Origin of the sequence: Arthrobacter bussei (genome assembly GCF_009377195.2) — a bacterium.
GTDB lineage: Bacteria > Actinomycetota > Actinomycetes > Actinomycetales > Micrococcaceae > Arthrobacter_D > Arthrobacter_D bussei.
Genome location: NZ_VJXX01000002.1, coordinates 171,599 through 226,720 on the forward strand (window position 1 = coordinate 171,599; position 55,122 = coordinate 226,720).

At 68.9% G+C, this 55,122-nt stretch carries 59 protein-coding genes and 1 tRNA gene (2 of these 60 only partly in view); 18 read left to right on the forward strand and 42 right to left on the reverse strand.

The window, feature by feature from the left end:
• The 9 genes from pafA to FNH21_RS09065 form a co-directional block, all read right to left on the reverse strand.
• Positions 1-74, reverse strand: the start of a protein-coding gene (gene pafA, locus FNH21_RS09025; RefSeq protein WP_152814482.1) for a Pup--protein ligase. 1,288 nt of this gene lie to the left of the window's left edge; only the first 74 of its 1,362 coding nucleotides appear in the window; the start codon lies at positions 72-74; the stop codon falls past the left edge of the window.
• On the reverse strand, positions 74-814 hold the full coding sequence (prcA, locus tag FNH21_RS09030) for a proteasome subunit alpha (protein WP_152814484.1): 741 nt from the start codon (positions 812-814) through the stop codon (positions 74-76). Before prcA ends, pafA begins: the two co-directional genes overlap by 1 nt.
• Positions 815-816: 2 nt before the next feature.
• The gene (prcB, locus tag FNH21_RS09035; RefSeq protein WP_152814486.1) at positions 817-1,644 is read right to left on the reverse strand and encodes a proteasome subunit beta; all 828 of its coding nucleotides are present in this window, start codon (positions 1,642-1,644) and stop codon (positions 817-819) included.
• Positions 1,645-1,647: 3 nt separating this feature from the next.
• Positions 1,648-1,869: a ubiquitin-like protein Pup gene (locus FNH21_RS09040; protein WP_152814488.1), complete on the reverse strand. Its 222-nt coding sequence runs from the start codon at positions 1,867-1,869 to the stop codon at positions 1,648-1,650.
• 45 nt (positions 1,870-1,914) lie between these two features.
• A complete protein-coding gene (gene dop / locus FNH21_RS09045) occupies positions 1,915-3,567 on the reverse strand; it encodes a depupylase/deamidase Dop (protein ID WP_422108763.1) in 1,653 nt (550 codons plus the stop codon).
• Complete coding sequence (gene arc / locus FNH21_RS09050; RefSeq protein ID WP_152814490.1) at positions 3,567-5,321, reverse strand: proteasome ATPase; 1,755 nt, start codon at positions 5,319-5,321, stop codon at positions 3,567-3,569. Before arc ends, dop begins: the two co-directional genes overlap by 1 nt.
• A gap of 375 nt (positions 5,322-5,696) precedes the next feature.
• Positions 5,697-6,791 carry a tRNA (adenine-N1)-methyltransferase gene (locus FNH21_RS09055; RefSeq protein WP_152814492.1) on the reverse strand — a complete coding sequence of 365 codons (1,095 nt, stop codon included), beginning with the start codon at positions 6,789-6,791 and terminating at the stop codon, positions 5,697-5,699.
• A 109-nt stretch (positions 6,792-6,900) separates the two neighbouring features.
• Positions 6,901-8,055 (reverse strand): site-2 protease family protein, encoded by a 1,155-nt coding sequence (locus FNH21_RS09060; RefSeq protein ID WP_152814494.1) that lies wholly within the window; start codon positions 8,053-8,055, stop codon positions 6,901-6,903.
• A complete protein-coding gene (locus FNH21_RS09065) occupies positions 8,052-8,828 on the reverse strand; it encodes an HAD family hydrolase (protein ID WP_152814496.1) in 777 nt (258 codons plus the stop codon). The genes FNH21_RS09060 and FNH21_RS09065 overlap by 4 nt, the downstream gene beginning before the upstream one ends.
• A 105-nt stretch (positions 8,829-8,933) precedes the next feature.
• Between FNH21_RS09065 and FNH21_RS09070 the strand changes: the two genes are divergently transcribed.
• The gene (locus tag FNH21_RS09070) at positions 8,934-9,824 is read left to right on the forward strand and encodes a PAC2 family protein (RefSeq protein ID WP_338403218.1); all 891 of its coding nucleotides are present in this window, start codon (positions 8,934-8,936) and stop codon (positions 9,822-9,824) included.
• Between the two features lie 112 nt (positions 9,825-9,936).
• Here the strand turns inward: FNH21_RS09070 and mshC are convergent, their stop codons facing one another.
• Together mshC and FNH21_RS09080 are read right to left on the reverse strand one after the other, a co-directional pair.
• Positions 9,937-11,202 carry a cysteine--1-D-myo-inosityl 2-amino-2-deoxy-alpha-D-glucopyranoside ligase gene (gene mshC / locus FNH21_RS09075; protein WP_191931796.1) on the reverse strand — a complete coding sequence of 422 codons (1,266 nt, stop codon included), beginning with the start codon at positions 11,200-11,202 and terminating at the stop codon, positions 9,937-9,939.
• A 23-nt stretch (positions 11,203-11,225) separates the two neighbouring features.
• Positions 11,226-12,050, reverse strand: coding sequence for an undecaprenyl-diphosphate phosphatase (locus FNH21_RS09080; RefSeq protein WP_191931797.1), 825 nt, complete (start codon positions 12,048-12,050; stop codon positions 11,226-11,228).
• A 50-nt stretch (positions 12,051-12,100) separates the two neighbouring features.
• Between FNH21_RS09080 and FNH21_RS09085 the strand changes: the two genes are divergently transcribed.
• Positions 12,101-13,036: an aldo/keto reductase gene (locus tag FNH21_RS09085; protein WP_152814497.1), complete on the forward strand. Its 936-nt coding sequence runs from the start codon at positions 12,101-12,103 to the stop codon at positions 13,034-13,036.
• 112 nt (positions 13,037-13,148) lie between these two features.
• Here the strand turns inward: FNH21_RS09085 and FNH21_RS09090 are convergent, their stop codons facing one another.
• Complete coding sequence (locus tag FNH21_RS09090) at positions 13,149-13,430, reverse strand: hypothetical protein (protein WP_152814499.1); 282 nt, start codon at positions 13,428-13,430, stop codon at positions 13,149-13,151.
• A gap of 41 nt (positions 13,431-13,471) precedes the next feature.
• Here FNH21_RS09090 and FNH21_RS09095 point away from each other — a divergent pair, with 41 nt between their 5' ends.
• Entirely contained in the window at positions 13,472-13,705 is a 234-nt protein-coding gene (locus FNH21_RS09095; protein ID WP_055771038.1) for a DUF5703 family protein, read from the forward strand.
• 45 nt (positions 13,706-13,750) lie between these two features.
• Here the strand turns inward: FNH21_RS09095 and FNH21_RS09100 are convergent, their stop codons facing one another.
• The 5 genes from FNH21_RS09100 to pnuC form a co-directional block, all read right to left on the reverse strand.
• Positions 13,751-14,923, reverse strand: a complete 1,173-nt coding sequence (locus tag FNH21_RS09100) for an acyl-CoA dehydrogenase family protein (protein WP_152814501.1) — start codon at positions 14,921-14,923, stop codon at positions 13,751-13,753.
• A 29-nt stretch (positions 14,924-14,952) separates the two neighbouring features.
• Positions 14,953-16,365, reverse strand: coding sequence for a M20/M25/M40 family metallo-hydrolase (locus FNH21_RS09105; protein WP_338403243.1), 1,413 nt, complete (start codon positions 16,363-16,365; stop codon positions 14,953-14,955).
• A 149-nt stretch (positions 16,366-16,514) separates the two neighbouring features.
• On the reverse strand, positions 16,515-17,261 hold the full coding sequence (locus FNH21_RS09110; RefSeq protein ID WP_241743143.1) for an NUDIX hydrolase: 747 nt from the start codon (positions 17,259-17,261) through the stop codon (positions 16,515-16,517).
• Positions 17,261-18,364, reverse strand: coding sequence for an AAA family ATPase (locus FNH21_RS09115; protein ID WP_152814506.1), 1,104 nt, complete (start codon positions 18,362-18,364; stop codon positions 17,261-17,263). Before FNH21_RS09115 ends, FNH21_RS09110 begins: the two co-directional genes overlap by 1 nt.
• Entirely contained in the window at positions 18,361-19,023 is a 663-nt protein-coding gene (pnuC, locus tag FNH21_RS09120; protein ID WP_152814509.1) for a nicotinamide riboside transporter PnuC, read from the reverse strand. The genes FNH21_RS09115 and pnuC overlap by 4 nt, the downstream gene beginning before the upstream one ends.
• Before the next feature lie 160 nt (positions 19,024-19,183).
• Between pnuC and FNH21_RS09125 the strand changes: the two genes are divergently transcribed.
• The 4 genes from FNH21_RS09125 to FNH21_RS09140 all read left to right on the forward strand — a co-directional run bounded on the left by FNH21_RS09125 (position 19,184) and on the right by FNH21_RS09140 (position 21,923).
• Complete coding sequence (locus FNH21_RS09125) at positions 19,184-19,531, forward strand: hypothetical protein (protein ID WP_152814511.1); 348 nt, start codon at positions 19,184-19,186, stop codon at positions 19,529-19,531.
• A gap of 115 nt (positions 19,532-19,646) precedes the next feature.
• Positions 19,647-20,513, forward strand: a complete 867-nt coding sequence (locus FNH21_RS09130) for a GyrI-like domain-containing protein (protein ID WP_191931798.1) — start codon at positions 19,647-19,649, stop codon at positions 20,511-20,513.
• A gap of 263 nt (positions 20,514-20,776) precedes the next feature.
• Positions 20,777-21,373, forward strand: coding sequence for a nitroreductase family protein (locus FNH21_RS09135; RefSeq protein ID WP_152814513.1), 597 nt, complete (start codon positions 20,777-20,779; stop codon positions 21,371-21,373).
• Between the two features lie 322 nt (positions 21,374-21,695).
• Positions 21,696-21,923: a hypothetical protein gene (locus FNH21_RS09140; RefSeq protein WP_152814515.1), complete on the forward strand. Its 228-nt coding sequence runs from the start codon at positions 21,696-21,698 to the stop codon at positions 21,921-21,923.
• 52 nt (positions 21,924-21,975) lie between these two features.
• Here the strand turns inward: FNH21_RS09140 and FNH21_RS09145 are convergent, their stop codons facing one another.
• Positions 21,976-22,476: a tetratricopeptide repeat protein gene (locus tag FNH21_RS09145; RefSeq protein WP_152814516.1), complete on the reverse strand. Its 501-nt coding sequence runs from the start codon at positions 22,474-22,476 to the stop codon at positions 21,976-21,978.
• A 116-nt stretch (positions 22,477-22,592) separates the two neighbouring features.
• Here FNH21_RS09145 and FNH21_RS09150 point away from each other — a divergent pair, with 116 nt between their 5' ends.
• Together FNH21_RS09150 and FNH21_RS09155 are read left to right on the forward strand one after the other, a co-directional pair.
• Positions 22,593-23,135 carry a dihydrofolate reductase family protein gene (locus FNH21_RS09150; protein WP_152814518.1) on the forward strand — a complete coding sequence of 181 codons (543 nt, stop codon included), beginning with the start codon at positions 22,593-22,595 and terminating at the stop codon, positions 23,133-23,135.
• A gap of 312 nt (positions 23,136-23,447) precedes the next feature.
• Positions 23,448-23,957 (forward strand): hypothetical protein, encoded by a 510-nt coding sequence (locus FNH21_RS09155; protein ID WP_152814520.1) that lies wholly within the window; start codon positions 23,448-23,450, stop codon positions 23,955-23,957.
• A gap of 87 nt (positions 23,958-24,044) precedes the next feature.
• Here the strand turns inward: FNH21_RS09155 and FNH21_RS09160 are convergent, their stop codons facing one another.
• Entirely contained in the window at positions 24,045-24,287 is a 243-nt protein-coding gene (locus FNH21_RS09160) for a hypothetical protein (protein WP_152814522.1), read from the reverse strand.
• On the opposite strand from FNH21_RS09160, the gene FNH21_RS09165 reads away from it, so the two are divergent.
• Positions 24,279-24,995, forward strand: coding sequence for a hypothetical protein (locus FNH21_RS09165; RefSeq protein ID WP_152814524.1), 717 nt, complete (start codon positions 24,279-24,281; stop codon positions 24,993-24,995). The genes FNH21_RS09160 and FNH21_RS09165 overlap by 9 nt on opposite strands.
• A gap of 181 nt (positions 24,996-25,176) precedes the next feature.
• Here FNH21_RS09165 and FNH21_RS09170 read toward each other — a convergent pair whose 3' ends face one another.
• Positions 25,177-25,539, reverse strand: a complete 363-nt coding sequence (locus FNH21_RS09170) for an Hpt domain-containing protein (protein ID WP_191931799.1) — start codon at positions 25,537-25,539, stop codon at positions 25,177-25,179.
• A 363-nt stretch (positions 25,540-25,902) separates the two neighbouring features.
• On the opposite strand from FNH21_RS09170, the gene FNH21_RS09175 reads away from it, so the two are divergent.
• Entirely contained in the window at positions 25,903-26,178 is a 276-nt protein-coding gene (locus FNH21_RS09175) for a hypothetical protein (protein ID WP_152814528.1), read from the forward strand.
• Between the two features lie 79 nt (positions 26,179-26,257).
• On the opposite strand, the gene FNH21_RS09180 is transcribed toward FNH21_RS09175, so the two are convergent.
• From FNH21_RS09180 to FNH21_RS17300, 3 genes are all read right to left on the reverse strand, one after another.
• A complete protein-coding gene (locus tag FNH21_RS09180) occupies positions 26,258-26,731 on the reverse strand; it encodes an alpha/beta fold hydrolase (protein ID WP_191931800.1) in 474 nt (157 codons plus the stop codon).
• A 159-nt stretch (positions 26,732-26,890) separates the two neighbouring features.
• On the reverse strand, positions 26,891-27,721 hold the full coding sequence (locus tag FNH21_RS09185; RefSeq protein ID WP_206687051.1) for an alpha/beta fold hydrolase: 831 nt from the start codon (positions 27,719-27,721) through the stop codon (positions 26,891-26,893).
• The gene (locus tag FNH21_RS17300) at positions 27,706-27,837 is read right to left on the reverse strand and encodes a hypothetical protein (protein WP_277819747.1); all 132 of its coding nucleotides are present in this window, start codon (positions 27,835-27,837) and stop codon (positions 27,706-27,708) included. The genes FNH21_RS09185 and FNH21_RS17300 overlap by 16 nt, the downstream gene beginning before the upstream one ends.
• A 119-nt stretch (positions 27,838-27,956) precedes the next feature.
• Between FNH21_RS17300 and FNH21_RS09190 the strand changes: the two genes are divergently transcribed.
• On the forward strand, positions 27,957-28,556 hold the full coding sequence (locus FNH21_RS09190) for a TetR/AcrR family transcriptional regulator (RefSeq protein ID WP_152814530.1): 600 nt from the start codon (positions 27,957-27,959) through the stop codon (positions 28,554-28,556).
• A 537-nt stretch (positions 28,557-29,093) separates the two neighbouring features.
• Here the strand turns inward: FNH21_RS09190 and FNH21_RS09195 are convergent.
• The 3 genes from FNH21_RS09195 to FNH21_RS09205 all read right to left on the reverse strand — a co-directional run bounded on the left by FNH21_RS09195 (position 29,094) and on the right by FNH21_RS09205 (position 30,247).
• On the reverse strand, positions 29,094-29,309 hold the full coding sequence (locus FNH21_RS09195; RefSeq protein WP_152814531.1) for a hypothetical protein: 216 nt from the start codon (positions 29,307-29,309) through the stop codon (positions 29,094-29,096).
• Positions 29,310-29,954: a site-specific integrase gene (locus tag FNH21_RS09200; RefSeq protein WP_191931801.1), complete on the reverse strand. Its 645-nt coding sequence runs from the start codon at positions 29,952-29,954 to the stop codon at positions 29,310-29,312.
• Positions 29,955-30,163: 209 nt separating this feature from the next.
• A tRNA-Leu gene (locus FNH21_RS09205) sits at positions 30,164-30,247 on the reverse strand.
• Between the two features lie 269 nt (positions 30,248-30,516).
• Here FNH21_RS09205 and FNH21_RS09210 point away from each other — a divergent pair.
• Entirely contained in the window at positions 30,517-30,792 is a 276-nt protein-coding gene (locus FNH21_RS09210; protein ID WP_152814535.1) for a hypothetical protein, read from the forward strand.
• 15 nt (positions 30,793-30,807) lie between these two features.
• Here FNH21_RS09210 and FNH21_RS09215 read toward each other — a convergent pair whose 3' ends face one another.
• The 6 genes from FNH21_RS09215 to FNH21_RS09240 form a co-directional block, all read right to left on the reverse strand.
• Entirely contained in the window at positions 30,808-31,545 is a 738-nt protein-coding gene (locus FNH21_RS09215) for a M50 family metallopeptidase (protein ID WP_152814536.1), read from the reverse strand.
• A 36-nt stretch (positions 31,546-31,581) separates the two neighbouring features.
• Positions 31,582-32,826, reverse strand: coding sequence for a kynureninase (locus FNH21_RS09220; RefSeq protein WP_152814538.1), 1,245 nt, complete (start codon positions 32,824-32,826; stop codon positions 31,582-31,584).
• Positions 32,827-32,951: 125 nt separating this feature from the next.
• Positions 32,952-33,917, reverse strand: coding sequence for a trypsin-like serine peptidase (locus FNH21_RS09225; RefSeq protein WP_338403219.1), 966 nt, complete (start codon positions 33,915-33,917; stop codon positions 32,952-32,954).
• A gap of 154 nt (positions 33,918-34,071) precedes the next feature.
• Positions 34,072-34,989 carry a MaoC/PaaZ C-terminal domain-containing protein gene (locus tag FNH21_RS09230; protein ID WP_338403220.1) on the reverse strand — a complete coding sequence of 306 codons (918 nt, stop codon included), beginning with the start codon at positions 34,987-34,989 and terminating at the stop codon, positions 34,072-34,074.
• A complete protein-coding gene (locus FNH21_RS09235) occupies positions 34,986-36,362 on the reverse strand; it encodes a 3-oxoacyl-ACP reductase (protein ID WP_152814540.1) in 1,377 nt (458 codons plus the stop codon). The genes FNH21_RS09230 and FNH21_RS09235 overlap by 4 nt, the downstream gene beginning before the upstream one ends.
• The gene (locus FNH21_RS09240; protein WP_152814542.1) at positions 36,362-37,678 is read right to left on the reverse strand and encodes an acetyl-CoA C-acetyltransferase; all 1,317 of its coding nucleotides are present in this window, start codon (positions 37,676-37,678) and stop codon (positions 36,362-36,364) included. Before FNH21_RS09240 ends, FNH21_RS09235 begins: the two co-directional genes overlap by 1 nt.
• Before the next feature lie 64 nt (positions 37,679-37,742).
• Here FNH21_RS09240 and FNH21_RS09245 point away from each other — a divergent pair, with 64 nt between their 5' ends.
• Positions 37,743-38,564: a TetR/AcrR family transcriptional regulator gene (locus tag FNH21_RS09245; RefSeq protein ID WP_152814544.1), complete on the forward strand. Its 822-nt coding sequence runs from the start codon at positions 37,743-37,745 to the stop codon at positions 38,562-38,564.
• The gene (locus tag FNH21_RS09250; RefSeq protein ID WP_152814546.1) at positions 38,561-40,681 is read left to right on the forward strand and encodes an acyl-CoA dehydrogenase family protein; all 2,121 of its coding nucleotides are present in this window, start codon (positions 38,561-38,563) and stop codon (positions 40,679-40,681) included. Before FNH21_RS09245 ends, FNH21_RS09250 begins: the two co-directional genes overlap by 4 nt.
• Before the next feature lie 205 nt (positions 40,682-40,886).
• Here FNH21_RS09250 and glgA read toward each other — a convergent pair whose 3' ends face one another.
• Complete coding sequence (gene glgA / locus FNH21_RS09255; protein ID WP_338403221.1) at positions 40,887-42,089, reverse strand: glycogen synthase; 1,203 nt, start codon at positions 42,087-42,089, stop codon at positions 40,887-40,889.
• A 132-nt stretch (positions 42,090-42,221) separates the two neighbouring features.
• On the opposite strand from glgA, the gene glgC reads away from it, so the two are divergent.
• Positions 42,222-43,466: a glucose-1-phosphate adenylyltransferase gene (glgC, locus tag FNH21_RS09260; RefSeq protein WP_157365956.1), complete on the forward strand. Its 1,245-nt coding sequence runs from the start codon at positions 42,222-42,224 to the stop codon at positions 43,464-43,466.
• A gap of 148 nt (positions 43,467-43,614) precedes the next feature.
• On the opposite strand, the gene FNH21_RS09265 is transcribed toward glgC, so the two are convergent.
• From FNH21_RS09265 to FNH21_RS09275, 3 genes are read right to left on the reverse strand one after another with little or no spacing between them, the layout of a single operon-like run.
• Positions 43,615-44,466 carry a transglutaminase family protein gene (locus tag FNH21_RS09265; protein ID WP_152814548.1) on the reverse strand — a complete coding sequence of 284 codons (852 nt, stop codon included), beginning with the start codon at positions 44,464-44,466 and terminating at the stop codon, positions 43,615-43,617.
• Positions 44,463-45,389: an alpha-E domain-containing protein gene (locus tag FNH21_RS09270; RefSeq protein ID WP_152814551.1), complete on the reverse strand. Its 927-nt coding sequence runs from the start codon at positions 45,387-45,389 to the stop codon at positions 44,463-44,465. The genes FNH21_RS09265 and FNH21_RS09270 overlap by 4 nt, the downstream gene beginning before the upstream one ends.
• A gap of 51 nt (positions 45,390-45,440) precedes the next feature.
• The gene (locus FNH21_RS09275; protein WP_152814553.1) at positions 45,441-47,009 is read right to left on the reverse strand and encodes a circularly permuted type 2 ATP-grasp protein; all 1,569 of its coding nucleotides are present in this window, start codon (positions 47,007-47,009) and stop codon (positions 45,441-45,443) included.
• A 119-nt stretch (positions 47,010-47,128) separates the two neighbouring features.
• Here FNH21_RS09275 and pepN point away from each other — a divergent pair, with 119 nt between their 5' ends.
• Positions 47,129-49,729: an aminopeptidase N gene (gene pepN, locus FNH21_RS09280; protein WP_152814554.1), complete on the forward strand. Its 2,601-nt coding sequence runs from the start codon at positions 47,129-47,131 to the stop codon at positions 49,727-49,729.
• On the opposite strand, the gene FNH21_RS09285 is transcribed toward pepN, so the two are convergent.
• The 4 genes from FNH21_RS09285 to FNH21_RS09300 form a co-directional block, all read right to left on the reverse strand.
• Positions 49,714-50,790, reverse strand: a complete 1,077-nt coding sequence (locus FNH21_RS09285; RefSeq protein ID WP_152814556.1) for a lipoate-protein ligase LplAB — start codon at positions 50,788-50,790, stop codon at positions 49,714-49,716. The two genes, pepN and FNH21_RS09285, sit on opposite strands and share 16 nt — an antisense overlap.
• A gap of 162 nt (positions 50,791-50,952) precedes the next feature.
• Complete coding sequence (locus FNH21_RS17070; protein ID WP_055773464.1) at positions 50,953-51,210, reverse strand: type B 50S ribosomal protein L31; 258 nt, start codon at positions 51,208-51,210, stop codon at positions 50,953-50,955.
• Positions 51,211-51,323: 113 nt separating this feature from the next.
• Complete coding sequence (locus FNH21_RS09295; protein WP_152814559.1) at positions 51,324-52,160, reverse strand: TrmH family RNA methyltransferase; 837 nt, start codon at positions 52,158-52,160, stop codon at positions 51,324-51,326.
• A gap of 37 nt (positions 52,161-52,197) precedes the next feature.
• On the reverse strand, positions 52,198-52,983 hold the full coding sequence (locus tag FNH21_RS09300; RefSeq protein ID WP_152814561.1) for an ABC transporter ATP-binding protein: 786 nt from the start codon (positions 52,981-52,983) through the stop codon (positions 52,198-52,200).
• A 91-nt stretch (positions 52,984-53,074) separates the two neighbouring features.
• On the opposite strand from FNH21_RS09300, the gene serB reads away from it, so the two are divergent.
• Positions 53,075-53,956: a phosphoserine phosphatase SerB gene (gene serB / locus FNH21_RS09305; protein WP_241743144.1), complete on the forward strand. Its 882-nt coding sequence runs from the start codon at positions 53,075-53,077 to the stop codon at positions 53,954-53,956.
• 195 nt (positions 53,957-54,151) lie between these two features.
• On the opposite strand, the gene FNH21_RS09310 is transcribed toward serB, so the two are convergent.
• On the reverse strand, positions 54,152-54,901 hold the full coding sequence (locus FNH21_RS09310; protein ID WP_152814565.1) for an SDR family oxidoreductase: 750 nt from the start codon (positions 54,899-54,901) through the stop codon (positions 54,152-54,154).
• A gap of 69 nt (positions 54,902-54,970) precedes the next feature.
• A protein-coding gene (locus FNH21_RS09315) for a 3-oxoacyl-ACP reductase FabG (protein ID WP_191931802.1) crosses the window boundary here: on the reverse strand, positions 54,971-55,122 show its final stretch. 586 nt of this gene lie beyond the right edge of the window; 152 of the gene's 738 nt are visible here — the last part of the coding sequence; its start codon lies beyond the right edge, outside the window; its stop codon occupies positions 54,971-54,973.

The window sequence follows — 55,122 nt, forward strand, 5'->3', positions numbered from 1 at the left end:
GAGAGGGGCCGGGAGTTGGGCCCGGAGTAGGAGATGCCGAACTCCGTCTCCACACCGTAGATCCGGCGGTCCATCAGCTGTCCTGCCCGTTCTGCAGCAGGAGGTCGAGCTCGGGCCCGCCGATGCGGCGGAACGCCCGCCTGCTTCCCCGCAACGTGTCCGGGTCGCGTTCGAGGAACGCGACCTCGAGGACGGAGGGATCGAGCACGGGTGCACCGGCGTCCCCGGCCCCGGCGGTGACGACGCCGTCGTGCCGGAGGGATCGGGCTGCTGCCCGGACGGCCTCGGGAAGGCTGAGGTCGGCGGACCAGGAACCGCGCAGGGCGTCGACGACGGCGTCCGCCGCGCCACCCATGACCACGAAGCCCGTCTCGTCGGCGATCGAGCCGTCGAAGGTGAGGCGGTAGAGGTGGTCTGCGTCCTGCGAGCGACCCACCTCGGCGACGACCAGTTCGACCTCGAAGGGCTTGCTCTCCGCCGTGAACACGGCGCCGAGGCTCTGGGCGTAGACGCTCGCCAACCCGCGGGCCGTGACGTCCTCGCGGGCGTAGGAATAGCCCCGGACGTCGGCGTACCGCACGCCGGCCTGCCGGAGGCTCTCGAACTCGTTGTACTTGCCGACGGCGGCGAAGGCGATGCGGTCGTAGATCTCGCCGAGCTTGTGGAGCGAGGGCGAGGGATTCTCGGCGACGAGGGCTATGCCGTCGCGGCAGCTCATCACGACGACCGACCGCCCCCGGCCGATCCCCTTCCGCGCGAAGTCGGCGCGGTCCTTCATCAGCTGTTCGGGCGAGACGTAGAACTGCTGCGTCATGGCTATGCCTCCCTGCCTGCCGAGGAGCGGGCGTCGATGATGGCGTGCGCCACCGCTTCCAGCTCGCGCTCGGGGATGCGGCGCGCACCGGCACCGTCCACCACGTAGACCACGGGCCACAGCCCGCGGACGGCATCGGGGCCACCGGTGGCCGAATCGTCGTCGGCGGCGTCGTAGAGCGCCTCGACGGCGACACGCACGGCCGAGGCCTCGTCGAGGCGCGGGTTCCACAGCTTCTTGAGGGCGCCGCGGGCGAACACCGATCCGGAGCCGACCGAGTGGTGCTCGTGCTCCTCGTACCGCCCGCCGGTGACGTCGAAGGAGAACAGGCGCCCCACGTGGCGGTCCGTGTCGAAGCCGGCGAAGAGCGGGACGACGGCGAGGCCCTGCATCGCCATCGGGAGGTTCTGCCGCACCATGGCCGCGAGCCGGTTCGCCTTGCCGTCGAGGCTCATCATGGTGGCCTCGATCTTCTCGTAGTGCTCGAGCTCCACCTGGAACAGGCGGGTCAGGTCCAGGCCGATCCCGGCGCTTCCCGCGATGCCGAGGACCGAGTAGTTGTCGGCCGGGAAGACCTTCTCGATGTGCCTGCTGGCGATCACGTTGCCCATGGTGGCCCGCCGGTCACCGGCCATCAGCACGCCGCCTGGGAAGGTCAGGGAGACGATCGTCGTCGCGTGCGGCGCCAGGTGGGAGGCGTCGGTCGAGGCGGTCACGGGACCCAGGGACCGGTTGGCGGGCAGCAGTGCAGGGTGGTGTTCACCGAGGTAGGCGGAGAAAGAGGCCGAGGCGGCCCGTGGAACGGCTGCGGCTGCATCGTCCGGGAGCATCCGCTACTGGCCGCCCTTCTGCACGAAACCCCGGACGAACTCCTCCGCGTTGGACTCGAGGACACCGTCGATCTCGTCGAGGAGATCGTCCACGCCCTGCGTCTGCGAGGATTCCTGGGCAGCGGGGGCAGCGGGGGCGGTGGGGGCCGCCGGGGCGGGCTCGGGGAGTTCCTCCTCGGATCCCGAGGTCGAGCCGCCGGTGGAGATGCGGTCCTGTGAAGCCATGGTGGCCACCCTTTCGTGGTCGTGATGCGTGCGGTGGTCAGGTTCCTATGGTGCCACGCGCCGCTCGGGGCCGCTCAGTAATCGGGACAGGAAATCCTCTGCGTCGACCGCCGCGTCGAAGAGCGCACCGGTGAGCTCGGCCGTGCCCCGGAGCGGCTCCCTGGTCTGCACGCGCTGCAGCCGCCGCTCGCCCGGAAGTTCGAAGATCAGCGAGTCCCAGCTCGCTCCGACGACCTCCGCCGGGTACTCGGCGATGCAGCGCCCCCGGAAGTACGCGCGGGTGTCCCGCGGGGGTTCGACGACGGCACGGGCCACGTCCACCGGCCCGACGAGCAGCTCGACGTCGCCCCGCCGCGCGAGACGTCGGTAGATGCCCTTGTCCGGTCGGAGATCCGCGTACTGCAGATCGACGAGCGCGAGGCGTGGGTCCGTCCAGTCGAGCCCGTCCCGCGCACGGTACGCCTCCAGCACCGAGAGCTTCGCGATCCAGTCCACCTGGCGGGCAGCGTCCATCGGATCCCGGCGCAGGGTGGCGAGCAGTGACTGCCAGCGCGCGACGACGTCACGCGTCTGGTCGTCGGCATCCGGCGGGAGGGCAGCGGTGACGGCCTCGCAGTAGAGCTCCTGGAGGTCGAGGCCGCTCATCGCGCGGCCGTCGGTGAGCTGCACGGTGCGGGTGAGGGATGCGTCGTGGCTGATCGACTGGAGTGCGGCCACGGGGTCCTCGAGGACGGGCACGGGCGCGCGGCCCTGCTCGATGAGCGCGAGGACCAGCGCCGTCGTCCCCGTCTTCAGGTAGTTGGAGACCTCGTGGAGGTTGGCGTCCCCGATGATCACGTGCAGGCGCCGGTACTTCTCCGCGACAGCGTGGGGCTCGTCCCGCGTATTGATGATGGGCCGCCGGACCGTCGTCTCCAGGCCGATCTCGTTCTCGAAGAAGTCAGCGCGCTGGCTGATCTGGAACCCTGCGTCCTGGTTCAGCGCACCGAGCCCCACCCTGCCCGCTCCGCAGATGACCTGCCGCGAGACGAAGAAGGGGATGAGCGCCTCGGCGAGCTTCGAGAAGGGCACGCTCCGCGGGACGAGGTAGTTCTCGTGCGAGCCGTAGGAGACGCTCTTGTTGTCGGTGTTGTTCTTGTAGAGGATGACCGGGGAGAAGCCCGGAGTGGCGGCGATCCGCTCCATCGCCGCGACGGCCACGCTGTCACCGGCCCGGTCCCACAGCACGGCGTCGAGCGGGTTGGTCACCTCGGGCGAGGAGTACTCGGGGTGGGCGTGATCCACGTAGAGGCGGGCCCCGTTGTTCAGCACGAGGTTCATGAGCACCGCCGCCTCGGCGGGCTCACCGCGCTCGAGGGCGATCTGCTCGGCCGTCAGCTCGTCCAGCTCCGGCGGCTCGTCGGTGAGCTGGCTCGGATGGGCACGGGCCCGGTCCATCCGGAAGCCCCGCGCGTCCGTCAGCGGGGTCTCGTCGGTGTAGTCCCAGCGCGTACCGGCCAGGTTGCCGAGACCCTCGCGCAGCGTCGCGGCATAGGCGTTGACCACCTGGGAGGACAGCAGCGTGGGGTTGGCCGACGGCAGGGCAGGCGCGATGATGCCGTACTCCGTCTCCGTCCCCATCACGCGGTGGACGGAGATCCCCTCACCGACGGCAGGCAGCCCCTGTGGGCGGCCCGTGCGCCGTCCACCCGTCTCCATCACAGATACTGGCCGGTGTTCGCCGTCGTCTCGATGGACTTGCCGGGCTCCTGGCCCGCCTTGCCCTGCACGATGGTCCGGATGTAGGTGATGCGCTCGCCCTTCTTGCCGGAGATCCGCGCCCAGTCGTCGGGGTTCGTGGTGTTCGGCATGTCCTCGTGCTCGCGGAACTCGTCCACCACGGCGCGCATGAGGTGCTCGATCCGCAGGCCCTTGCTGCCGTCCAGCAGCAGGTCCTTGATGGCGTACTTCTTGGCACGGTCCACGACGTTCTGGATGACGGCACCGGAGTTGAAATCCTTGAAGTACAGCATCTCGGTGTCCCCGTTGGCGTAGGTGACCTCGAGGTACTCGTTGGACTTGTCCGTGGAGTACATCTGCTCCACCGTCCGCCGGATCATCTCCGCGATGGTGGTCTGCGGGTCGTCGCCGTTCTCGGCGAGGTCGTCCGCGTGCAGGGGCAGGTCCGGGGTGATGTACTTCGCGAAGATCTCCGCAGCTCCCTCGGCGTCGGGCCGCTGGATCTTGATCTTCACGTCGAGGCGCCCGGGACGCAGGATCGCCGGGTCGATCATGTCCTCGCGGTTCGAGGCCCCGATGACGATCACGTTCTCGAGCTTCTCCACGCCGTCGATCTCACTCAGCAGTTGCGGGACGATCGTCGTCTCGACGTCGGAGGACACACCGGTGCCACGTGTCCGGAACAGCGAGTCCATCTCGTCGAAGAAGACGACGACGGGGCTGCCGTCGGACGCCTTCTCGCGGGCCCGGGCGAAGATGAGGCGGATGTGGCGCTCGGTCTCGCCCACGTACTTGTCCAGCAGCTCAGGACCCTTGATGTTCAGGAAGTAGCTGCGAATCTGCTCGAGCCCGGCCCGCTCGGCGGCCCGGGCGGCGAGGGAGTTCGCCACGGCCTTCGCGATGAGGGTCTTGCCGCAGCCGGGAGGGCCGTAGAGCAGGATCCCCTTGGGTGGCTTCAGCCCGTGTTCGCGGTACAGGTCCGGGTGCAGGAACGGGAGTTCGACGGCGTCGCGGATCTGCTCGATCTGCGGGCCGAGGCCGCCGATGTCGCCGTAGGCGATATCGGGCACCTCCTCGAGCACGAGGTTCTCGACCTCGCTCCGGGGGACCTTCTCCAGCCCGTACCCGGACTTCGTGTCGACGGCGAGGGCGTCGCCGACGCGGATCCGCTCCGCCTGCAGCGGGCCGCTGAGCTTGATGACGCGCTCGTCGTCGGTCCGGCCGACCACGAGGGCGCGGTCCGTGCCCATGAGCTCCTTGACCGTGACGAGCTCGCCCGCGCGCTCGAAGCCGAGGGCCGCGACGATCGTGAGGGACTCGTTGAGGAGCACCTCCTGGCCTGCGGCGAGCTGCCGCACGTTGATCAGCGGGCTCACGGTGACGCGGAGCTTCCGCCCGGACTGGAGGATGTCCGCGGTGTCCTGCACGGTGGCCTCGGTGGTGGTGCCGGGCTCGGCGGGGCGCCGCGGATTGACCTGCATGACCGTGGCGAAGCTGAAGGGCGCGGCGCCCTCCTTCTCGAGGGCCGCCTTCAGCCGGACGATCTCCGTGCGTGCCGCTTCGAGGGCGCTGACGAGCTTGCCGTTGTTCTGGGTGGCGGCCGCGAGCTGCCGGTCGATGTGGCGGAGCTTGTCGCGGAGGACGTTGAGCTGCCGCTGGGCGATCGAGGCATCCACGGCGGGCGGAGACACGTCCCGCTGGTCAGGGGCGGGGTTGTCTTGGGAGTCCGGCATATCGGTTCGCCACCTTGGGTTCGGTCCGTCAGCTGTCTTTCGACCTTAGCGCAGACCCCGCCCCGCGGAGCCCACCGGTGATTCGTGCGACGACGCGGGGTTGACGCGGCCGTCCCGCACCTGCTGCATCAGCTGATGCAGCTGATGCACGGTCATCACTTCAGGTCCAACGCGCGACGACGGCGAGGCTCTCCCCGCTGCGCCCGCAGGCGACTCAGGGCCGGCACCGACGTCGGGCCGGCAGGCGCCGGCGGGCCGGCAGGGCGACTCAGGGCAGCACCCGACGCGGGCGGGCATCGCGCTCCGAGCCGGTGTCGGGCCACGTCGTCCGGCGAGCGCCGCTTTCTCCGGCGCCGTCCGCCCGGCGGCCGGGCTCTACTCGACCGTGCCGCCGTCGGCGATGGCGTCGCGTCGCGCCTGCGCCTCCTCGGCCGGGAGGGAGCCGCGCTGGATCGTGGACGCCGCATCACGGGCCACCCGGCGCAGGCGCTTGTCGGAGACGTCGCGCTCCCCCACCGCCTGCGGGGTCCACGCATTGAGGTCCTCAGCGCTGAACCCGGTCTTCGAGGGCCGGCGCTTCGGCGTGAAACCGACGGCCCCGTCGGCCAGGCGGCGCGTGGTCAGCAGGAAGCCCGTGTGGGCGACCATGCGGTGGTCGGGGCGTACCGCGAGTCCCTCCAGGTGCCAGCCGCGCACCATGGACTCCCAGCCGTCGGGCTCGGTGAAGCGGCCGTCGGCGCGGATGGCCTCCGCCGTGCGGGAGAGCTGGGTGACGGTCGCGACGTAGCTGATCCAGACTCCGCCCGGTGCCAGTACGGTGGCCACGGCGTCGAGGCACTCCCAGGGAGCGAGCATGTCGAGGACCACGCGGTCCACGGAGCCCGGTTCCTCATGCTCCACCACCTGTTCCTGGAAGTCGCCGAGGGTGATCTGCCAGGCGGGGTGCGGGCCGCCGAAGATCGTCTCGACATTGCCGCGGGCGATGTCGGCGAATTCCTCGCGACGCTCGAACGAGTGGAGGTAGCCGGAGTCACCGACGGCGCGCAACAGCGAGATGGACAGCGCGCCCGACCCGACGCCGGCCTCGACCACGCGGGAGCCCGGGTAGATGTCGGCCATCGTGACGATCTGCCCGGCATCCTTCGGGTACACGACGGCGGCGCCCCTCGGCATGGACAGGACGAAGTCCGAGAGCAGCGGGCGGAGCGCCTGGTAGAGCTGGCCGCTGGTGTTCTCGAGGATCGTCCCCTCCGCGGTGCCGAGGATGGCGTCGTGCTGCAGGAAGCCCTTGTGCGTGTGGAAGGCGCCGCCGGGGGTGAGGGTGACGGTGTTCATCCGGCCCTTCTCGTCCGTCAGCTGGACCCGTTCTCCGGGTCGGAAGGGCCCTCGGCGAGCAGCCGCGCCGTGCGGCGCGGCCTGCAGTTCGGCGTCGGGGGACGGCGCGGTGGGGGTGGTCGGGGTGTCGCTCATGATGGTCCTTCGGCAGGTGCCGGCGGGGCCGGCAGTGTCAGTGATGGGGAGTGTGTCGAGGCGCCGGTCGGCAGCACGGGGCTCAGCCTTCCGGGCCCCGGCGCGGCGGTCAGGCGCCGGGCGAGGGTTTGCCCGTGATGGCCTGCACCACAATGCGCTGGTGCAGCAGACCGGTGACGGCACCCTGGCGGTTGACGACGGCGTACTCGTTGCCCTCCAGCCGGGCGAGGAACTGGACAAGTTCCTGCCCCTCGGCCCACTCGGGGACGTACGCCCCTGCGGCGAGGCGCCGGGCGGTCGCGTTGACCGCCGTCGTCCCGGCGACCTCCTCGGGGACGGCGAGGAGGGCGCCCTCGTCCACCACGGCCTCGGGGATGCCGGTGGCGCCCGTGATGACGACGGCGGCACCCGGGTGCTCGCGCAGGAGGCGACGGGCGGCGAGAACGGTCGTCCCGGCGGGCAGCCCGAGAGCGCGCTGCTGGAGACGCCCGGCACTGATGGCCGGCAGGCGGAGCCGCATGCGTGCGTTCTCGATGGCCGCCGTGGCACCCATCCAGAGGAAGGCGCCCATGACGACGGCGATGATGATCACCGTGAAGTCCGGCCAGCGGCCCTGGAGCAGGGGCAACCCGATCACCACGGCGAGGAGCAGGATCACCAGAACCCTGCCCGCCCATCCCGCGGCGACCGTTCCCTTCTCCTGGCTCCCCGTGGCTTTCCAGACGGCGCTCTCGACGAGGCGGCCGCCGTCGAGTGGCAGGCCGGGGAGCACGTTGAACACCGCGACGAGCAGGTTGGCCCAGACCAGGATGGTCGCCAGCAGGTAGGTGACCGACCCTGGGGTCATGGCCTGCAGGATGCCCCAGCCGATACCGGCCAGGACGAAGTTCGCGGCCGGCCCGGCGAGGGCGACGAGCAGGGACCGCCCAGGGGACGCATTGAAGCTGGCGAACTGCGTGTGGCCGCCCCACAGGTTGAGGACGATCCGCGTGGTGGGCCAGCCGAAGGCCCGGGCGGTGAGCGCGTGGGAGAGTTCGTGGATGAGCACGGAGGCGGCGAGAAGGAGCGCGTAGCCGAGGGCGACGGCGTACGCGCCCGCGCCGATCCCGGGGAACGCGTTGGTGACGCGCGGCCCGAACACCAGCACGATGAACGCCGTGATGACGAACCAGGACCACGCGAGGACCACGGGGATCCCGGCGATGCGGCCCAGGGACAGCCCCGGGCTCGGTTCTGCTTTCACAGGAGGCGGGGTGCTGGTCATGCCCGCTCCCCTGCAGGCGCCGTGCCGCGGGGACCGACCAGGGCGGCGAGTTCGGCGGGGGTGCGGCCCTCCAGCGTGCTCCAGTCCGTGCGGCGCGTGTCGGGTGGGAGTGGGACGAAGTGCGGGACGGCCAGAGTCACGAGGCCCGCGGCCAGGGCGGAGGTGACGCCTGGCAGGGAATCCTCGATGGCGACCACGCGATCCTTCGTGAGCCCCGGATGATCTGCGGCGAGGAGGTCGAAGCCCAGCTGGTACGCCTCCGGGTCCGGCTTCCCGGCGGAGACGCGGTCCCCGGTGACGAGGTGGGAGAACGTACCTTCCGGCAGGTGCGAGGCGACGGCCATCGCCAGCAGTGGTTCGGACATGGTGACCATGGCGCAGGGGACGCCCTCCTGCCGCAGGGCCGCCAGGAGCTCGCGCGCGCCGGGCCGCCAGGGCACGTCAGCGGCGACGTCGGCGGCGACGCGTCCGGTCAGGTGCTCGATGATGGCGCTGATCCCGAGGTCCACGCCGGCCTCCTGCAGCCGGCCCGCCGAGAAATCGAGGGCCTGGCCGACCAGGGCGGTGGCCTGCTCGATGCTCCAGGTTCCGCCGTAGGACTCGACGAGATCCCTCTCCGCGCGGATCCAGTACGGCTCGGTGTCGACGATGGTTCCATCCATGTCCCAGAGCACGCCCTGAAGCCTCCCGAGGTTCCCGCCGGTGCTGCTGCCGTCCGGCTCGGCCTCGACGCGGGCAAGGGTCTGGACGGTGCCGGTGGGGTGGTGTGCCATGGTCCCAAGTCTACGGTGACCCCTTGACAGGACCGCGCGTCAGCTGTCCGCGTAGCCGTCCAACCTCGCCTGACATGGCCGCGCGGCGGGGTTTAGGGTGAGAACGTGGACAGCTTCGACGAACACCAGCCGACCGGCGTGCAGGATCTCTTCCAGGATGCAGGCGAGCCGGAGCGGCGCATCACCATCATGCTCGCGGCCTTCGAGGGCTGGAACGACGCCGGTGAGGCTGCCAGTGACGCCCTCACCTACATGGGGCGTTTCTTCGGCAGCGAACGCATCTCCACCATCGACGCCGACGAGTTCTACGATTTCCAGTTCACCCGTCCCGTGATCAAGCGGAACTCCGCCGGTCAGCGGCGCATCAAGTGGCCGAACACGCGGATCAGCAAGGCCGTCGTGCCGGATTCAGCGGTGGACCTCATCCTCGTCAACGGCGTGGAGCCCTCCTACAAGTGGCGTGCCTACACGGCCGAACTCGTGGGGCTGGCGAAGGAGCTGAACGTCGACTGCATCGTCCTCGTGGGTGCACTGCTGGCCGACGTACCGCACAGCCGCCCCATCCCGGTGACGGTGACCTCCGACGACGACCTCGTCCGGGAGAGCCTCGAGGTGGAGCCGTCGACCTACGAGGGACCCATCGGGATCGTCGGCGTCCTCGCCGAGATGGGTCTCCTCGCGGACATCCCCACCATGTCCCTCTGGGCCGCGGTGCCGCACTACGTCGGGCAGTCGCCCTCGCCGAAGGCGCAGCTCGCGCTGCTCAACAAGCTCGAGGAGATCCTTCAGATCTCGGTCGAGACGCACGTCCTGACCGAGGAGTCCGAAGCCTGGGAGCGCGGGGTCGACGAGCTCGCGACGGAGGACCCCGAGGTGGCCGCCTACGTGCGTCAACTCGAAGAGGCGAAGGACACCGTCGACCTGCCGGAGGCGAGCGGCGAGTCGATCGCGCGCGAGTTCGAGCGCTACCTGAAGAAGCGCCGCCGCGAGCAGTGAGCGTCGGCGGTAGCAGCCACGCCGAGGAGAACAGCCCGCGGAGCCGTCACAGGATCCACATCCGCCGCGCTCCGGCGCTGAACAGGCGCGGAGCTGAAGCCGAGAAGGCGGCCTAGAGGCGCACCCCGAGCAGGGCATCCGCCAGGTCGCTGACGTCCTGCCGGCCTGAGCCGTCGCCGTGAGTGCCGGCGGCCCAGGCGTCGACCGCGGCCAGCGCCGAGGGGGCGTCGAGATCGTCCGCGAGGTGCCCCCGGACCTGTGCGAGAAGACGGGCGACGTCGGCACGGTCCGCGTGCGCGGCTGCGGCCCGCCAGGCGGCGAGCCGTGCGACGGCTTCCCCGAGGACCGCGTCCGTCCAGGACCAGTCCGAGCGGTAGTGGTGCGCGAGGATGGCGAGCCGGACGGCGGCCGGGTCCACGCCGGCGCGGCGGAGCTTCGAGACGAGCACCAGGTTGCCGCGCGACTTGCTCATCTTGCCGCCGTCGTAGCCCACCATGCCTGCGTGGGCGTAGTGCTGCGCGAGGGGGGATCCGCTCGAGGCCCAGGCGTGCGAGGCACTCATCTCATGGTGCGGGAAGACGAGGTCGGAACCGCCGCCCTGCACCGTGAAGGGAGCCGGGAGGTAGCGGTGCGCGATCACGGCGCATTCGATGTGCCAGCCGGGCCTGCCGTCGCCGAGAGTGCCTCCCGGCCAGTTCGGCTCGGCCGGCCGCGCGACGCGCCAGAGGAGTGGATCGAGCGCGTTGCGCTTGTGCGGCCGCGCCGGGTCTCCTCCGCGCTCGGCGGACAGAGCCACCATCGTGTCGGCGTCGAGGTGCGAGACCTGACCGAGGAACCAGCGGGCGTCGTCGTCCTCGTCCAGCGCTGCGGCCGCATCCAGGGAGAAGTAGACGTCGCCGTCGGGTTCCCCGCCCTCACCCGGGACCGTGTAGGCGAGGCCACGGGCCACGAGGTCCTCGACGGCGGGGACGATCCACCCGACCGCCTCGACGGCTCCGACGTAGTGGTCGGGCGGGAGGACATTGAGCGCCTCCATGTCCTCGCGGAAGAGGGCGATCTGCTCGGTGGCGAGGTCCCGCCAGTCGACGCCCGTGGCCGCGGCCCGCTCGAGCAGGGGATCGTCGACGTCGGTGACGTTCTGGACGTAGGACACGGTGGAGCCGGCGTCCCGCCAGGTGCGGTTAAGGAGGTCGAAGGCCACGTAGGTGGACGCATGGCCGAGGTGCGTGGCGTCATAGGGCGTGATGCCGCAGACGTACAGGCTGCGCTCCGGATGCCGTTCGAGGACCGTCCGTCCCTGCAGGGCCGTGTCGAACAGGGTGATGTCCGACTGGGTGCCGTCGAGTTCAGGGACAGGAGTCGAGTTCCACGCAATCACACGTTCTACCTTACGGCTCGGCGTCAGGCGCTGATGACGCCCAGTCCGAGCAGCACGTACAGAGCGAGTCCGAGCAGGATCCGGTACCAGACGAAGAGCCCGTACCCGCGGGTCGTCACGAACTTCAGGAACCAGCCGATGATCGCGAAGCCGACGACGAACGCCACCAGTGTGGCGAGGGCCGTCTCGGGCAGGGCGTACGGTCCGGTCTCGTCGTAGCTCTTGACCAGCTGGAAGACACCGCTGCCGAACACGGCGGGGATGGCGAGGAGGAACGAGTAGCGCGCCGCCGCCTCCCGCGTGTACCCCATGAGGAGGCCCGCGGTGATGGTTCCGCCCGAACGCGACACGCCCGGGACGAGAGCCAGCGCCTGGGCGAGTCCGAAGAGGATGCCGTGCCGGTAGGTGAGGCTGTGCAGCTCCCGCGCCTGGCGCCCCACATGGTCCGCGACGGCGAGGATCAGCCCGAAGACGATCAGCATCGTCGCCACGATCCACATGCTGCGGAACGTGCTCTCGATCTGGTCCTGGAAGAGGAGCCCGAGCACCACGATCGGCACGCTGCCGAGGATCACGAGCCACCCCATGCGGGCATCCGGGTCGTTCCGCGGGACGGTGCCGCGCAGCGCTCCGAACCACGCCTTCACGATCCGGACGATGTCGCGCCAGAAGAAGACCACGACGGCGGTCTCGGTGCCCAGCTGGGTGATGGCGGTGAAGGCGGCTCCCGGGTCCTGCGCGTTGGGGAGGAGTTCGCCGACGATGCGCAGATGGGCGCTCGACGAGATGGGGAGGAACTCGGTGAGGCCCTGGACGAATCCCAGGATGACAGCTTCTATCCAATGCACGCTAACGACCCTAAGCCATGCACCCGGGCACAGGCCCTAGGCTTGGCCTCATGCAACGGCGAAACGTGGGAGCGAGCGGCCTGACCGTCTCCGCTCTGGGACTCGGCACCATGAACTGGGGCCAGGAGGTCGACGAGGAATCGGCGCGTGAGCAGCTGCGCCTCTTCACCGATGCCGGCGGCACGCTCGTGGAGACAGCGGCGCGCTACGGCGAGGGTCAGTCGGAGGCCATGCTGGGCGGGTTCATCAATGACACCGTGGCCCGCTCGGAGCTCGTCCTGGTGGTCCAGGGGGGCACCACGAGGTCCGGCAGCAGAAGGCTGGACAGTTCGCGGCGCGGCCTTCTCGACTCGCTCGACGCGTCCCTGGCCCTGCTGGGTACGGACCACGCGGACGTCTGGCTGGCGCCCTCCCCCGATCCCGCCGTGCCGCTGCCCGAGATCCTCAGCGCCCTCGACGTGGCCTACTCGTCCGGCCGGGCCCGCTACGTCGGTGTCTCCAACTACGCGGGGTGGGAGTTCGCACGCGCGGCCGCCACCGCGTCCTTCCCGCTCCTCGTGAACGACGTCGAGTACTCCCTCGTGAACCGCGGCGCGGAACGTGACGTCTTCCCCGCGGCGGCGGCTTCGGGCGCGGGGATCCTCGCCTGGGGTGCGCTCGGCCGGGGTGTCCTGACGGGGAAGTACCGCGGGAGGATCCCGTCCGAGTCGAGGGGCGCCTCCGACGTCTGGTCGCCCTACGTGGAGCCCTACCTGTCAGGGAAGCCGCAACGGATCACCGAGGCACTGTGCACGGCTTCGCGCGGGCTGGACCTGCAACCCCACGAGGTGGCGCTGCGATGGCTGCTGCACCGGCCCGGCGTGGCCTCGGCCATCATCGGCGCCCGCACACCCCAGCAGCTGAAGGAGATCCTCCAGGTCGGCGGCGCACCCGTCGCGGGGCCGATCTCCGAGGTCCTCGACGAGGTCTCCGCGCTGCTTCCCTGAGAGTCCGGGCAGGCTGCGCGCGAGTGGCCGGGCCGCGCATGAGCGACGAGCCCTAGCGTGAGCAGCGATCAGAAGGTCGAGCGCTCCAGGCGAGAGCCCTGCGCGTGAAAGGTCAGTGCTCGATCTCGGCGTCGACGAGGTCGGAGGCGTACTCGGCGTCGTCATTGTCGTCGTTATCGTCGTCGTCGTCCGACTCTTCGTAGATCTCGAGCGGAGTGACCTCACCGAATGCGTCGTACAGGGCTTCCTCGTAGACTTCGAAGGCGTCAACGATACCGAGGTAGGCGGCCTCCACCGCGGGATCGTCCTCCCGCCGACGTGACGCCGAGGCAGCGAGATGCTCTTCGAGGGCTGTCACGAGGGACTGGAGCGCGACACGCGGATCAATGCTCATGGCCTAGACGTTATCGGTAAAGTGATCGAAATTGGAGGGATATGCGAGAACATTTTCTGAACGCGACGGCCGTCCGGGAGCGGGATTACGGGCGGCAGTACGAGTATCTGGTGCTCACCGTCACCGCGGGTGAACCTCTTCCCGCGGCGCGGAAACTTCTCACCGAACACGCCGAGTACGGCAAGTGGGAGCTGGAGCGCAGCTGCATCTACATGGGTGGCAGCAGGCGCTACTGGCTGAGGCGGAAGGTCCTGCGCGTGGAGCGCACGGCCTGACCCCACCGGGCCACCGGCCCGACAGGCCCCGGAACCACCGGTCGGTCACGACGACGGCGGCCCCAGCAGGGAGGTCGCGACCGTCGACCGGGCAGATTCGAGGGTCGACGGATGGAACTGCCCCGCCAGGGCATCACGGTGCAGGCGCACCACCTCGGAGTCCGCCGAGAAGCCCGACCCTCCCCCCACATGCAGCGCGACCCCCGTCGCCTCCACAGCGGCGTCGACCGCGTGGGTCTTGAGGGTCACGAGGCGCGGGAACCACGCCGGTCCGGCCTCGTCCCCCGCATCGAGGTCGCGCACGACGTTCTCGAGTTCGGCATCCGCTGCGGTGCGGCGCATCGCCGCCCCTGCGAGCAGGTTCCGCAGCACCGGGTCGTCGGCGAGCGGTCGTCCTGCGGTGTGACTCCGCCTCCGCAGGAGCGACTGCGCCGCGAGTTCCAGCGCACGGTCGGCGATGCCGAGGTAGACCGCGGCGATGAGGGTCTCGAACGCGGCGAAGATCCCGAAGACCAGGAGGTCGGCGTTCGGTCCGACGGGGAGGCGGCGGAAGACGGCGGCTGCGGGGACACGGACATCGATGAGGCGCGTGGTGTTCGACTGCGTGGCTCGCATGCCCAGGGGATTCCAGTCAGTGAGGGTCTCCACCCCGGGCGTCCCGCGCGGGACGAAAGCGTGCAGGATCGAGTCCTCGGCGCCGTCGCGCCCCTCGAGCTTGCCGAAGACACCGAGCCGGGTCCAGACGGGCGAGAGACTCGTGAAGACCTTCGTGCCGGTGTAGCTGTACCCACCGTCGGGGGTCCGTTCGACGCGCGTCAGGGAGTCGAACAGGACGGCGTCGTTGCCCGGCTCGGACACACCGAACGCGAAGACCTCGCCGCGGGCGGCGTCGTCGAGCACGAATTCCAGGGAGGCGTCGCCGCGGTCCGCGAGCAGGCCGGCCACCGCCGTCCAGACGAGATGCATGTTGGTGCCGAGGGCGGTCGCCGGTGCCGCGGAGGCGAGGAGACGCTGGGCCCGGGCGGCGCGCGTCAGCCCGCCCGACGCACCGGGCCGGACGTCCGCGAGCATGCGGAGGTACCCGCAGGCGGTCAGATCGTCGAAATCCTCCGTGAAGAAGGAGTTCCCGGCGTCGTAGCCCGAGGCCCGCCCCCGGAAGCGCTCGAGCAGCTCCGCGGTGAGGAGCTGACCGGCGGTCGTAGCGGACGTCGTCGTCATCTTCGCCCCTGCCGTCCCGACGCCGGCGGTCAGTAGGTGGTGAGCAGGCGGGCGAGCACCTTGGCGCCGAAGCGGAGCGAGTCCGCAGGCACGCGCTCGTCGACGCCGTGGAACATGCCGGTGAAGTCGAGATCATCCGGCAGTTGCAGGGGTGCGAAGCCGTACCCGGTGATGCCGAGGCGGCTGAGCGACTTGTTGTCCGTGCCGCCCGAGAGCGTGTACGGCAGCACCTTGGCGCCGGGATCCTCGGCGTGCAGGGCATCGATCATCGAGTCGACGAGATTCCCCGCGAACGGCACCTCCAGGGAGGTGTCCTTGTGCTCGTAGCTCACGTCGACGCCCTCCCCCGCGAGTCCGCGGATGATCTCCAGGACCTGGTCCTGCTGGCCCGGGAGGGTGCGCATGTCGATCAGCGCCTCGGCGGTGCCGGGGATGACGTTGTGCTTGTACCCGCCCTTGAGGACCGTCGGGTTCGCCGTGTTCTGCAGCGTCGCCCCGACGAAGCGCGCCACGGTGCCGAGTTCCCGCAGGAGGATGTCGGGATTGTCCGGGTCGAACTCGACCCCGGTCAGTTCGGTGACGCCGTCGAGGAACTGGCGAGTGGTGGGCGTGAGCTCGATGGGCCAGGCGTGGTCACCGATGCGCGTGACGGCCCGGGCGAGGGCGGTCACCGCGTTGTCGGTGTTGATCTGCGAGCCGTGCCCGGCCCGGCCGTGGGCCACCAGCCGCAGCCAGGAGATACCCTTCTCGGCGGTCTGCAGCAGGTAGGTGCGCTGCCCGCCGATGGTCGCCGAGAATCCACCCACCTCGGAGATGGCCTCGGTGGCACCCTCGAAGACCTCGGGCTTGTTGTCCACGAGCCAGGAGGCACCGTATGCGCCGCCGGCCTCCTCGTCGGCGAAGAACCCGAAGATGAGGTCGCGCTGCGGTTTGACGCCGTCGCGCTGCATGGAGCGGAGGACGGACAGGATCATCGCGTCCATGTCCTTCATGTCGACGGCGCCACGGCCCCAGATGAGCCCGTCCTTCTCCTCCCCGCCGAAGGGGTCGACGGACCAGTCCTCCTTCTGGGCGGGCACGACGTCGAGGTGCCCGTGGACGACGAGGGCCGGCAGGGACGGGTCCGTGCCCTCCATGCGCGCGACGACGGACGTGCGACCGGGTGCGGCCTCGAACAGCTGCGTGGACAGGCCCACCTCCTCGATGAGGCCGGCCGTGTACTCGGCGGCGGACCGCTCCCCCGGGCCGGCGTTGTCGCCGAAGTTCGAGGTGTCGAACCGGATCAGTTCCTGGCAGATCCTGACGACTTCATCTTCGGGGGTGATGCCCATGTGGTCCTCCTGGGTAGCAGTTGCTGCCCAGCCTACCGAGGGTGGCGGGCGCCGTGGGGACCGACGGGTGAGTGGTCGCCGGGAGGTCTGCCGTCGGACCGCGAACGAAATCGGGACAACCGGTCACCGCGACCGGCGAGAAGCCCTCGGCGGGATGACGGTGGCCACTGCTGCACCGCGGGGTCCGGTAGTCGGCCGTCGCCAGACATGCGCGCGGGACGGGTCCTCCCCCGTCGCCGGTCTGCCGTTTCCGTCGCGGGTCATCGGTGGGCCCCGGCTGCGGGTCGCACCAGAGGCGGGCTGAGGTACTCGTCCTTCACGGTGAAGACGGTGGCCGGGGCACCTTTCGACCGGGCGACCTTGCGGCCGGTATCGGTCAGGGCGCCCGTCATCTTGCGGGTGAAGTTCCCCGCGTCGAGCCTCGAGTTCCATACGGCGTCGTAGACGTGACGCAGCTGGTAGAGAGCGAACTCCTCGGGCACGAGTCTGGCGGCAGTGAGCGTGTACTCGATCTTCCCGGCCAGGCGCTCGAGCGCCTCGGTGAGGATGTCCCGGTGGTCGAAGGCCAGCTCCTCGTCGGCGAGGACCTCGTGCACGGGCTTCCAGTGCGCGGCGCTGGCGTCGCTGCCGGGACTGAGCCCGGGCAGGGTCCGGCTGTCGGTGGCCAGCAGTGCCAGGTGGGCGACGGAGACGACCCGCATGCGCGGGTCACGTTCCGGCGAGCTGTAGGTGGCAAGCTGCTCGACGTGTGCGCGGTGCCGCCCGAGGTCCAGTCCGGTCTCCTCCTCCAGTTCGCGCCAGGCGGCGTGGAGGGCGTCCTCGTCCGGTTTGACGAAGCCGCCGGGCAGCGCCAGCGCGCCCCGGAACGGGCGTCCGCCGCGGCGGATGAACACCGCGTGCAGGACGCTGTCGGTCACGGCGAAGACGACGAGGTCCACGGTCAGTGCGACGGAGGGGTATTCCTTGGGCTCGTAGTCCTCGAGGAACTGCTGTTCTTCGGTGGCCATCATGCTCCTGCGAGGACCGTGCGCCTGGCCCAGGGCGGCGAGGTGAAGCGGTTGCGCTGGGCGATGATCAGATCGATGAGCTCGATCGCGGTGTCCATGCGCCGCTCGTGGTCGCCGGTGACGAGGATCCAGGAGTGGCCGGCGGCGGTGAGCTCCTCCTTGAACCATTCGGTCATCTCGGCCCGGCGGTGCTCGCCTTCGCGCCAGCCGTCGTCCTCGAAGGCGACTCCCTCGTGATCGGTGATGAGGTAGATGTCCCGACGCGGCAGCTGGTGCAGGGCCCGGTAGGAGCCGTAGCTGCCCTCACCGAGGTAGTAGCGCTCCCACAGGGTCGTCGCGAGGCTGTCGGTGTCGGCGATGACCAGCGGACAGCGCGCTGCCGCCTCGTTCTCCATCTCGTTCTGCCGTTCGCCGATGACGGCGAAGTCCTCGAACGTCCACTCGAGGTCGGAGAGCACCGCACCGGGGTCCTGTGCCTGCGCGGCCGCGAACTTGTCGTACGTGTACTGGCGGCCGAACTCGGGCACGTCCACCAGCTCGGGGTACCGGGAGCGGTAGTGCTCGGTGAGAGCGCGGGTGAGAGTGCTGGTGCCGGTGGATTCGGAACCGACGAGGATGATGCGTACGGCCATGTCCTGCCGCGCCGGCTTGATGATGTCCCGCCAGGCCGCGGTGAGGTCATCGCGGCACAGGGTTCCGCTGACGGGGTAGGCGGTGCGTGCAGCGTCCACCATCACGTGCGCCGCGTCGAAGCCGGCGGCCAGCTCCTCCCCGTACTCCTCCGAGCTGAAGACGGCGTCGACGGCGGTGATGCCGTCGAGTCCGAGGGCGGTGCGCATCAGCTCGATGTGGGCCTTCCAGATGGCCTTGGACGTGTAGTCCTCGGGGCAGTCGTCCGCCATCCCGATGACCGACACGTTGGTTTCGGCGAACTCGTCGGCGAGCCACTTCACGCGGTCCACCAGGGCGATGTTCTCGAACCGGTTGCCGAGGACGACGACGGCGAGCCTGGTGCTGGCCGCGGCGGCGTTGGCGATGAGGTGCCGGTGGCCGATGTGTGGCGGGTAGAACTTCCCGATGACGAGTCCCTGGTCGATGGTCATGCCGGCACCTTCTCGGTCTCGGCGGCAGGGGTGGTGCGATCGGTGCGGCTGCGCTTCCAGTCGACGAGACCGTAGACGCAGAGGGCAGTGAAGCCGATGTAGAGGATCGCGGTGAGGTTGAGACCGCGGGAGACGTAGAGCGGGATGGACACCAGGTCGATGACGATCCACACGTACCAGTGCTGGAGGATCTTCCTGGCCTGCCCGTAGGTCGCGAGCAGTGAAGCGGCGAGGACGAAGGCGTCCGGCCACGGGACCTGGGAGTCGGTGCCGTGGGTGAGGATGACGGCGATCCCGATCGTCGCCAGGGCGACGGCGCCGAGGCCGACGGCGACCTCGTTCCGGGAGGCATCGCGAATGGGCAGGTCGCCGGTCACCTCGGTGTCCTCCGCTCCGCGGACCCAGTTGTACCAGCCGTACACGGCGACGGCGGCGAACACGGCCTGCAGGACGGTCTCGCCGTAGAGCCCGGCGCCCAGGAACAGGATCATGAAGGCGATGTTGTTGGCGATGCCGACCGGCCAGTTCCAGGCCCGCTGCCGGGCGACGCCGTACACGCAGGCCGCGCCGGTGACGAACCCGATGACCTCGATCCAGCTGACGGGTGCCCCGAGCAACTGAGCGGCCGGGGCATTCATCCAGTCCAGTACTGCGTCCATGTCCTGCTCCTCGTTTATTGTCACTCTGACAATAAGCAGTCTAGAGCATCGATCTCCTGTTGCGGAACGCTGAGGTCGATTGCTGGCCCATCGGCTCGCCCATGGACGGCATCTCGAGGAGTCATGACATCAAGGCACCGGGACGCCGCTCGTCCTCACCGTGACCGACATCCTGGGCGTGACAAGCGTCTGGAGCACGGTGATCAGCGTCGCGCTCTTCCTCGCGATCTTCATGCCGCTCGGCCTCGCCGCGGTGAAGGAACTCAACGACCATCGGAAGCGAGGGCTGGAACCGCTTCCCCGGATTCCCACCCGTCGTTCACTGATCGCCCTCGGAGTCTTCACGGTCCTGTTCTGGGCGTTCTTCCTGTGGATCATCCACTGGCGCGGCGACGTCGTGTTACCCCTCCTGCCGATTCTTTGCATCATTGCGCTCGGCGTCGATATCCGCAGGTACTCCCTGGCAGGACGACAACGCGCCGACGACGCCCTCCCGCCCGCCGATTGATGCGTTCCGCCTACGGTCCCGGGGCAGGACGCGAGCGGTGAGGTGATCCCATCGGACCGCGATAGTAGGGTGCCGATGACTGGGACCCGGAAGGCTGGATGGCGAAGGGAGAGCCGTGATCACCGAGCTGAACAGACTCATGGAAGCGGTCGAGGACAGTCTGACCGGCGATCTGGACGTGCCTGACGTCGCTGTGGGACTCGGGACGACGGAGTACCACCTGCGGAGGATGTTCTCATCGCTGGCCGGAATGCCGTTGTCGGAGTACGTTCGACGTCGCCGCATGACACACGCTGCAGGAGACCTGCTCCGCGACGAGGACCTGCTGAGTATCGCGGTGCGGTACGGCTACGGATCGACCGAAGCCCTCGGTCGGGCTTTCCGTTCCGTCCACGGCGTGAAGCCCGGCGACGCACGCCGGGACGGAGGACCCCTTCGCACCCAGTCACAGCTCAGGTTCACCCTGACCGTAGAAGGGAAAAGCACCATGGACACCCGTATCGCAGAACGCCCGGCCTTCCGCCTCGTCGGCCACGCAGCCCGAGTCCCGCTCATCCACCTGGGCATCAATCCGCACATCCAGGCACACGTAGCATCCATACCTCGCGAGGAGCACGACCGACTCAGAACTCTGGGCAATACCCAGCCGGCCGGCCTGCTGCAGGTCAGCGCCGACGTCGACCCCGACTACACCGAAGGCAGCGACCTCACTTACCTGCACGGGGTTGCCGTCACCGAGACGACCCGCGCAGCCGAGAATCTCGACGCCATCGAGGTGCCGGCCGGGACGTGGGCGGTGTTCCGGACCGAAGGCGAGTACCCGGCCACCCTGCAGTCCGCCTGGGCGGCCACTGCCACGGACTGGTTCCCCTCCAACCCGTGGCGTCTACGTCCGGGCCCTTCGATCGTCGCGATCCTCGAGCGGTCCGACGATTTCAGCACAGCCACCTGCGAGTTGTGGCTCCCTGTGGAGCACGCCTGATCGGATACTCACACGACACGTCATCACACTGACCGATGGAGGCGTGCGCGAAGACGTGGACGCCTCCATCGGTCCTGCTGCTCGCCTGCGGAGCAGCGCACTCGATCCGCAGTGCACAACTCGCACCGGGCAGTGATCTCGTTCATTCCCTGACTGCAGAAAACTCCTCGACACCGCCGGCAGGAATGAGTGGAAGCAATCAGTTGTTCCCCGTGTGAGGCTCGATGATGCGCCGACATCCCGGAACCAGCACAGGAGTCTTCATGTCCCTCAGCCCTGACACCACGACGGCTCGCTTCTCCGACACCCGCGTGCCGATCATCGATGAGCTCGCCCGACGCTGGAGCCCCCGGTCATTCGATGCAGAAGCCACCATCACTGAGGCGCAGCTCGACGCACTGCTCGAGGCGGCCCGCTGGTCGCCCTCAGCGAGCAACCATCAACCGCGACGCTTCATCGTCGCGCGGCGCGGGACCCCCGCGTTCGAGTCGATCGCGTCCGCGCTCGTCGGATTCAACGCGACATGGGCTCACCGCGCCTCCGCACTGATCGTCGGTGTCGCCGAGACGTCCACGGTGGAGGGCGACAAACGCCCCTACGCCGAGTACGACCTCGGCCAGGCCGTGGCTCACCTCAGTGTCCAGGCCGAGGCAGAGGGTCTTGTGACCCACCAGATGGCTGGCGTCCAGTGGGACACCCTGATCGCCGCCTTCGGTCTCACCGAGAACCTCAAACCCATGACGATCACCGCCGTCGGCACGATCGATACGGCGGACAAGCTCCCCGAAGCTCTCGCCGAACGGGAGACGGCGCCTCGCACGCGCCTGGCGCTCGAGGAGATTGTTCTCCTTCGCAGCTAGCAGAACCAGCTCGAAGATGCCCCGCGGGTCCTTCTCGTACAGGTCAGCACGACGTCGGCGACGAGGACCCGATGCGTCGCTGACTGGACTCGGGAGCATCACAACGAGCCACTCGTCGCTGCCGGTACATGATGCGTGAGGAGTACGTCGCTCCGACTGTCCTGCTCATCGTTCTCGTCTTCCTGCCGGCCGTCTGCCTGTTCGTCACCCGTCAGGCTGCAGAAGGTCTCATCACCCGAGATGCACGGCCGGAATCCGCACCAGGCACACGCAAGTAACCGACGACGCGTGGATATCCGGTCACAGGGCTGCTCTTCCGGCTGTGAGAAGGACCAGAGACGATGAGCTCAAGCTGGATCCGATCACCACCGACGATCCTTGGGCGGCCTGGACCCTGATCGACCTTCCCTCGGAGCAGACCTTCCGCGTATTGGACGACGCCGGCCGTATCAGGCCGACAGAATACGCATCCATTCACCTCATGAAAGGCCTTGACACCCGAGACCTCTCTCCAATCACCAACGCCCACAACAACATCCTCGACATCTGAGATCGTCGCGCTCCACCTGCCCGGTGAAGTATCCCTCGTCGGGAACAATGCGCTACGGGTGCTGGCCCTGTAGGGTGCGGATGTAGGCCGCATTGCCGGTGATTGCTGGCTTGTATCGCTCGATGTCGGGAGTACGAACGAAGCTCACCACTAGGTCGAGCAATGCTGCGACGGATTCATCTGGGTGTCCTGCGGCATGCAGAGTGATGGCCTCGAATGCGCCCAGGGCAGGGGAGTCGGGAAACGCAGCACGAGCTTCTCGAAAGACCACCAGAGACCTTTCGTATGCGCCCAAGTTCCTCAGCGTCGATCCGTATTGGACGTAGCACCGGCGCAGTAGATCACCGTGGAGCCCGGCGGCGAGAGCCTTCTCGTAGAAGCCTTGGGCAATGTCTTCCTGGCCCGCGGTGTCGTATGCACCGCCGACTTCGTAGAGAACTCGCGCGTTTTCGGGGTCGGCTGCGTAGTAGGGCAACAACGCGTCGATGGTGGGCTGCATGTTGTCGCGGTCCCGACTCTCGAAGATCAGATCGAGCTCATGATTCAAAGTCATGGTGTAACTCTGGCATGAGACCTCCCCTGCATCCGCGAGCCGATTCTTTGTGAACACCCGAAAGGTGGCAAGTTCTTGCTGTGGCGCAGTCGTGGAAACCGTGCCAGCCTGAGTCGATGCGGCCTCTGCGATATTCGATCAATGTCTCGCTCGACGGCTGCGTCGACCACACGGCCGGCGTCCAGGACGAACAATCCCACAATCACGCAGCCCGAACCATAGCTCGTGCCGACGCGATCATCCTTGGCCGCACCACCTACGAGCTGATGGAATTCTGGCGTACGGCGGAGGACTTACCGCCATGGATGAAGCCATTTCAGGAGTCGATCAACGCGGTCAAGAAGTACCTCGTCTCGAGCACGCGTGAACCGGACGGATGGAACACCGAAGCGCTGACCGGTGACCCCGTCGAGGCGATCAGGACGCTGAAGGAGCGGCCGGGCGGAGGACTGTATGTCGGGGGCGTGGCGCTGCCCCTCGCTTTGGCTGACGCCGGACTCATCGACGAGTACGAGTTCGTCAGGTACCCCACACTCGTGGGCCACGGGCCCAGGCTCTTCGACGGTCTCGACGGTCCGCTGAATCTGCAACTGGTCGGGATCACAGAGTTCCCCTCCGGGGCACGAGCGGAGCGCTACATTCCGGCCAGTCGCTCATAGCCGCCCTGGCCAAGGCACTGTGACCATTTCGGTACGTGTCGTGATCCTCCTGGTGATCTTGCCGTCGGACACTGGGGTATGGCACTCATGGGGGTTCAGAAGACAGGTTCGGCGCATTGGTTCAGAGAGCACCGCGGAGCCTTCCCATCTATCGCTGGCTTGCTTGCCTATGTCGGTTTGGCGGTCGTAGCGGTCTCCATCATCATGACGACGCTCGCCCTCAATGACCTCGTACGCCGCTACTCCCGGGACGGCGCGCGCCGGTGACGGTCCTGCTCACCAGACCCGACTTCGTTACTGGAAGGCGAGCGTGTGTCCGACTGGGTTCGCATGCAGGCCAGATCACGACGCAACGATGTGTGGCTCGACGTCAATGGACAGGGTAAGCCGAAGATCACCGAAGAGCCCTGGTGCATGCCCGACGGTGTCACCGGTGTCTACCCGTTCATCGTGGACTGGCGTCCTGAAAAACTTCCCTTCCCGCTATGGCTCGCGCCCTACAACGGAGGTAAGACATTCGGTGACGTGCTGTGGACCGTTGGGATCACGCTGAAGATCGCCTCCACTGGTTTCATCGCGGCACGTCGCGCACTTGGGGCCACCGGGTACCGGACCTTCGACGTCGAGGTTCGCGACCACGCGGGCTCGCCTGTCGAGGGATACACCGGCTTCGCGACCGATCCGTCCCCAGGCTCTGACATCCAGAACCTCTACGACCAGACAGGCCAGAACTATGCGTTCATCGCCTCGCAGCGTGTCATCGAGGCATTGCGCGACCACGGAGCGGACCAGCTCGACATCAGCCCCTACACCCCCGACTGACCCGGCATCCGGCTCTTACCCCGACCGACACCCGAACTCCTGAGGACCGGGAATCGATGCTCGTGCGCAGTTGTACTGGGAAGCACCTCAGGTCTTGATCAGTTCATGTACCCCATTCAGATCAACACCGATGCGGTGCCGGTCAACCGTCCGCTTCTGATCATGGGGATAGGTGTAGCCGTCATCGTTCTGGTCGTAGTCGGGGCTCTCGTGACGACCGCCTCGATAGGGCCAGAAATTGGTGGGCACGGAAGTAGCACGACAGACGATCTCGCTTCGAGATGCATTGACAGGTGGATCGCTGCCTGACTGACTAGCGACATGGTCCATCACGCCGTCCTCGACAAGGTCCTGTTCGTGACGCGTGAAGCGATCAGCAATGGTCTGCTCTCTGACGCCGATTCCCTGGCTGCCGGGATCGAAGCCGCGGGCTGGGTGCGCGCGGTGGACGGTGGGCACTGGTACTGCCCAGATGAACCCTCCTGGTCTCTGCTGTCGTCCGACTACGCCCCGAATCTGGCCGTGTTCCTGACCGAGGAGGACACTGCGGTGGTCTTCACCACGGGCCGGGAACTCGCACGGCGGCTCGACCAGAACGAGGACCTGCACCAGCACGAGTCCGGGCCAGACTGGCCTACGTGGTCATCTGATGATGCGCGCTGGAAGGAATGGACGGGCCTCGGACCGGACTGGGTGATGTGGGACGGAGGCTCGGCCCGGATCTCTTTGAACGTACAGCCCGCCTACCAGCCAGGTGGTCATCGCTCGCCACCGCACCTCCACTTCCAGATCGAACGTCTCGACACCCCATCCGGCGGGCTCCCCCCGGATCCTGATCAAGCACGCCAGATAACCGCCTCAGGATCACCTATCGCACGCTGGTATCTCGCAGCAGAAGTCGACCTGCCCGAAGACGTCATTGATGCTCTTCGCCGTGACCCAGACCCTGCCGTCGTCGCCGCCGTCGAATCGGGAGAGAGATACCGGACGATGCACGCCACCGCGCAGGACCACATGCGGCGACACGACGAACCCTGACTCGAGCCCGGCCCCGCAGCGCCCCATGACGACCAGAAGGCCGACTCTCTGGTAGGGAGAACCTCACCGAGCAGGTGACCCCAGTTACCACGCCTAGGGAGACGTGGTGGGGACGATCGGCTGTGGGCCGAGACGACAAAGCTGCGGACGAGTACCGTCTGGGCACTCCTGGCGGTCCATCTCAGGCGTGTTGTCGCACTTCTGACGCATTCGAGGGGGATTCCGCGGGCGTGCGGAACGGGATGATGGCTGTCCGGAACAGGTCAGCTTGGCCTTGAAGCTTGCGCACGAGTGGCCCGACGGCAGTCGACTCGGGGTTGCTGAGATCGAGTGCGCGGGTGGTGGATGCCTCCAGCTGGCGCGCTCCGACCATGACGGCGCTGGCCCGCAGACTATGCAGGGCCCGCACAGCATCTTCATGGTGGTGGGCTCTGAGCGCGTCCTCGATGACGCGGATACGGTCAGTGAGCATGGCAGCAAAGGAGTCGAGGAAATCAGTGGCAGTCGCCCGCGAGTCCAGCTGATCAATCAGCTCCTCGAACACTGCAGGGTCAAAAGCCGGAATCACAGGCACCGCACGAGCGAGGCACCAAGATCCTCGTGCGAGGCTACGAACGTCGAGGTCGAGCCACCCTTTTGCCTGTCCATCGCCGCCCCAGTTCCGACACCCGCCGCCACCGTGGCAACCGTTCCCAGTGTCATCCGGACAAGCCGGTCAGCACACGAGTAGCGGCTACCTGTTCTGGGCCGCCCTCGATGAGTTCAATCCTTTGGTGGGTTCGGTTCGGCAGGGTATTCGCAGGACTCGGTGAGCTTCGGTCTGTTCCCGTTCCCGGCGGATGGCCGACCCGTACATTGAAGGTGTGGTCTCACGTCTCGTTCGCCTGGTCATGGCGGCACCAAAGCCGTGCCCTGCGATCCGATCGACGGCAGGAAGCTCGCACCCGATACCGGGACGGTGATGGGCGTGAATCTGGAATGGGGCAGGGAGACCCTCGCCGAGTACTCCGAGAAGCTCGGTGAACGCGCCGCGGTCGCGGTGGCGTTCGCGGACTTCCCGTTGAACGAGGAAGACCCGGGCCCGTTGGCGCTCGTGCCGCGACTGCCCGGTCTGACTGACGCGGAACGAGTCCTCATGCTGGAGTGGCTAGCCCGATACATCCAAACCGCGCAACAGCGTTGATCACCACGAGCCAACAGGAGCACGCGCTGAACTGGCTTCGCGCTAGTACTGGAACAACGGCACCTCAGTAAGTGCACACCTACTCGAGCCGCCTGCCACCATGCATCAGCATTTGTACCTGTTCGACGATCAGGTCAGGGCGGGTGAGGAACGGGTGATGCCCGGTTGGCAGCTCAACGCTGCGTGTTGCTCGGTTCGCGTGGAAGCGCTGCAACTCAACCGAGGTGCTTCTGTCCTGCCCGCAGACGATGTAGGTCGAGTCGGTTCCCTGCCAGCCGGCCGCGCTGGTCGGCGTCATGAACGCTCCCACAGCCTGCGCGGCTACCCGGTCCCACGCCCGCTGCCTACTTTCGCCATCGGCGTCCTGGAGGAACCGGTTCCCGAATGAAGCCACGTCCTGCCGCGCAATGAGAGCAAGCTGAGCGAAGAAGTCACGAAGCGCTACGGCGACGACCGCTCGATCGACGAGATCTCCAAGACGTGGAAACCGTTCCGCTCCTGGGCAGCAGTGCACCTTCGCGCGCTGCGGGCACTCGCCGAATAGACAAGCCACTCACGTCATGCACCGTGGGCGCAGCCAGGGGCAGCACCCGCCGACCCAGCGTCCCGCTGATCGATCGTTTCCGTACACCTCACGCGGTGACTGCCTTTCATCGCGGACGCCTCGGCCCCTTCGCCGGCGGCGGGTGCATGACGGGATATCTGACTGCTCTTATTGCTTGCTGTCGGCGCGCCCGATCGAATTGGTGCTGCCTCTGAATGCGGCGCGGGCGGCGGGCCAGCTGTTCGCGTCCACCTGGAGAGCGGTGCGGAGGTATGCGGTGCTCATCCGCTGGACGACGGCGACCCGTTCCGGGTTCTCGTCGGTTGTTTCGGCGACCTCGTATCCGACGATACCGCCGAGCGCGTGCTCGGCGCGGTGGAAGGTCAGGAGATCGGTCGCGCCCGGGCTGAACGTGTAGGCGTCGGTGAACCAGTCCGGCCCACGGCTGGACATCTTCGACTGGTCGCGATCACCGGCGATGACGAGGGACGGCGTGGTCAGCTCGTGGAACGAGGGGCGCATGAAGGGGAAATTGGCCTGGGCGAATGGATGCAGGTCGTCACCGCCGATCCCGGTTGCGGCGAGGAGGATTCCCGCGGTGACGCGGCTGTCGGACATGTCCTCGCCGACCTGGCCCGCTTCATTGAGGATCCGCGCTCCGAGGAGCGCCTGCGCTGTCTGGCCACCCCAGGAATGGCCTGTTGCGGCAACGCGACTGCGGTCGACGCGGCCGGCAAGTCCGGGGACGGCGGCCTCGATGCTGTCCAGCTGGTCGAGGATGCGTGTGAGATCCGCGATCCGCTCGGTCCAGATCGTCGGGAACACCGGGTGGTCGAACCCGAAGCCGTTCCGGCGCGAGTCCAGGTGCGTGGGTTGGATCACGACGAACCCGCGGGAGGCCCAGAACGCCGTGAGCGGCGCGTACCCGTCGAGGTTCCATCCGTTGCCATGGGAGAACATGACGACAGGAAGGTTCCTGCCGGTCACAGGGGCGGACACCCGCACCTCCAGGGGAACAGCACGGCCGGGAGCGGACAGTTGGACCGGGGCGACGAGATCACCGGAGCTCCGGTATCGATGATGCCGTCCAGTTCGGTGATGAGTGATGAGGTCATGGTGAGTTCCTTTCGAAGGGCCGCGCTCTGCGATACTAGTATCGGATCGGTGTTCCATAATAGTACGGAACGTCGCTCCGTAATTCACCAGACGAGATCAAGTCATTGAGGACGGGCATATGGCTGACACCCACCGCGAGCAATCACGCGTTCCGCGGTCCAGGAACGTGGGCCGCCCGCGTCAAAGCGAGCAGGCCCTCCTTGACGCAGCGGCAGCGGTGTTCGTGACGTCCGGAGTCGACGCTCCGGTGCGGGAAATCGCAGCGAAAGCCGGCGTCGGCGTGGGAACGATCTACCGACACTTCCCCACGCGTCCGGAGCTTGTGGTCGCGGTATACCGGCACCAGGTCGAGGCGTGCGCAGAAGCCGGCCCACGGCTACTCGCGGAGAGCGCGTCGCCCGAGGCGGCCTTACGCGCTTGGGTGGCCTTGTTCGTGGACTTCCTTGTCACCAAGCACGGTCTCGCCGGCGCACTGCAAGGAGACAACGCCGGTTCTGATGCTCTGCATACCTACTTCGTCGGCCGTCTTGTCCCGGTGTGCGGTTCGCTCCTTGAAGCCGCCCGGGAGCCAGGGGCCGCAGCGACGGAGATCGATGCGTACAACGTGCTCAAAGGCATTGGCAACCTCTGCATCAGTGCCTCAAGCGATGCCCAGTACGACGCCGCCGCTCTTGTGCAACTCCTCATATCGGGCGTGCTTGCCCGAGGAGACCGCTGACCCAAACTCATCGCGTCGTCGCGCAGAGCACGACAGGAAGCGCTGCGAGAATCACGCCACTTACTGCTGGGATTCACACCCATTCTGAGCCCCTATGCGCTGTGGCACCGGGGTCTTCCCCAACGCAACACTTCCCACGGCGGAATGACGCACGTGAGGCATTCTTACGCCCGTTTTCATCGTTCCAGGTAAACGTCCACTCCCCCGCATGACGGAGCCAACCGACTCTCAAACTCCTAGCAGGTACGGTGGACCACCGGCTCGCGGGCAGGATTACGCCATGACGTCGGCAGCATGCCGACGCACGACCCGAGTCCCTTCCCTCCGTCCGGGAAGAGACTCGTACCGTGTCGTGTCTCGTTACTCTTACCTGTAGTCCGGCTCCTGGAACCTGGTTCGCCGCCTCTCCTCTCGTCGAGAAGGTCTGCTGCGCTGCTGTCGGCGTCGCTGGCGAGGTGCCCGTAGATATCCACTGACATCTGGATGGTCTCGTGGCCGAAGCGTGCCTGGTGACGGGCAGGGGGACGCTCTTCGCGATCAGCCACCTGACGTGCGTGTGGCGCAGGTCATGCGGCGTGGACGCCTGATCGAGGCGCGGCGCTTCGGCCGGGTCGGTGAGGGCCGTGATGGTTGGGCCCAGAAGAGGCGGTAGAACTGATTGTTGCGTAGCGCTCCTCCACTCGCGTTCTTGGAGACAAGGTCATCGTTCCGCAGCGAGGTGAGCTGCTGGTCGAGCAGCTCGGTGAGGGACATCTACACGGACCCGGTACGTCGGCTCTTGGGGCTCTTGGGTCCTCCGATGACCCATCCCCCGTCAGCGAGCTTCCAGGCCCGCGTAACGTGCACGGTGTACCTGCCGGAAGCGTCCTTCCTGATGTCGCGCCGGCGCAGCGCCGTGGCCTCGCTGAAGCTCTGATTCGTGGCGGCGAAGAAGCGGATCAGTGTGGAGTACTGCGGATCGATGCTGTCGGCGATGAGCGAGACGTCGGACGTGGTCAGGAAGACGCTCTCCCGCGACCTCACAGAGGATCGCGGGGCCCGGATGCCCTTGGCCACGTTCTCGGTCACGTGGCGCTCGCGCACGGCCGTCTCAAGCGCCGCGGACAGTAGCGCATGGATATTCTTTCGGGTCTTATCCGCAACGATCATGCCTTCGAACCACTGCAGGGCCTGCGCCCGCGGGAGCCGGTCGACGGGGATCGAGCCGAGCGGCTCCACGATGTGGTTCTCGAGCAGCCGTCGGTAGCGGGCCCTCGTGCCTGATTCGATACCTGTGATGCCGTCGATGTGGGTGCGGACGACGTCGCGGATACGCGGGGAGGTCGAGCGGATGACGGCCGCAACCTCGGCTGCCAAGCGGAAGCATTGACCGTCGTCGTTCAGGAAGTGCTGCAGCATTGTCGGCGAGGCAGGGTCGTCGAACGAGCGCGAGGTCTGCTTACCGGTGTGCGGTTCCCGCCAGATGACCTGTTAGCGGGTCCATCCGTCTGCCCTGGTGGTAGTGCGTGTGGTGGCCATGACTGGTGATCCTACGATGCTCATCAACCAAAACGGCCTCTTCATCAACAAAGCCCCTAGCCAGATCGCTCTGACTAGGGGCTTTACTGTGCGCGGAGGGGGACTTGAACCCCCACCCTCAATAAGAGGACTAGCACCTCAAGCTAGCGCGTCTGCCATTCCGCCACCCGCGCGGGTGGTTTTTCACCGTATAAACCGGCGAAAGCAACGAGAAAGACTCTAACACGAGAACAGCTCAGGAGTTGAATCGGTGGCCTGTGCGCGGGCCGCCGACGGCACCCGCATAGCGATGACCATGGAGGATCCCCTACCGTGTCGCCCGCGACCGCGGCAAGCGCTCCCGGCCCACCCGTCGTACCGGCCGCACGGCATATGCTGACCAGACCACGGGCCGGCATGTGCCGTGGCACAGGGAAGATCCGAGTAACAGGGAATGGATGCGGTGGACGAGACGAATCCCGGCCAGGAGCAGTTCGCCCTGACGTTCGACGCCATGAGACGGGCCAACATCTCCACGGGTGAACTCTGGCTCCACTACTTCAGCATGGGCGGAGGCGTCGACGAGTACGAGGTCAACGCCTACCTGCACGGTTTGATCGACCTGCCGGAACATGAGCGGGACTGCATCTCCCAGGCCGTCAACGAGCTGTTCGACGACCTCTGCCGGCAGCGGGGCGCCCCCTACAGCTCCGGGCGCACCCGGATCTGCGACGACTGACGTGGTGCGCTGCGGTCAGGGCGCGACGGCGATGAGCGCCAGCAGGCCGCACGCGAGTGCCAGCGATCCGCCGATCACGAGGGCGAAGCCACCGAGCCACAGCGCCGACGGGACGCCGGTGGCGGCCCTCAGCAGGTAGGCGTCGGATGACCCCAGGTCCCGCCGTCGGGCATGGACCCGCACCACCTTGATCCAGTCACGGCAGGCCCCCACGAGCAGGGCGATCCCGAGGACCAGGCAGGCGTATCCTGCGGGCTCCCCTCCCCCGAACCACACGAGCGCCAGGGCGACGGCGGCGCTGCCGCCTAGGATCAGGATGCCCTGTCCGTTCCGCACGAGGACGAGGGCGGCCACCAGGAGCATCGCACCGGCGGAGAGCGCAGCCCCCGCCCACCCGTGCGCGGCACTCCACAGGAGCCCGAGCCCGACGACCGCAGGCACAGGGTAGCCCCAGAATGTGGTGAAGGCCGCGCGCCGGCCGCCGCGCCCGAGACTGGTGGTGGTGCCCGAGTGGTCGAGGCGGAGAGTGATCCCTGTGACGCGCTGCAGGGTGAGCAGGGCGGCCCCCACGTGGCCCAGTTCGTGGACCACGGTGACGAACAGTCCGAAGACGCGCCAGGAACGCTGCGGGATGCACAGCACGGCGGCAGCCACCGCGATCGCCAGGATGCCGGTGAGCCCCACCGACGGCGGAGCGGCCTGCGCGAAGCCGCCGACGATGCGGTCCCGGAACTCGGCCGCCGGCGAGCTCATGTGCCGTCCCGTCCCACCCCGGCCTGCACGACTGTCCTACCGATCGGCGTCGGCCGCCCGGTCGAGCCGCTCGGCGATGGCGCCGATCGCCATGGCGACCTCCGCGAAGGAGGTCGACAGGGGCGACAGTCCGAGCCTGATGCCGTTCGGGTTGCGGTAGTCGGGAATGATGCCGTCCGCCCACAGATCGGGCACCATGGCGGCGAACGCGGGATGGTCGATGGTGATGTGACCGCCGCGCCGGGCGGGATCGCGCGGTGAGGCGACGACGACGCCGTGCGGCGCGAGCACGGCCTCCACGGCCTCGACGGCGAAAGCCGTGAGCCGCTCCGACTTCGTCCGGACGGCGGGCATGCCCACATCCTCGAGCAGGTCCAGCATGTCGCGCATGGCGATCATGCCGACGATGGGCGGGGTTCCCGAGACGAGCCTCCGGATCCCGTCCGCCGGTCGGTACGCGGCACCCATCGTGAAGGGGTCGGCGCTGCCGAGCCAGCCCGGGATCGGCTGGTCGAGCGTCGCCAGGTGCCGCTCGGCGACGTACGCCCACGCGGGAGCGCCCGGTCCACCGTTGAGGTACTTGTAGCTGCACCCGGCCGCGAAGTCCACGTCCCAGGCGTCGAGCTCGGCCGGGACGGAGCCGACCGAATGGCTGAGGTCCCACAGGACCAGCGCGCCGGCGTCGTGGACCACCCGCGTGATGCCCTCGACATCGGCGATGTGGCCGGACCTGTAGGCGACGTGGCTGAGCAGCACCAGGGCGGTCTGTGGCCCGACGGCGCCCGCGACGTCCACCGTGGTCGCCCCGCCGTCGTAGGCGACGTCGATCCAGCGCACCGTCAGGTTCCGCTCGCGGGCGATGCCCTCCACGATGAAGCGGTCCGTCGGGAAGTTGTCGCGGTCCACGACGATCTCGGTCCGCTCCGGCCGCGCCGCCACGGCCGCGCGCGCCAGCTTGTAGAGGAGGACGCTCGTGGAATCGGCGACGATGCACTGTCCCTCGGCGGCACCGAGGGCCACCCGCCCAATCTTGTCGCCCACCTGCTGGGGCAGCTCCAGCCAGCCCTCGTCCCAGCCCCGGATGAGGCGGCCGCCCCACTGCTCCCCGACGAACGCCGTGAGACTGCCCGGCGTCACGGCGAGGGGACGGCCGAGGGAGTTGCCGTCGAGGTAGGAGCGGACGGATGCATCCGCCGTTCCCAGGAAGAGTGCGCGGTGACGGGCGAGCGGGTCGGCGGCGTCGAGCTCGGCCGCCCTGTCGGCGAAGGTGGAGCTGGTCATGGCCCCAGTCTAGGTGGCGGGCCCTGCCGGTCCGCGGACTGCGGAAGTCCAGGAGGGCGGCTCCCTGGGGAACCGCCCTCCTGAATACTGCATGGGTACTACGTGGATACTGCGCGGGGGGACGACTACCGGCTGGACGCCGTGCTGTAGGCCGCCTGGATGGAACTGCCGAAGTACGGGCCGTACATGACGTTCTTCTGGGTGCTGTAGCCGAAGCTGTTGACGGAGTTCTGCATGCCGCCGGATCCCGAGCCGACGAACCACGGACCGCCCGAGGAGCCGCCGGTCATGTCGCAGGGGATGCCCTGCGACTGCGTGCCGCCGATGCGATCGGCCGTTGCGGTCCCCGTGCAGCTGTAGAGGCGCTCGCCGTTGAACGGCGAGGCGGCAGGGTAGCCGTACGCGGTGTAGTTCAGCCCGCGGGCCATGTTGAAGCCGATGCTCGATGCACCGACCGTCGCCGAGAGGGTCCGGCCGTTGAGAGTGTTCATGACGGCGAAGGCGCCGTCGTAGTTGATGTCGTTGCGGGAGACCCACTCGCTCGCTGCGACCAGCGAACGCGCGGTGAACTTGCCGTAGGGCGCCGCACCGTTGTTGTAGGCGGGCACGAAGACGAAGTTCGTGACGAATCCCGTGGCGAGGTCGTGCGTGCAGTGGCCGGCGGTGGCGACGACACTCTGGTTGCCGCTCTGCACGGAGTTGCCCGAGCACACGTAGTTCTGGCCGCCCTGGGTGAAGAACACCTTGCCGATGCGCGGTACGGCCGTCTGGGCGACGGCGCGGGGTTCGACGACGGGCTGCTTCGGCGCCTTGGCCACCGACTCCTGACCTGCCTTCGGCATGATGGACCGGCCCTCGGCCGCCCACCCGGAATTGATCGCGGTGGCTGGCTTGGCGTTCTTCATCCGGTCCGCGGTCCAGTAGGCGTCCAGCGATGCCTGGCTCTCGTTCTGGGCGTGGGACACGACGCCGGCAACGCTCGTGTCGGTGGCGGGCGACGGCGCTGCCTGGACCGGACCTGCTGCCATCAGCGCTGATGCCATCAGGGCCGACGCGGCGATCATGCCGGCTTTGAGACCTCTAGAGTTCACGAAACTCCTCTTTCCATCAAGTGGGGCGGCCTTCGGGGGCCGGTCCCTGGAGTCTGCCCCGCGCCCACATGCCCTGCCCAGCCGATTCGGTGACTTCGGAAGAATTACCCGTGAAAACCACCGGCTCTCTGGACAGGGCCTGCCCGGCATGGAACTATTCCGCGCGGACCCACCCCGTGAAGTGCGGCCGGCGGCGCTTCGCATCCCAGCCCACGACGTCGACCCGGGAGCCGGCTGCAGCGACTTCGCCGGTCGGCGAGGCGAAGGAGAGCGCCACCCTGCCGGGCAGCGGCACGGGCGTGGCGAAGTCGACACGCCACGAGAGCGCACCCGACGGAGCAGGCACGGCTTCGTCGACCATCCGTGCCGCGAGGTACATGCCGTGGGCGATGGCGCCCTTCATGCCCAGCAGCCGCGCGGAGGGACCGCTGAGGTGGAGGGGGTTCCAGTCCCCCGACACCGCCGCGTACCGCCTCCCCAGGTCGGCGTCCAGACGCCAGAGTCCCGTCGGGACGGGCGGGACGAAGGCGGGCCGCTCCACGGGCGATCGTTCCGGTGCGCCCACCGCCCGGATACCGCGGGCCAGGTAGACGGAGCGTCCCGACCACACGCGCTCCCCGTCGACGGCGATCTCCGTCATGAGGTCGACCTGCGTGCCGGCGGGGTGGGGCCTGAGGGCCTCGCTCCACGCGACGACGTCGAGCGTCTCCGACACGCCGACCTGCCGCTCCTGCCGCACCTCGTTGCTGAGATGCACCATGCCGAGGAGCGGGAGGGGGAAGTCCGGCCGCGCGAGCACGCTCATGGCCACCGGGAACGCGACGGTGTGCAGGTAGGCGGAGGGCAGCTGGTCCCGGGCCGCGGACCCGAGCAGATGCTGGAAGCACGTGATTGCGGGCAGCTCCACGCGCACGCCGCCGACGCGGTGCCGCACGGCGGGCAGGTCCGACGGCGCACCCTTCCGTGCCACCCTGCGGGCGGCCGTCGTCAGCAGCGCCCGGCGGTACAGCCCGGCGAGGGCGGGGACGGCCTCCAGCTGCACGAGATCGGTCGCACCGTTCTCCTGGCTCACGCGCCCACAAGGTTCTGCCCGCACACACGGAGCACCTGGCCGTTGATGCCGGCAGCGGCGTCGGAGGAGAGGAATGCGACGGTGTCCGCGACGTCGACGGGCAGGCCGCCCTGCTGCAGGCTGCTGAGGCGCCGGGCGACCTGGCGCGTGAGCGGCGGGATCTTCGCGGTCATGTCGGTCTCGATGAAGCCCGGGGCGACGGCGTTGATGCTGCGGCCCGTGCCCCCGAACTCGGCCGCCTGCGCCCGGACCATGCCGATCACACCCGCCTTGGACGCGGCGTAGTTGCTCTGCCCGCGGTTGCCGGCGATGCCGCTCGTCGAGGCCAGGCTCACGATTCGTCCCGTCTCCGAGAAGACCGGGGAGGCGATGAACTGCTCGTTCATCCGCAGCTGCGAGGCGATGTTGACCGCGATGACGGACTCCCAACGGGACGCGTCCATGTTGGCCAGGAGCTTGTCCCGCGTGATCCCGGCGTTGTGCACCACGATGTCGAGCGTGCCGAAGCGCCGGCGCACGTGGTCGAGGATCCGCACGGCGGCGTCCGCCGCTGTGATGTCCACCTGCAGCGCCGTCCCGCCGACGCTGTTCGCGACGGCGGCGAGCTGCTCCCCCGCGGCCGGCACGTCGACGGCGACGACACGCGCTCCGTCACGTGCCAGGACCTCGGCGATCTTGGCCCCGATGCCGCGGGCAGCGCCGGTGACCACGGCGGTCTTCCCGGCCAGGGGCTGGTCCGCGACGCCCTCCCCCGAGGCAGCGGTCGCGGCGGCGAGGTCGGTGATGCTTCCCGACGGAGTGGAAGCCACCTCGACGAACTGGCCGTCGACATAGGCGCTGCGACCCGAGAGGAAGAAGCGCAGGGCTCCGAGCGTCGTCGGATCCGTCGTGGTGGCGTCCCCGCGCAGGATGATGCCGTTCGCCGTCGCCCCGCCCCGCAGTTCGTGCGCGACCGAGCGGAGGGCGCCGTCGATCCCCTGGCGGGCAGCCGCCTGCGCGGGTCCGGAGGCGTCGGCGGCCGAGCGGAGGACGCCGATCACGCGTCCGCCCGGTACCAGCAGCTTGACGGCGTGCCCGAGTTCGAGCATCGGGGCGGCGAGGTCGGCGGGCTCGGTCGCTGCCTCCAGGACGACGACGGCGGCGCTCAGCTTCTCGCCGGGCAGGACGTGGCGCCGCACCTCGACGTCCCAGCCGAGCAGCACGTCGGCGAGCGCGTCCGCCCCCGCACCCGCGCCGGCGACCAGGACGGGGTGCGGCGCGAGCACCTCACCGGGCGTCCAGCGCCGCAGCACGGAGGGCCGGGGAAGACCGAGCGCCTTGGCGATCTTCGCGGGCAGGGGCGTGTTGACGAGGTCCAGGTACGCGTCGGCCATCAGTTCCTCGCCTCGAGGATCGCGACGACGCCCTGGCCACCCGCGGCGCACACGGAGATGAGTCCTCGTCCGCCCTGCTCCGAGAGGGTCTTGGCGAGGGATGCGACGATGCGGCCGCCGGTCGCGGCGAAGGGGTGCCCGGCAGCGAGCGAGGACCCGTTGACGTTGAGCTTCGAGCGGTCGATGCTGCCGAGCGCGCCGTCCAGGCCGAGGACACGCCTGCAGTACTCCTCGTCCTCCCAGGCCGCGAGCGAGCTGAGGACCGTCCCGGCGAACGCCTCGTGGATCTCGAAGAAGTCGAAGTCCGCGAAGGTGAGGCCGTTGCGCTTCAGCAGGCGTGGCAGCGCGTGGACCGGCGCCATCAGCAGGCCCTCGTCGCCCTGCACGAAGTCCACCGCGGCCGCCTCGGCGTCGACGACGTTCGCGAGCATGGGCAGGTTGTTGGCACGCGCGTAGTCCTCGCTGCCGAGCAGCACGACGGCGGCTCCGTCGGTCAGCGGCGTGGAGTTGCCGGCCGTCATGGTCGCCGGGCTGTCGAGGCCCTTGCCGAAGACGGGCTTGAGCGTTGCGAGCTTCTCCGGCGAGGTGTCGGCGCGGAGGTTCGCGTCGCGCACCAGTCCACGGTAGGGCGTCAGGAGATCGGCGAAGAACCCCCGGTCGTAGGCTGCCGCGAGGTTCTGGTGGCTGCGGTAGGCGAGCTCGTCCTGGGCCTCACGGGTGATCTGCCAGGCGGCCGTGGTGATGGCCTGGTGCTCCCCCATGGACAACCCGGTTCGGGGTTCACCCGTGCCCGGTGCGTTGGGCGAGAGGTCCTTCGGCCGGAGCGTGCTGAGGATGCGGATCTTCTGCTGGGTCGTTTTGGCGCGGGAGAGGTCCAGGAGGACGCGGCGCAGCCCCTCGCTGACGGCGATCGGGGCGTCGGACGCCGAGTCGACGCCGCCGGCGATCCCCGACTCGATCTGGCCGAGCCTGATCTTGTTGGACAGCCCCACCACGGTCTCGAGTCCGGTGGCGCACGCCTGCTGCAGGTCGTAGGCGGGAGTCTCCGGCGAGAGTGCCGATCCGAGTACTGCTTCGCGGGTCAGGTTGAAGTCGCGGGAGTGCTTCAGGACGGCGCCCGCGGCGACCTCGCCGATGCGCTCGCCCTGCAGGCCGAAGCGTGCCACGAGCCCGTCGAGCGCGGCGATGAGCATGTCGCGGTTGGACGAGTAGGCGTAGGCTCCGCCGGCGCGGGCGAAGGGGATGCGGTTGCCGCCGATGACGACTGCCGTGCGGGGTGACTGGGCAGCGTTCTGCGCCCCGGCCTGATTAGCCATGGAAGGACTCCTGGTGCGAGGGGGTGAGTTACCGATACCTAGCGTACCTGATACGCTGAGTATCATGAAGCTCGCCGCCGCCCGGAAGGGTGCCTCCCGTCAGGCGTCCGCCGAGGCGCCGACCGCCCCGGACGGGCGGTCGAGCCGCTGGGAGGAACACCGCGCAGCCCGGCGACGCGAACTCATCAAGACGGCCCGGCGGGCCATCGACTCGCTCGGTGCCGGAGCCTCCATGGAGGACATCGCCGCTGCCGCGGACACGTCGAAGTCCGTGTACTACCGCTACTTCGGGGACAAGACGGGCCTTCAGCGGGCCGTCGCGGAGGTGGTCATCGGGCAGATGCAGCAGAAGGTCATCGACGCGGCGAGGGCCGCCGCGACCCCGCGCGAAGGCCTCCACTCCATGGTCCTCGCCTACCTCCAGATGGCCAGGACCTCCCCCAACGTCTACGCCTTCGTGACGAGGGTGGGAATCGCGGATTCGGGAGCGCACGACGACGGCGCGCAGGACACCCTCGCCCACTTCCTCGCAGCCGTCACCGACATGGTGTCCCGGCCCATGCGCGCGTACCTGCTCTCCCCCGACCGCCCGAGCGGTCCCGACGATTCCGCACCCGAGTACTGGCCGGCCGCGGCCATCGGCATGGTGCGCGCAGCAGGTGAGCACTGGCTCTCCACCCCGGACGGTCCGGACAAACCGACCGAGGAGCAGATGGCCCACCACATCACGGGCTGGCTCTTCGACGGCATCGCCCGGTACGAAGCCCTCACGCAGGCGGCTTCCCCCGGCCGCCGGATCCCGCCCCGCTCCCCTGACGCTCCCTCCCCACCCCCGGTCCCACCGACGCGTTCACCCACCCGCCGACCAGCGAAGGACACACCATGACGCAGACCATCTCCCGGCCGCAGCAGATCCCCGCCACGGTCGACATCCGTGACGACGAGCGAGCCACGGTGGACACCGCGGAACTCGGCGACCTGCTCCTCGGCAAGTGGGCGGACGTACGCCGCGTCGCCCGTGAGCTCGCCGGACGCCCCGAGGTCCACAAGATCGAGGGCCTGACGCACCACGACCACCGGCTGCGCTGCTTCGACCAGCTGCACTACCTGGTGCAGCAGCAGGCCGTGCACCGCGCCTTCCCGGTCGCGTTCGGCGGGAACGACGACCACGGCGGGAACATCGCCGGCTTCGAGGAGCTCGTCGTCGCCGACCCGTCGCTGCAGATCAAGGCCGGCGTGCAGTGGGGCCTCTTCGGCTCCGCCGTCATGCACCTCGGGACGCAGAACCACCACGAGGCGTGGCTCCCCGGCATCATGAACATGGAGATCCCGGGCTGCTTCGCGATGACGGAGACCGGACACGGCAGCGACGTGGCGAGCATCGCCACCACCGCGACCTTCGACGCCGCGACGGACGAGTTCGTCATCAACACCCCGTTCCGGGCCGCCTGGAAGGACTACATCGGCAACGGAGCCATCGACGGGCGTGCCGCCGTCGTGTTCGCCCAGCTCATCACCAACGGCGTCAACCACGGCGTGCACGGCCTCTACGTCGAGCTGCGCACCGAGGACGGCTCCTTCAAGCCCGGTGTGGGTGGCGAGGACGACGGCATCAAGGGTGGCCTGAACGGGATCGACAACGGGCGGCTGCACTTCACCGACGTGCGGGTGCCGCGCACCAATCTGCTGAACCGCTACGGGGACGTCGCCGAGGACGGCACGTACACCTCCCCCATCGCCTCGCCCGGTCGCCGGTTCTTCACCATGCTCGGGACGCTGGTGCAGGGCCGTGTCTCGCTGGACGGTGCCGCCGTCGCAGCAAGCAAGCTCGCGCTCACCGCAGCCGTCACGTACTCCACCCAGCGACGCCAGTTCAACGCCTCGTCGGACCTCAAGGAAGAGGTGCTCATGGACTACCAGCGGCACCAGCGCCGCCTGCTCCCCCGCCTCGCGGCGACCTACGCCGCCTCCTTCGCCCACGAGGAACTCCTCGAGAAGTTCGACGACGTCTTCTCCGGCGCGCACGACACGGACGAGGACCGGCAGGACCTCGAGACCCTCGCCGCAGCCCTCAAGCCCCTGTCCACGTGGCTCGCCCTCGACACCCTGCAGGAATGCCGCGAGGCGACCGGCGGGCAGGGCTTCCTGATCGAGAACCGCTTCGCGTCGCTGCGCGCCGACCTCGACGTGTACGTGACGTTCGAAGGTGACAACACGGTGCTCCTGCAGCTCGTGGCCAAGCGCCTGCTGACGGACTACGCCAAGGAGTTCAAGGGTGTCGACTTCGGGGTGCTCGCCCGCTACGCCGTGTCCCAGGCCGCGGGCAGGACCCTGCACCGCTCCGGGCTGCGCCGGGTCGCGCAGACCGTGGCCGATTCGGGGTCCGGCAAGAAGTCGGCGATCGCGCTGCGCGACGAGGCCACCCAGCACGAGCTGCTCTCGGACCGGGTGCAGACCCGTGTCGCCGAGCTCGCCGGCGCACTGCGCGGAGCCAGGGGCATGTCCCAGGAGAAGTCCGCCGCACTCTTCAACCAGCACCAGAACGAGCTCATCGAGGTGGCCCACGCCCACGCCGAACTGCTCCAGTGGGAAGCCTTCACGCGGGGCCTGAAGGAGATCGAGGATCCAGGGACGCGGGAGGTCCTCACGCGTCTCCGTGATCTCTTCGGTCTGTGCCTCATCGAGAAGGACCTCGCCTGGTTCCTGATGAACGGCCGGCTCTCCTCGCAGCGTGCCCGCACGCTGGACGGGTACATCAACCGGCTCCTGGCCAAGATCCGCCCGCATGCCCTGGACCTCGTCGAGGCGTTCGGCTACGGGCAGGAGCACCTCCGGTCGGAGATCGCGACGGGCGTCGAGGATCGCCGTCAGGAGGAGGCGGCCGAGTACATGCGCCGCCGTCGGGCCGGCGGCGATGCGCCGATCGACGAGAAGACCCTCCTCGCGCGCGCAGCGAAGGACAAGAAGGCGAAGAAGGCGAAGAAGGCCGCCCGCGCCAAGTAGTCGGCGTCGGCGCTGGGCCGGGCTGAATCAGCTTGGGGAGCCGGGCTGATCCAGCCCAGGGAGCCGGGCGACGGGGTGGTGCAGGTCGGCGACGCAGAGGGAACCGCCGAGACGGGTGAGCAGCGTCATCGCCTCCCAGGACAGGCCCGGGCTCGAACGATCCCCACCGGTGACCGCGCAGGCAGCGATCACCGGGCCGCGCCGGCTAGAGGACGCTCCGGTACACCCCGAGGGTCGTCTCAGCGATGGATCCCCAGTCGAAGTGGCGTTCAGCACGTTCACGTCCCGCTACGCCCATCGCCCGGGCCCGTGCGGGATCACCGACCAGAGCGTTCAGCGCGGCGGCGAAGTCCGCGACGAAGCGCTCGGCGTCAAGGGGGGTCCCCGTGCCGTCCTGCACCTGCTCCAGCGGCACCAGGGTGCCGGTCACGCCGTCGTCGACGACCTCCGGGATGCCCCCCGTGGCCGAGGCGACGACGGCTGCGCCGCACGCCATGGCCTCGAGATTGACGATCCCGAGCGGCTCGTAGATGGACGGGCAGGCGAAGACGGTGGCGTGGCTGAGGATCTGGACGACCTCGCGCCGCGGCAGCATCCTCTCGATGAGGATCACGGAGTCCTCCCGGCCCCGCTGCTCGCGGAGGTTCCGGATGAGCACCTCGGTCTCCGCGGCCAGCTCCGGGGTGTCCGCGGCGCCGAGGCAGAGCACCAGCTGGACCTCGGCGGGCAGGTGCACCGCTGCGCGCAGCAGGTACGGGACGCCCTTCTGCCGGGTGTTGCGTCCGACGAAGACGACACTGGGCCGGCCCGGATCGATCCCATGGGCCCGGAGGGCGTCGTCGTCCTCGTCCCGCGTCCAGGTGGAGACGTCGATGCCGTTGTGCACCACGTGCACCTTCGCCGGGTCGACGTCCGGGTAGCTGCGGAGGATGTCGGCGCGCATGCCGGCCGAGACGGCGATCACTGCTGCCGCGGCCTCGTAGGACGTCTTCTCGGCCCACGAGGAGAGCGCGTAGCCACCTCCGAGCTGTTCGGCCTTCCAGGGGCGCAGCGGCTCCAGGCTGTGGGCGCTGAGCACGTGCGGGATGCCGTGCAGCAGCGAGGCGAGGTGTCCGGCCATGTTCGCGTACCAGGTGTGGGAGTGGACGAGGTCCGCCCCACCGATGCCGTCGAGCATCTGCAGGTCGGTGCCCAGCGTCTGCACCGCCGCGTTGGCCTGCGCGAGGCCCTCCGGCACCCCGTAGGAGAACACGGCCGCGCCGTGGTAGTCCCCGGGACGCGGCTTGCCGAACGCGTGCACCCGCAGGTCGACCTGCGGCGCGAGCACGCGGCTGAGCTCGGCGACGTGCACCCCCGCACCACCGTAGATCTCGGGCGGGAACTCCTTGGTCACAATGTCTATTCGCACCGAACCAACGTAGTGCAGTGCGGCGGAGTCCTCTAGTGTGAAGTGACCGGAGGGGTTCCGGAACGCGGACCTACGCTTGATCGACCACCGGTCGTGGACGCAGAACACTCGAGGAAGAGCGGGGGGTCACCAGTGGCACCGAAGAAAGTACTTGCCGTGGTCTTGGCAGGTGGAGAAGGCAAGCGGCTCATGCCGCTCACCGCGGACAGGGCCAAGCCGGCCGTCCCGTTCGCGGGGAGCTACAGGCTCATCGACTTCGCCCTCTCCAATCTGGTCAATTCCGGCTACCTGCAGATCGTGGTGCTGACGCAGTACAAGTCGCACAGCCTCGACCGCCACATCTCCGAGACCTGGCGCATGTCCACCCAGCTGCAGAACTACATCGCGTCCGTCCCGGCGCAGCAGCGACGCGGCAAGAGCTGGTTTCTCGGCAGCGCCAACGCCATCTACCAGTCGCTGAACCTGATCCACGACGCGCAGCCCGACATCGTCGTCGTGATCGGCGCGGACCACGTCTACCGCATGGACTTCGAGCAGATGGTCGACGCCCATGTGAGGAGCGGGGCCTCCGTGAGCGTCGCGGCGGTCCGGCAGCCGATGAACCTCGTGGACCAGTTCGGCGTGATCGAGACCGCGCAGGACGATCCGGGCAGGATCGCGGCCTTCGTCGAGAAGCCTGATTCCACCCCCGGCCTGCCCGACGACCCGAACAGCTTCCTGGCCTCGATGGGCAACTACGTCTTCACGACGGACGCGCTCGTGAAGGCCCTCGAGGACGACGCCGCACGGCTGGACACGAAGCACGACATGGGCGGGGACATCATCCCCTACTTCGTCGAGCGCAACGACGCCGCGGTGTACGACTTCACGCAGAACGACATCCCCGGGGCCACCGACCGGGACCGCCAGTACTGGCGCGACGTCGGCACCATGGACTCGTACTACGACGCGAACATGGACCTGATCTCGCCGCTGCCCCTGTTCAACCTGTACAACCTGCAGTGGCCCATCTACACGCGGCAGAGCGTCTCCCCACCCGCGAAGTTCGTGCGCAGCTCCTCGGGCCAGTCCGGCGAGGCGCACGACTCCATCGTCTCCGCCGGCGTGGTGGTGTCCGGGGGCGCCGTCCAGAGCTCCATCCTCGCCACCGACGTCTTCATCGCGGAATCGGCCGAGGTCACCGGGAGCGTGCTCCTCGACAAGGTCAACGTCGGAGCAGGCGCCGTGGTGCGCCGGGCTATCATCGACAAGAACGTCCGCATCCCGGCCGGGGCGACGATCGGCGTGGATCCCGAGCTGGACCGGCGCCGGGGGTTCTCCGTCACGGAATCGGGGCTGACGATCGTCAGCAAGGGACAGGCCGTGGAACCGGCCTGATCAGGCCGCCGACGCGCTGATCCCAGTCACCGACACGAGGAGAGCCCCGGCCCGAGCCGGGGCTTTCCCTGTGTCAGCATCCGACGTGTCAGGATCCGAAATGTCAGGATCCGAAATGTCAGGGTCCGACGGCCGGTACGACGGTCGCCTACGCGACGCGCGTGATGGCCACCGTGACGTTCAGGGTCGATCCGCCGCCGCCGGAGAGGATGCCCTTCAGCGGCGACACGTCCCGGTAGTCGCGCCCGCGGGCCACGGAGACGTGGAAATCGCTGACGGGCCCGCTGTTCGTCGGATCCCAGCCGCGCCATTCGCCGTCGTACCACTCGACCCAGGCGTGGGACTGTCCGGCGACCGTCTCGCCGACGGCCGCCGCGCGGCGCGGATGCAGATAGCCGGAGATGTACCGGGCGGGGATGCCGAGGCTGCGGAGTGCTCCGATCGCGACATGGGCGAGGTCCTGGCACACCCCCTTGCGCTCGGCCCACGCGTCCTGCGCGTTGGTCTGGACGCCCGTGGCCCCCTGCACGTAGTCGATCTCGGACCGCAGCCGGTCGAACACGGCGCGCGCGGCCTGGTGCGGGTCGAGGCCGTGCGCGGTCTCCGCCATGAGCTCCCGCACCTCGTCCCCGGGCTCGCTGAGCGCCGTCTGGCCGAGCCAGTCGGCGAAGTCGTTGGTGAGAGCCGGTGAGGCGAGATCCTCCCAGGAGAGGATGTCTCCCTCGGCCGGGACGCGCTCCGTCCGGCTGACCTCGACGGTGGAGACGGCTGTGACCTCGAGATGCTCGTGGGGCACGTGCACGTCGAAGGACGTCACCCGGGTGCCCCAGTAGTCGCGGTAGGTGGCCACGGCGGCGCTGGACGGGGTGACCTTCAGCGTCGACTCGAGCACCACCTGCTGGGGATCGGTCAGCGGCGTCATGCGCGCCTCGTTGTAGGACAGCGACACCCGGCGGAGGTAGTCGTAGCCGGTGCGGTGTTCGATCAGCAGGCGTGTCATGAGACCTCTCCGACCCAGGACAGCTCATCGGCCTGGGAAAAGTACGTGCGGGACACGGCGTCGGATGCCCTGGCGCAGGCCTTCTGCACGCGGTCCATGTGCTCGGGCAGCTCCGCCATCAGGTCCCGCGTCTGGTGGAACTCGAGGAAGGTCCTCGCCTGACCGACGATCCGGCTGGCGTCGTTGATGAAGCCGACACGCTGGTAGGCCGGATTGAGCTGGGTCAGGCACTTCTCCGCGTCACTCAGCGCGTAGACGATCGATCGCGGGAAGAGCCGGTCCAGCAGCAGGAACTCCGCTGCCTGCTGGTCGCCGAAGGCCGCGCGCCGGGTCCTCAGGAAGGACTCGTAGGCGCCGGCGCACCGCAGCATGTTGACCCAGGACAGACCGGCCGCGTGGACGTCGTGGGTCGAGAGCATGCGCGCGGTCATGTCGGCGCGCTCGAGACTGCGCCCGAGCACGAGGAACTGCCAGCTCTCGTCGTGGCTCATGGTCGTGTCGGACAGGCCGCGCACCATGGCGGTGCGCTCCACCACCCAGTGGCAGAAGCGGTAGGTCCCCACGACGTCCTTGCGGTGCTGGGTGAGGCCGTACCAGGTGGTGTTGAGGCTCTCCCAGACGCTGCTGGAGACGGTCTCGCGGGCCCGCCTGGCATTCTCGCGTGCGGCACCGAGGGCGCCGGCGATCGACGTCGCGCTCGTGCGGTCGTAGGCGAGCGCCTGGAGCAGATCCGAGAGCTCCAGGTCCTGCTTCTCCGGGCGGCTGCCCATGACGCCGAGCAGCTGGCGGGACGTCTCCCGCTGCTGCGGGAGCGGCATCTGGTTGAGCCGTTCGAGGTGCACGTCGAGGATGCGCGCGGTGCCGTCGGCCCGCTCCACGTAGCGGCCGATCCAGAAGAGCGATTCAGCGATGCGGCTGAGCATGGGGCCTGCCTTTCCGAAGGGGTGCTGGGACGTCTGGTGCCGGTGGGCGCGTCATTGCTGCTGCTGTTCCGACTGCTTGTCCTGCCAGTTGGTCTCGATCGGCCACACGCTGGTCCGTTCCCGCACGCTGACGGAGGGACGCTCGGCGGGGACGCTGCCGTCCGTCGGGCGCCGCACCTCGCCGTCGACCACCCACGTGTCCTTCGAGCCGCCGCCCTGGCTCGAGTTCACGATCAGCGAGCCCTCCTTCATGGCGACGCGCGTGAGTCCGCCCGGCAGCACCCAGACGTCCTCGCCGTCGTTGACCGCGAATGGCCGCAGGTCCACGTGGCGCGGGCTGAACTGGCCGCCGGACATCGTGGGCACGGTCGAGAGCTGCAGGACCGGCTGGGCGATCCAGCCACGGGGGTCCTCGAGCACCTTCGCGCGCAGCGTGTCGAGTTCTGCCCGGGTCGCGTCCGGGCCGATCACGAGGCCCTTGCCGCCGGAGCCGTCGACGGGCTTGACGACGAGTTCGTCGAGGCGGTCCAGCACCTCCTCGCGCGCGGGGGCGTCCTCGAGGCGGTAGGTGTCCACGTTGGCGATGATCGGGTCCTCACCCAGGTAGTAGCGGATGAGGTCCGGCACGTAGGTGTAGACGAGCTTGTCATCCGCCACCCCGTTCCCCACCGCGTTGGCGATGGTGACCATCCCGGCACGCGCCGCGTTCACGATGCCGGGACAGCCGAGCACGGAGTCCGCCCGGAACTGCAGGGGGTCGAGGAACTCGTCGTCGATTCGCTTGTAGATGACGTCGACGCGCTGCTCCCCCGCCGTCGTCCGCATGTACACGCGGTTCCCGCGGCAGATGAGGTCGCGGCCCTCGACGAGCTCGACGCCCATCAGCCCCGCCAGGAGCGTGTGCTCGAAGTAGGCGGAGTTGAACACTCCGGGGGTGAGGACGACGACGGTGGGATCGTCCACACCGGGAGGCGCCGTCTTCCGGAGGGCTGCGAGGAGGCGCCGCGGGTACTCCTCCACCGGGCGGACGTGCTGCTGGCCGAACGCCTCCGGCAGGCCCTTGGCCATGGCTCGGCGATTCTCCAGCACGTAGCTGACGCCGCTCGGGACCCGGACGTTGTCCTCGAGCACCCGGAAGGTGCCCTGCTGGTCACGGACGACGTCGATGCCCGAGATGTGGACGCGCACACCGCCCGCGGGGCTGAAGCCGGCGGCCTCCCGGTGGAAGTGGGCGCTCGAGGTGATCAGCCGGCGGGGGATGACGCCGTCGGACACGACCGCCATCTTGTCGTAGACGTCGCCCAGGAACGCCTCGAGGGCACGGACCCGCTGGGCGACACCGCGCTCGAGGACGTCCCAGTCCTCCCCGGCGATCACGCGCGGCACGATGTCGAGGGGGAAGGGCCGCTCCTCCCCGGCGAAATCGAAGGTGACGCCGCGGTCGAGGAAGGTGCGCGCCATGGAGTCCGCGCGGGCTGTCACATCGGCGAGGTTCAGCGCAGCCAGGGCTGCCGCCACCTGGCCGTACTCGGCGCGCGGTGACTGCCCGACATCGAACATCTCGTCGAACGCGGGCGTCTTGCGGGCGGCGGCTGCATAGTCAGCGAAGAGCTCGGACATGGATCAACAGTGCCATGGATGACGCCGCCGGACACAGCCGTACACGCCACCTCCGTCACCGTTAACCTCCCGGAAACAGCCGCGGGGGGCGCCTTCCGGGCGCGTGGTTGAATGGCCGGATGGAGAACGAGAACCTGAGGCGGGACGAGGCGGCCGCCCGATCGGCGCTGCTGCGGACCGAGACCTACGCTGTCGAACTGGACCTCTCGGAGGCGCGGGACGCCCGGGAACGGACCTACCGGACCACCACCACGGTGGTCTTCACCTGCCGGGAGCCGGGAGCCTCGACCTTCCTGGACTTCATCGGCGACGTCACCGCGGTGGAGCTCAACGGAACGGCCCTCGACCCCTCCGCCGTCCGGGACGGAGCCAGGATCCGCCTCGAGGGCCTCGCAGGGCGGAACACGGTCACGGTCACCGGCCAGGCGCTCTACAGCTCCAGCGGCGAAGGGCTCCACCGCTTCGTCGACCCCGCCGACGGGGAGACCTACCTCTACACGCAGTACGAGCCGGCCGACGCGCGCCGCGTCTTCGCCACTTTCGAGCAGCCGGACCTGAAGGCGTCCTTCTCGTTCAGCGTCCTGGCCCCGAGCGACTGGACGGTCGCGTCCAACGGCAGCGAGAGCGCCCGGGAGCAGATCTCGGACACTGCGGCGCGCTGGACCTTCGCGCCGACCGAGCGCATCTCCACCTACATCACCGCCGTGCTGGCGGGACCGTACCACCGCGAGACGGACGTCTGGACCGGCACGGCCGGCACGGCGGGAGAGGGCCTCAGCATCCCGTTGGCCCTGTACTGCCGCCGCTCCCTCGCCCCCGCGTTCGATGCTCCGGAGATCTTCGACACCACCCGGCGCGGGCTCGAGTTCTTCCACACCCTCTTCGACTACCCCTACCCCTTCGGGAAGTACGACCAGGCCTTCGTGCCCGAGTACAACCTCGGCGCCATGGAGAACCCCGGGCTGGTGACCTTCACCGAGAGCTATGTGTTCCAGTCGGCCGCGACCGAGGCCCAGCGTGAGGCGCGTGCGAACACGATCATGCACGAGATGGCGCACATGTGGTTCGGCGACCTCGTGACCATGACCTGGTGGGACGATCTCTGGCTGAAGGAGTCTTTCGCCGACTACATGGGGGCGCTCGCGGTCGCCGAGGCGACCCGGTGGAGCACGTCGTGGGTCAGTTTCGCGAATCGCCGCAAGTCCTGGGCCTACGTGCAGGACCAGCTGCCGACGACGCACCCCATCGTCGCCGACATCACCGACCTCGAAGCCGCCAAGCAGAACTTCGACGGCATCACGTACGCGAAGGGTGCCTCGGTCCTGAAGCAGCTCGTGGCCTTCGTGGGTCGGGACGCGTTCACGGACGCGGCCCGCCGGTACTTCCGTCGCCACGCGTACGGCAGCACCACGCTGACCGATCTGCTCGACGTGCTGGCGGCAGCCACCGGCCGCGACCTGACCGCCTGGTCGCGGTCCTGGCTGCAGACCTCGGGGGTCCCCGCGCTGCGCGCCGAGGTCGCGGTGCAGGACGATGTCTTCACGGACGTGACCGTGGTCCAGGACGCCGTGGACCCCGTGACCGGCGTCGACGAGCACCGGCCGCACCTCGTGCGCGTGGGCCTGTACGCGTTCGACGACGACGGCGCCCTCGTCCGATCGGGGTCCGAGGAGGTCACGGTCGACGGCGGACGCACGCCGGTCGCCGCGCTGGTCGGCGTCCGGCAGCCGGACCTGCTGCTGGTCAACGACGACGACCTCACCTACGCCAAGCTGTCCTTCGACGAGCGGTCGCTCGCCACGCTCCTGACCTCGATCGACCGGCTGGAGGATCCGCTGGCCCGCGCAACGTGCCTCACCGCGCTGTGGTCGAGCACGCGCGACGCCACCCTGCCCGTGCCGTCCTATGTGGACGCCGTCATGCTCGCCGCACCGGCCGAGACCGGCGTCGGGGTCCTGCAGGTCCTCCTCGCCAATGTCCGGACGGCCATCGGCAGCTTCGCTCCCGCGTCCGAGCGACCCGGGCTGTGGGAACGCGTGGGGGCTTTTCTGTGGGACGGCGTGCGTGGCGCGGAGCCTGGCTCGGACCTCCAGCTCGCCTGGGCGCGGGCGCTGGCTGCCACGGCGCGCTCCGCCCCCGCGGCGGCGGACCACCTCCGTTCGGTGCTCGACGGCGAGGAGAAAGTGCCGGGCCTGCGGCTCGACGCCGAACTGCGCTGGTTCTTCCTCCAGGGCCTCGCTGCGCAGCAGCGCGTCCTGCCCGGGGAACTGGAGGCGGAGAAGACCGCGGATCCGACGGCATCAGGGCGGGTGGGCTTCGCACTCGCGTCGGCCGCACTGCCCGACGCGGCGATCAAGAAGGCCACGTGGGACGAGGCCGTGCACGGGACGCGGCTGTCCAACGACCTGCTCAGCGCCGCCGTCGAGGGCTTCATGCTGGGGTCCAGGGACCTGCTGGGTGCGTACGAGGAGCCCTACTTCGCAGCGCTGCGCGACGTCTGGGCGACCCGTGGCATCGAGATGGCCAGCAGGATCGTGCGCGGGCTGTACCCGGGCCACCAGGACCTCGAGGGTGAGCCCACGGACCACCCCGTCGTCGTCCGGACCGACGAGTGGCTGGCCGCCAACGCCGAGGCGCCTGCCGCACTCCGCCGCATCGTCGTCGAGGAACGGGACCACCTGCTCCGCGCGCTGCGCGCACAGGCTCAGGGGACGCGGTAGAGCCACTCCTCGGTACCGAACTTCCGCTCCACGAGCTCCTCGGCCCGCTGGATCTCGGCGTCGGACAGGGTGGCGTCCACGGCTCCGTAGCGCTGGCGGAACGTCGAGATCATCACCTCGATGATCTCCTCGCGGGTGATCCCGGTCTGCCGCCGCAGCGGGTCCACCCGCTTCTTCGCGCTGCGCGTGCCCTTGTCGGACATCTTCTCCTTGCCGATCCGCAGCACGTCGAGCATCTTGTCCGCATCGATGTCGTAGCTCATGGTGACGTGGTGCAGCATCCCGCCGTTGGCCAAGCGCTTCTGCGCAGCTCCCCCGATCTTCCCGAGGTCCGTCGCGATGTCGTTGAGGGGCTGGTACCACGCGGTGATGCCCAGCTTCTCCAGTGCCTCCATGACCCACGCGTCGAGGAAGGGGTAGGACTCGGCGAAGCTCAGTCCATCCACGAGGGACTGCGGGACGTACAGCGAGTAGGTGATGGCGTTCCCGTGCTCCATGAACATGGCGCCTCCCCCGCTGATCCTTCGGACCACCGTCACGCCGTGGCGTTCCGCTCCGGCCGGATCCACCTCGTTGCGCATCGACTGGAAGCTCCCGATCACCACCGACGGGGACTGCCACTCCCAGAAGCGCAGGGTCGGGTTGTGCGCTCCCGTGCCGACGTCGTGGGTGAGGACCTCGTCCATGGCGACGTGCATCGCCGTGGACAGGGGTGTCGGCGGGATGATCTCCCACGGGTGGTCAGCGAAGCCGGTGGCCCGCCCGAGTGCGCGGCGGACCGCCGTCGCGATGGCCTCGGCCGAGAACCCGAACAGGACCGCCGACGGATCGAGCCGTGCGGTGACGGCTGCGGCGATCTCACCCGGGGCTGTGTCGGCGGGCAGGCCCTCGAGGGCGGCGTTGATGTCGAGCAGCGCCTCGTCCGGTTCCAGGAAGAAGTCGCCGTTGACCGAGACGCCGGCCAGCCGGCCGTCGCGGACCGCGAGCTCGACAGCCGTGAGCTTCCCGCCCGGTGTCTTGAACTCGCCGTGCAGGCCGTCGGCGTCGGGGTGCTGGGCCATGGTCTGGTCCTCTCGTGTCGATCCGGCCGTGATGGTCGGTACCGGCCGACGGTCGGAGTGCTTCTGCTGGGTTAACGCAGCAGGAGCCGCGCCGGACCGGCGTGGCTCCTGCTGGTGGACGAGGGCATGCGCCCGTGGGGTCCGTGTCCCGTCGGGGACGTCCTACTTCTTGCCGCCGAAGCCCTTGAAGCGGGCGTTGAAGCGCTCGACGCGACCGGCGGAGTCCATGATGCGCTGCTTGCCCGTGTAGAACGGGTGCGACTCGGACGAGATCTCGACCTCGATCAGGGGGTAGGTGTTGCCGTCCTCCCACTCGATGGTCTTCGCGGAGCCGACCGTGGACTTGGTCAGGAACGCCTTGTCGGAGGCCAGGTCGCGGAAGACGACGGACTGGTACTTGGGGTGGATATCAGACTTCACAGGTCTACCTTCTCTGGTTACCTGGGTTTTGCCAGGCACGGGACGTACGAAAGGGTGGCGGATGCGCCAGTTGTTCATACTAGCGCAGCCCGTGGCGGGCGGCTAAACGGCGGCTAGACGGCGGAGGACGCCGGCGGCCGTACCGGCGCGTAGCGGCACTCCCAGAAGGCGACGGCGGCAGCGGCGGCGACGTTCAGCGAGTCCACCCCGCCGTGCATGCGGATGGTGAGGGCGACGTCGGCGGCCCCGAGGGCGGCTGCGCTCAGTCCGTCGCCCTCCGTCCCGAGGAGCAGTGCGAGGCGCTCGCGGTCGCGGCCGGCGAACCCGTCGAGGCTGACGGCGCCCGGGACCAGCGCGAGCGCGGCGATCGTGAAGCCGGCGGCCCGGACCTCGGCGAGGTCATCGGGCCAGGAGGTGAGCCGGACCCAGGGAACCTGGAAGACACTGCCCATGCTGACCCGGACGGCCCTGCGGTACAGCGGGTCGGCGCTGCGCGGGCTGAAGAGGACGGCGTCGATCCCGAGGGCCGCCGCCGAACGGAACACCGCTCCGAGATTCGTGTGATCCACCATGTCCTCGATGATCGCGACCCGGCGCGCGGTCGCGAGCACCTCGCCCAGGGTCCGGCCCGGCGGACGGTTCATCGCGGCCAGCGCACCCCGGTGCAGGTGGAAGCCCGTGATCGCTTCGAGGGTCGATTCAGGGGCGACGAACGCGGGCACGTCGGGGAAGCGGCCGATGACGTCCTCGAGGTCCGGCAGCCACTTGGGCGCCAGCAGGAAGGACCGGGGAACGTGACCTGCGTCGATCGCACGGCGCAGGACCTTCGAGCTCTCCGCGATGTAGAGGCCCTCGGCGGGTTCCCTGACGAGCCGCAGCTGGACGTCGGTCAGGTTCCGATAGTCGGCCAGCCGAGAATCATCGACGGACTCGAGGTGGACCAGCATCAGGACCTCGGGAACGAAGAGCCTGCCGCGGTGCCGCAGCTCACGCCCGGGCGACCGCGCTGTAGCGGCCGTTCTCCTCCGTGACCTTCAGCGCGACGTCGAACGCGGCGCTCAGGTTCTCCTCCGTCAGGACGTCGCCGAGGGGTCCTGCGGACACCACCCTGCCGTCGCGCAGGAGGAGGGCGTGCGTGAAGCCGGGCGGTACCTCCTCGAGGTGGTGCGTCACGAGGACCATCGCCGGCGCGTCCTCGTCACGTGCCAGATCCGTCAGGCGGCGCACGAGGTCCTCGCGTCCCGCGAGGTCGAGGCCCGCGGCGGGTTCGTCCAGGAGCAGCAGTTCGGGATCGGCCATGAGGGCCCGCGCGATCTGCACGCGCTTGCGCTCCCCCTCGCTCAGGGAGCCGAAGGAACGGTTCATGTAGCGGGACATGCCCCACGTATCCAGCAGGCGGAAGGCCCGGCGCTCGTCGAGGCGCTCGTACTGCTCGCGCCAGCGGCCGGTGACGCCGTAGGAGGCGGTGACGACGACGTCCAGCACGGTCTCGTGGTCCGGCACCTGCGAGGCGAGGGCCGCCGAGGCGAGTCCGATCCGCGGCCGGAGTTCGAAGACGTCGACCGCACCCATGACCTCGTCGAGGATCCCGACGACGCCGCGCGTCGGATGCAGGCGTGCGCCCGCGAGCTGCAGCAGTGTGGTCTTGCCCGCTCCGTTGGGACCCATGACGACCCAGCGCTCGCCCTCGCCGACCTGCCAGTCGATCCCGTCGAGCAGGGTCTTGCCACCCCTGACGAGGCTCACTCCCGCCAGTTCCAGAACGTCACTCATGGTCCTAGACACTAGGCTAAGGAGCGGCTTCGTGGCGAAACCGCCGGCTTTCGGACGAGGCGCCGACTGCGGCGGGACAGGAGCGTACGGATTGATCAAGGCAAGGGTGGTCGCCTGGGCGGCGCAGCTCGACGACGCCCACCGCGACGGGCTGGCCACAGGACTCGAGCGTGCCGGCGCGGTCGTCGAGGTCGGGTCCCTGCACCGCGGCGCGACGTACGACGTCCTCACCCTCGAGGTGCAGGCCGGGGTGCTGGACGCGTCGTTGCGGACCGGGCTGGCCGCGTGGAGCGCAGCCTCCGGCATCGGCGCCGCCCTCGTGCCGGAACCCGTCTATGCGTCCGGGCGCAAGCTGCTCATCATGGACGTCGATTCCACGCTCATCAAGCAGGAGGTCATCGAACTGCTCGCGGCCCATGCGGGACGCGAGGCCGAGGTCAGGGCCGTGACGGAGGCAGCGATGCGGGGCGAGCTCGACTTCTCGCAGTCCCTGCACCAGCGGGTCCGCGCGCTCGAGGGTCTGCCCATGTCCGTGATCGACGAGGTGGTGTCCCGGATCGAGCTGAGCGACGGCGCGGAGCAGCTCGTCTCCGCCTACCGGGACGCCGGCCATGTGGTCGGGGTGGTTTCCGGCGGGTTCTCCCAGGTCCTCGCGCCTGTGGCGGAGCGGCTGCGCCTGTCCTTCGCCCGCGCCAACGACCTGGGGCTCCACGACGGGATGCTGACCGGTCGGGTGTCCGGCGCCGTCGTCGACCGCGCGGAGAAGGAACGCGTCCTCCGCGCGGAGGCGGAGCGGGCGGGGGTGCCCCTGGCGTCGACCATCGCGGTGGGTGACGGCGCCAACGACCTCGACATGCTCGCGGCTGCGGGGCTCGGCGTGGCGTTCAATGCCAAGCCGGCCGTCCGTGCGTCCGCGGATGTCGCGCTCGACCTGCCGGACCTCGACGTCGTCCGCCACCTGTCAGGACTCTGACACCGGCTGCGGCGCCGGTCCTCGGACCGGTGTAGGAGACCCGGATCCTGCGGCGGGCATCGGCCCTGAACGATCACGCCGAGATGCTCGGCCCGGCCCGGGCAGCGAGCCGGGCGCGCTCACGCTGCGTCGGCCGGCGGTCACGCTGCGACCGCCCGCCAGGAGCCGGCCGCAGCATCCCGCCGTGGGTGGACGTCAGCTCTTGGCGAGGAAGTCCTCCGCACCGCCGACATACTCGGTGTGTCCGGTGGCGACGTCGGCCGTGGCCATCCGGACGATCTCCGTGGCGAACTCCGCAACGGAGTACAGCCGGCCGGCTTCCTGGCGGCGGGCCTCGATGGCGCCGGGGGTGGCGCGGTCCAGCAGCGTGGCCGTCACCGTCCCCTCGATCATGTCGCCGGACACGACGACGAACGAGATGCCCTTGGCCTCGAGATCGGGGATGAGTGCGCGGAGCGCGTCCTCGCCCGCGCGCTTGCTGCGCGCGACCGGCTCGTAGGCGTCCATCGTCTCGACCTTCTCGATGAAGTGCGCCTGGTGGCTCGTGATGAAGACCACGCGGGAGCCGGCCGGCATGACCTCGACCGCTGCGGTGAGCATGGCCACCTGCGCGTCGCGGTTGAGTCGGAGCGCGTAATCCTCTCCCATGGAGGTCTCCATGCCACCGGACGCGTTCAGCACCAGGAGGTCCAGCCCGCCGAACGTCGAGACGGCGGCGTCGACGAGGGCCGCCGGACCCTCCGGGGTGGTGAGGTCCGCGCCCACGGCGACGGCCTTTCCGCCGGCCGCCTCGATGCCGGCGACGACCTTCGTGGCGCGCGGTGCCTTCTGCCGGTAGTTGACGACGACGGCGGCGCCCTGCGCCGCGAGTTGCTGGGCGACATCGGCGCCGATGCCGCGCGACGAGCCGGTGACGATTGCAGTGGTTCCCTCGAGGGTGGACATGGTGCTCCTTGTTCTGGGGGCTGGTGCGGTGAAAGGGTGCTGCGGGTGGTCGGGGCGAGCCTTCGTGCGTCAGTGCCCCATGCCGAGGCCGCCGTCGACCGGGATCACGGCGCCGGAGATGTACCCCGCGTCCTCGCCGGCGAGCCAGGACACGACGCCGGCCACCTCCTCCGGCGAGGCGAACCGGCCGGCCGGGATGGTGGCGAGGTAGCTCTTGCGGG

Excerpts from the sequence above, each read along its gene's own strand:
- prcA (WP_152814484.1), bottom strand. The coding sequence starts at position 814 with ATGACGCAGCAGTTCTACGTCTCGCCCGAACAGCTGATGAAGGACCGC.
- prcB (WP_152814486.1), bottom strand. The coding sequence starts at position 1,644 with ATGCTCCCGGACGATGCAGCCGCAGCCGTTCCACGGGCCGCCTCGGCC.
- FNH21_RS09040 (WP_152814488.1), bottom strand. The coding sequence starts at position 1,869 with ATGGCTTCACAGGACCGCATCTCCACCGGCGGCTCGACCTCGGGATCC.
- dop (WP_422108763.1), bottom strand. The coding sequence starts at position 3,567 with ATGGAGACGGGTGGACGGCGCACGGGCCGCCCACAGGGGCTGCCTGCC.
- arc (WP_152814490.1), bottom strand. The coding sequence starts at position 5,321 with ATGCCGGACTCCCAAGACAACCCCGCCCCTGACCAGCGGGACGTGTCT.
- FNH21_RS09055 (WP_152814492.1), bottom strand. The coding sequence starts at position 6,791 with ATGAGCGACACCCCGACCACCCCCACCGCGCCGTCCCCCGACGCCGAA.
- FNH21_RS09060 (WP_152814494.1), bottom strand. The coding sequence starts at position 8,055 with ATGACCAGCACCCCGCCTCCTGTGAAAGCAGAACCGAGCCCGGGGCTG.
- FNH21_RS09065 (WP_152814496.1), bottom strand. The coding sequence starts at position 8,828 with ATGGCACACCACCCCACCGGCACCGTCCAGACCCTTGCCCGCGTCGAG.
- FNH21_RS09085 (WP_152814497.1), top strand. The coding sequence starts at position 12,101 with ATGCAACGGCGAAACGTGGGAGCGAGCGGCCTGACCGTCTCCGCTCTG.
- FNH21_RS09090 (WP_152814499.1), bottom strand. The coding sequence starts at position 13,430 with ATGAGCATTGATCCGCGTGTCGCGCTCCAGTCCCTCGTGACAGCCCTC.
- FNH21_RS09095 (WP_055771038.1), top strand. The coding sequence starts at position 13,472 with ATGCGAGAACATTTTCTGAACGCGACGGCCGTCCGGGAGCGGGATTAC.
- FNH21_RS09100 (WP_152814501.1), bottom strand. The coding sequence starts at position 14,923 with ATGACGACGACGTCCGCTACGACCGCCGGTCAGCTCCTCACCGCGGAG.
- FNH21_RS09110 (WP_241743143.1), bottom strand. The coding sequence starts at position 17,261 with ATGGCCACCGAAGAACAGCAGTTCCTCGAGGACTACGAGCCCAAGGAA.
- FNH21_RS09115 (WP_152814506.1), bottom strand. The coding sequence starts at position 18,364 with ATGACCATCGACCAGGGACTCGTCATCGGGAAGTTCTACCCGCCACAC.
- pnuC (WP_152814509.1), bottom strand. The coding sequence starts at position 19,023 with ATGGACGCAGTACTGGACTGGATGAATGCCCCGGCCGCTCAGTTGCTC.
- FNH21_RS09135 (WP_152814513.1), top strand. The coding sequence starts at position 20,777 with ATGTCCCTCAGCCCTGACACCACGACGGCTCGCTTCTCCGACACCCGC.
- FNH21_RS09145 (WP_152814516.1), bottom strand. The coding sequence starts at position 22,476 with ATGACTTTGAATCATGAGCTCGATCTGATCTTCGAGAGTCGGGACCGC.
- FNH21_RS09150 (WP_152814518.1), top strand. The coding sequence starts at position 22,593 with ATGCGGCCTCTGCGATATTCGATCAATGTCTCGCTCGACGGCTGCGTC.
- FNH21_RS09165 (WP_152814524.1), top strand. The coding sequence starts at position 24,279 with ATGGTCCATCACGCCGTCCTCGACAAGGTCCTGTTCGTGACGCGTGAA.
- FNH21_RS09160 (WP_152814522.1), bottom strand. The coding sequence starts at position 24,287 with ATGGACCATGTCGCTAGTCAGTCAGGCAGCGATCCACCTGTCAATGCA.
- FNH21_RS17300 (WP_277819747.1), bottom strand. The coding sequence starts at position 27,837 with ATGACCTCATCACTCATCACCGAACTGGACGGCATCATCGATACCGGA.
- FNH21_RS09190 (WP_152814530.1), top strand. The coding sequence starts at position 27,957 with ATGGCTGACACCCACCGCGAGCAATCACGCGTTCCGCGGTCCAGGAAC.
- FNH21_RS09195 (WP_152814531.1), bottom strand. The coding sequence starts at position 29,309 with ATGTCCCTCACCGAGCTGCTCGACCAGCAGCTCACCTCGCTGCGGAAC.
- FNH21_RS09200 (WP_191931801.1), bottom strand. The coding sequence starts at position 29,954 with ATGCTGCAGCACTTCCTGAACGACGACGGTCAATGCTTCCGCTTGGCA.
- FNH21_RS09215 (WP_152814536.1), bottom strand. The coding sequence starts at position 31,545 with ATGAGCTCGCCGGCGGCCGAGTTCCGGGACCGCATCGTCGGCGGCTTC.
- FNH21_RS09220 (WP_152814538.1), bottom strand. The coding sequence starts at position 32,826 with ATGACCAGCTCCACCTTCGCCGACAGGGCGGCCGAGCTCGACGCCGCC.
- FNH21_RS09235 (WP_152814540.1), bottom strand. The coding sequence starts at position 36,362 with ATGGCCGACGCGTACCTGGACCTCGTCAACACGCCCCTGCCCGCGAAG.
- FNH21_RS09240 (WP_152814542.1), bottom strand. The coding sequence starts at position 37,678 with ATGGCTAATCAGGCCGGGGCGCAGAACGCTGCCCAGTCACCCCGCACG.
- FNH21_RS09245 (WP_152814544.1), top strand. The coding sequence starts at position 37,743 with ATGAAGCTCGCCGCCGCCCGGAAGGGTGCCTCCCGTCAGGCGTCCGCC.
- FNH21_RS09250 (WP_152814546.1), top strand. The coding sequence starts at position 38,561 with ATGACGCAGACCATCTCCCGGCCGCAGCAGATCCCCGCCACGGTCGAC.
- FNH21_RS09265 (WP_152814548.1), bottom strand. The coding sequence starts at position 44,466 with ATGACACGCCTGCTGATCGAACACCGCACCGGCTACGACTACCTCCGC.
- FNH21_RS09270 (WP_152814551.1), bottom strand. The coding sequence starts at position 45,389 with ATGCTCAGCCGCATCGCTGAATCGCTCTTCTGGATCGGCCGCTACGTG.
- FNH21_RS09275 (WP_152814553.1), bottom strand. The coding sequence starts at position 47,009 with ATGTCCGAGCTCTTCGCTGACTATGCAGCCGCCGCCCGCAAGACGCCC.
- pepN (WP_152814554.1), top strand. The coding sequence starts at position 47,129 with ATGGAGAACGAGAACCTGAGGCGGGACGAGGCGGCCGCCCGATCGGCG.
- FNH21_RS09285 (WP_152814556.1), bottom strand. The coding sequence starts at position 50,790 with ATGGCCCAGCACCCCGACGCCGACGGCCTGCACGGCGAGTTCAAGACA.
- FNH21_RS09300 (WP_152814561.1), bottom strand. The coding sequence starts at position 52,983 with ATGAGTGACGTTCTGGAACTGGCGGGAGTGAGCCTCGTCAGGGGTGGC.
- FNH21_RS09310 (WP_152814565.1), bottom strand. The coding sequence starts at position 54,901 with ATGTCCACCCTCGAGGGAACCACTGCAATCGTCACCGGCTCGTCGCGC.